General features: G+C 72.2%; 47 protein-coding genes and 1 riboswitch. Of the genes, 23 read left to right on the top strand and 24 right to left on the bottom strand.

The window, feature by feature from the left end; translation table 11 throughout:
- From ACE3Q2_RS07480 to ACE3Q2_RS07490, 3 genes are all read right to left on the bottom strand, one after another.
- A partial coding sequence (locus ACE3Q2_RS07480) for a hypothetical protein (protein ID WP_374473581.1) occupies nt 1–1021 on the bottom strand: 1021 nt, incomplete at its 3' end.
- A gap of 162 nt (nt 1022–1183) precedes the next feature.
- Nucleotides 1184–2788, bottom strand: coding sequence for a peptide chain release factor 3 (locus ACE3Q2_RS07485; protein WP_374473582.1), 1605 nt, complete (start codon nt 2786–2788; stop codon nt 1184–1186).
- A 30-nt stretch (nt 2789–2818) separates the two neighbouring features.
- Nucleotides 2819–3937, bottom strand: a complete 1119-nt coding sequence (locus ACE3Q2_RS07490) for a phytase (protein ID WP_374473583.1) — start codon at nt 3935–3937, stop codon at nt 2819–2821.
- A 99-nt stretch (nt 3938–4036) separates the two neighbouring features.
- Here ACE3Q2_RS07490 and ACE3Q2_RS07495 point away from each other — a divergent pair, with 99 nt between their 5' ends.
- From ACE3Q2_RS07495 to ACE3Q2_RS07515, 5 genes are all read left to right on the top strand, one after another.
- Nucleotides 4037–5062: an ABC transporter substrate-binding protein gene (locus tag ACE3Q2_RS07495; protein WP_374473584.1), complete on the top strand. Its 1026-nt coding sequence runs from the start codon at nt 4037–4039 to the stop codon at nt 5060–5062.
- Nucleotides 5059–8367: an EAL domain-containing protein gene (locus ACE3Q2_RS07500; protein WP_374473585.1), complete on the top strand. Its 3309-nt coding sequence runs from the start codon at nt 5059–5061 to the stop codon at nt 8365–8367. Before ACE3Q2_RS07495 ends, ACE3Q2_RS07500 begins: the two co-directional genes overlap by 4 nt.
- A 73-nt stretch (nt 8368–8440) precedes the next feature.
- A riboswitch (SAM riboswitch) is annotated at nt 8441–8558 on the top strand.
- 82 nt (nt 8559–8640) lie between these two features.
- Nucleotides 8641–9651: a homoserine O-succinyltransferase gene (locus ACE3Q2_RS07505; protein ID WP_374473586.1), complete on the top strand. Its 1011-nt coding sequence runs from the start codon at nt 8641–8643 to the stop codon at nt 9649–9651.
- A complete protein-coding gene (metB, locus tag ACE3Q2_RS07510; RefSeq protein ID WP_374473587.1) occupies nt 9648–10844 on the top strand; it encodes a cystathionine gamma-synthase in 1197 nt (398 codons plus the stop codon). The genes ACE3Q2_RS07505 and metB overlap by 4 nt, the downstream gene beginning before the upstream one ends.
- Entirely contained in the window at nt 10841–11890 is a 1050-nt protein-coding gene (locus ACE3Q2_RS07515; protein WP_374473588.1) for a homoserine dehydrogenase, read from the top strand. Before metB ends, ACE3Q2_RS07515 begins: the two co-directional genes overlap by 4 nt.
- A gap of 13 nt (nt 11891–11903) precedes the next feature.
- Here ACE3Q2_RS07515 and ACE3Q2_RS07520 read toward each other — a convergent pair whose 3' ends face one another.
- The 4 genes from ACE3Q2_RS07520 to ACE3Q2_RS07535 form a co-directional block, all read right to left on the bottom strand.
- Nucleotides 11904–12683: a M23 family metallopeptidase gene (locus ACE3Q2_RS07520; RefSeq protein ID WP_374473589.1), complete on the bottom strand. Its 780-nt coding sequence runs from the start codon at nt 12681–12683 to the stop codon at nt 11904–11906.
- The gene (locus ACE3Q2_RS07525) at nt 12680–14887 is read right to left on the bottom strand and encodes a putative bifunctional diguanylate cyclase/phosphodiesterase (RefSeq protein WP_374473590.1); all 2208 of its coding nucleotides are present in this window, start codon (nt 14885–14887) and stop codon (nt 12680–12682) included. The genes ACE3Q2_RS07520 and ACE3Q2_RS07525 overlap by 4 nt, the downstream gene beginning before the upstream one ends.
- A gap of 33 nt (nt 14888–14920) precedes the next feature.
- On the bottom strand, nt 14921–17980 hold the full coding sequence (locus ACE3Q2_RS07530; protein WP_374473628.1) for a diguanylate cyclase: 3060 nt from the start codon (nt 17978–17980) through the stop codon (nt 14921–14923).
- Between the two features lie 554 nt (nt 17981–18534).
- Complete coding sequence (locus ACE3Q2_RS07535; RefSeq protein WP_374473591.1) at nt 18535–19917, bottom strand: L-serine ammonia-lyase; 1383 nt, start codon at nt 19915–19917, stop codon at nt 18535–18537.
- Nucleotides 19918–19994: 77 nt separating this feature from the next.
- Here ACE3Q2_RS07535 and ACE3Q2_RS07540 point away from each other — a divergent pair, with 77 nt between their 5' ends.
- Nucleotides 19995–20222: a glutaredoxin family protein gene (locus tag ACE3Q2_RS07540; RefSeq protein ID WP_374473592.1), complete on the top strand. Its 228-nt coding sequence runs from the start codon at nt 19995–19997 to the stop codon at nt 20220–20222.
- Here the strand turns inward: ACE3Q2_RS07540 and ACE3Q2_RS07545 are convergent.
- The 4 genes from ACE3Q2_RS07545 to ACE3Q2_RS07560 are packed head-to-tail and all read right to left on the bottom strand — an operon-like array spanning nt 20203 to nt 23249.
- Nucleotides 20203–21465: an ectonucleotide pyrophosphatase/phosphodiesterase gene (locus tag ACE3Q2_RS07545; RefSeq protein WP_374473593.1), complete on the bottom strand. Its 1263-nt coding sequence runs from the start codon at nt 21463–21465 to the stop codon at nt 20203–20205. The genes ACE3Q2_RS07540 and ACE3Q2_RS07545 overlap by 20 nt on opposite strands.
- Nucleotides 21466–21519: 54 nt before the next feature.
- The gene (locus ACE3Q2_RS07550) at nt 21520–22068 is read right to left on the bottom strand and encodes a YceI family protein (RefSeq protein WP_374473594.1); all 549 of its coding nucleotides are present in this window, start codon (nt 22066–22068) and stop codon (nt 21520–21522) included.
- A 1-nt stretch (nt 22069) separates the two neighbouring features.
- A complete protein-coding gene (locus ACE3Q2_RS07555) occupies nt 22070–22654 on the bottom strand; it encodes a cytochrome b (RefSeq protein WP_374473595.1) in 585 nt (194 codons plus the stop codon).
- Entirely contained in the window at nt 22632–23249 is a 618-nt protein-coding gene (locus tag ACE3Q2_RS07560) for a YceI family protein (RefSeq protein WP_374473596.1), read from the bottom strand. Before ACE3Q2_RS07560 ends, ACE3Q2_RS07555 begins: the two co-directional genes overlap by 23 nt.
- A 96-nt stretch (nt 23250–23345) precedes the next feature.
- Between ACE3Q2_RS07560 and ACE3Q2_RS07565 the strand changes: the two genes are divergently transcribed.
- A complete protein-coding gene (locus tag ACE3Q2_RS07565; protein ID WP_374473597.1) occupies nt 23346–26408 on the top strand; it encodes an ATP-binding protein in 3063 nt (1020 codons plus the stop codon).
- A gap of 1 nt (nt 26409) precedes the next feature.
- Here the strand turns inward: ACE3Q2_RS07565 and hemE are convergent, their stop codons facing one another.
- Genes hemE through ACE3Q2_RS07585 form a run of 4 tightly spaced genes read right to left on the bottom strand, consistent with a single transcriptional unit; the run spans nt 26410 to nt 29403 of the window.
- Entirely contained in the window at nt 26410–27486 is a 1077-nt protein-coding gene (gene hemE / locus ACE3Q2_RS07570) for a uroporphyrinogen decarboxylase (protein ID WP_374473629.1), read from the bottom strand.
- Nucleotides 27487–27493: 7 nt separating this feature from the next.
- Nucleotides 27494–27748 carry a WGR domain-containing protein gene (locus ACE3Q2_RS07575; RefSeq protein WP_043803236.1) on the bottom strand — a complete coding sequence of 85 codons (255 nt, stop codon included), beginning with the start codon at nt 27746–27748 and terminating at the stop codon, nt 27494–27496.
- 39 nt (nt 27749–27787) lie between these two features.
- Nucleotides 27788–28867, bottom strand: coding sequence for a 3-dehydroquinate synthase (gene aroB / locus ACE3Q2_RS07580; RefSeq protein ID WP_374473598.1), 1080 nt, complete (start codon nt 28865–28867; stop codon nt 27788–27790).
- A complete protein-coding gene (locus ACE3Q2_RS07585) occupies nt 28864–29403 on the bottom strand; it encodes a shikimate kinase (protein ID WP_374473599.1) in 540 nt (179 codons plus the stop codon). Before ACE3Q2_RS07585 ends, aroB begins: the two co-directional genes overlap by 4 nt.
- Before the next feature lie 65 nt (nt 29404–29468).
- Between ACE3Q2_RS07585 and ACE3Q2_RS07590 the strand changes: the two genes are divergently transcribed.
- The 6 genes from ACE3Q2_RS07590 (at nt 29469) to ACE3Q2_RS07615 (ending at nt 33446) form a co-directional block, all read left to right on the top strand.
- Nucleotides 29469–30290: an NAD-dependent epimerase/dehydratase family protein gene (locus ACE3Q2_RS07590; protein WP_374473600.1), complete on the top strand. Its 822-nt coding sequence runs from the start codon at nt 29469–29471 to the stop codon at nt 30288–30290.
- A 44-nt stretch (nt 30291–30334) separates the two neighbouring features.
- Complete coding sequence (locus ACE3Q2_RS07595) at nt 30335–30541, top strand: dodecin family protein (RefSeq protein WP_374473601.1); 207 nt, start codon at nt 30335–30337, stop codon at nt 30539–30541.
- Nucleotides 30542–30620: 79 nt separating this feature from the next.
- A complete protein-coding gene (gene pdxH, locus ACE3Q2_RS07600; RefSeq protein ID WP_374473602.1) occupies nt 30621–31238 on the top strand; it encodes a pyridoxamine 5'-phosphate oxidase in 618 nt (205 codons plus the stop codon).
- Nucleotides 31235–32035 carry an ABC transporter substrate-binding protein gene (locus tag ACE3Q2_RS07605; protein WP_374473603.1) on the top strand — a complete coding sequence of 267 codons (801 nt, stop codon included), beginning with the start codon at nt 31235–31237 and terminating at the stop codon, nt 32033–32035. Before pdxH ends, ACE3Q2_RS07605 begins: the two co-directional genes overlap by 4 nt.
- A gap of 71 nt (nt 32036–32106) precedes the next feature.
- On the top strand, nt 32107–32475 hold the full coding sequence (locus ACE3Q2_RS07610) for a PA2779 family protein (protein WP_374473604.1): 369 nt from the start codon (nt 32107–32109) through the stop codon (nt 32473–32475).
- On the top strand, nt 32472–33446 hold the full coding sequence (locus tag ACE3Q2_RS07615) for a PA2778 family cysteine peptidase (protein ID WP_374473605.1): 975 nt from the start codon (nt 32472–32474) through the stop codon (nt 33444–33446). The genes ACE3Q2_RS07610 and ACE3Q2_RS07615 overlap by 4 nt, the downstream gene beginning before the upstream one ends.
- A gap of 3 nt (nt 33447–33449) precedes the next feature.
- Here ACE3Q2_RS07615 and ACE3Q2_RS07620 read toward each other — a convergent pair whose 3' ends face one another.
- The 7 genes from ACE3Q2_RS07620 to ACE3Q2_RS07650 form a co-directional block, all read right to left on the bottom strand.
- Nucleotides 33450–33638 (bottom strand): DUF2892 domain-containing protein, encoded by a 189-nt coding sequence (locus ACE3Q2_RS07620; protein ID WP_374473606.1) that lies wholly within the window; start codon nt 33636–33638, stop codon nt 33450–33452.
- Between the two features lie 63 nt (nt 33639–33701).
- Nucleotides 33702–34733, bottom strand: a complete 1032-nt coding sequence (locus ACE3Q2_RS07625; RefSeq protein WP_374473607.1) for a phosphotransferase — start codon at nt 34731–34733, stop codon at nt 33702–33704.
- Between the two features lie 23 nt (nt 34734–34756).
- On the bottom strand, nt 34757–35971 hold the full coding sequence (locus ACE3Q2_RS07630; RefSeq protein WP_374473608.1) for an acyl-CoA dehydrogenase family protein: 1215 nt from the start codon (nt 35969–35971) through the stop codon (nt 34757–34759).
- A 7-nt stretch (nt 35972–35978) separates the two neighbouring features.
- Nucleotides 35979–36662 (bottom strand): histidine phosphatase family protein, encoded by a 684-nt coding sequence (locus ACE3Q2_RS07635; RefSeq protein ID WP_374473609.1) that lies wholly within the window; start codon nt 36660–36662, stop codon nt 35979–35981.
- Nucleotides 36659–37096, bottom strand: a complete 438-nt coding sequence (locus ACE3Q2_RS07640) for a DUF4426 domain-containing protein (RefSeq protein WP_374473610.1) — start codon at nt 37094–37096, stop codon at nt 36659–36661. Before ACE3Q2_RS07640 ends, ACE3Q2_RS07635 begins: the two co-directional genes overlap by 4 nt.
- A gap of 65 nt (nt 37097–37161) precedes the next feature.
- Nucleotides 37162–37980 (bottom strand): pyrroline-5-carboxylate reductase, encoded by an 819-nt coding sequence (proC, locus tag ACE3Q2_RS07645; protein ID WP_374473611.1) that lies wholly within the window; start codon nt 37978–37980, stop codon nt 37162–37164.
- A 24-nt stretch (nt 37981–38004) separates the two neighbouring features.
- Nucleotides 38005–38685 carry a YggS family pyridoxal phosphate-dependent enzyme gene (locus ACE3Q2_RS07650; RefSeq protein ID WP_374473612.1) on the bottom strand — a complete coding sequence of 227 codons (681 nt, stop codon included), beginning with the start codon at nt 38683–38685 and terminating at the stop codon, nt 38005–38007.
- 87 nt (nt 38686–38772) lie between these two features.
- Between ACE3Q2_RS07650 and ACE3Q2_RS07655 the strand changes: the two genes are divergently transcribed.
- From ACE3Q2_RS07655 to ACE3Q2_RS07680, 6 genes are all read left to right on the top strand, one after another.
- Entirely contained in the window at nt 38773–39810 is a 1038-nt protein-coding gene (locus ACE3Q2_RS07655; protein WP_374473613.1) for a type IV pilus twitching motility protein PilT, read from the top strand.
- Nucleotides 39811–39893: 83 nt separating this feature from the next.
- The gene (locus ACE3Q2_RS07660) at nt 39894–41024 is read left to right on the top strand and encodes a PilT/PilU family type 4a pilus ATPase (RefSeq protein WP_043803202.1); all 1131 of its coding nucleotides are present in this window, start codon (nt 39894–39896) and stop codon (nt 41022–41024) included.
- A 7-nt stretch (nt 41025–41031) separates the two neighbouring features.
- Entirely contained in the window at nt 41032–41853 is an 822-nt protein-coding gene (locus ACE3Q2_RS07665; protein WP_374473614.1) for a hypothetical protein, read from the top strand.
- Between the two features lie 38 nt (nt 41854–41891).
- Nucleotides 41892–42455 (top strand): YqgE/AlgH family protein, encoded by a 564-nt coding sequence (locus ACE3Q2_RS07670; RefSeq protein ID WP_374473615.1) that lies wholly within the window; start codon nt 41892–41894, stop codon nt 42453–42455.
- Nucleotides 42452–42916, top strand: a complete 465-nt coding sequence (gene ruvX / locus ACE3Q2_RS07675) for a Holliday junction resolvase RuvX (RefSeq protein ID WP_374473616.1) — start codon at nt 42452–42454, stop codon at nt 42914–42916. The genes ACE3Q2_RS07670 and ruvX overlap by 4 nt, the downstream gene beginning before the upstream one ends.
- The gene (locus ACE3Q2_RS07680; RefSeq protein ID WP_374473617.1) at nt 42913–43863 is read left to right on the top strand and encodes an aspartate carbamoyltransferase catalytic subunit; all 951 of its coding nucleotides are present in this window, start codon (nt 42913–42915) and stop codon (nt 43861–43863) included. The genes ruvX and ACE3Q2_RS07680 overlap by 4 nt, the downstream gene beginning before the upstream one ends.
- A 61-nt stretch (nt 43864–43924) precedes the next feature.
- Here ACE3Q2_RS07680 and ACE3Q2_RS07685 read toward each other — a convergent pair whose 3' ends face one another.
- Complete coding sequence (locus tag ACE3Q2_RS07685) at nt 43925–44788, bottom strand: energy transducer TonB (protein ID WP_374473618.1); 864 nt, start codon at nt 44786–44788, stop codon at nt 43925–43927.
- A 1-nt stretch (nt 44789) separates the two neighbouring features.
- On the bottom strand, nt 44790–45746 hold the full coding sequence (gene gshB / locus ACE3Q2_RS07690) for a glutathione synthase (protein ID WP_374473630.1): 957 nt from the start codon (nt 45744–45746) through the stop codon (nt 44790–44792).
- A gap of 187 nt (nt 45747–45933) precedes the next feature.
- On the opposite strand from gshB, the gene pilG reads away from it, so the two are divergent.
- The 4 genes from pilG to ACE3Q2_RS07710 all read left to right on the top strand — a co-directional run.
- The gene (pilG, locus tag ACE3Q2_RS07695) at nt 45934–46323 is read left to right on the top strand and encodes a twitching motility response regulator PilG (protein WP_043803188.1); all 390 of its coding nucleotides are present in this window, start codon (nt 45934–45936) and stop codon (nt 46321–46323) included.
- Between the two features lie 7 nt (nt 46324–46330).
- Nucleotides 46331–46894, top strand: coding sequence for a chemotaxis protein CheW (locus ACE3Q2_RS07700; RefSeq protein WP_374473619.1), 564 nt, complete (start codon nt 46331–46333; stop codon nt 46892–46894).
- A gap of 54 nt (nt 46895–46948) precedes the next feature.
- Nucleotides 46949–48994 (top strand): methyl-accepting chemotaxis protein, encoded by a 2046-nt coding sequence (locus ACE3Q2_RS07705; RefSeq protein WP_231697748.1) that lies wholly within the window; start codon nt 46949–46951, stop codon nt 48992–48994.
- Between the two features lie 79 nt (nt 48995–49073).
- Nucleotides 49074–52906: Hpt domain-containing protein (locus ACE3Q2_RS07710; RefSeq protein ID WP_374473620.1), on the top strand; the 3833-nt coding region annotated here is incomplete at its 3' end.

Here is a 52906-nt window from a genome sequence, read left to right on the forward strand (position 1 = left end):
CCGGCGAGGCGACGATTTCCTCGGCGTAGATGCGCGGCGCGGCCGGCGAGGCGTCCAGCGCCACGCCCGGGGAAAGGAAGCTGCCGGTGACGAACATGTTGCCGATCGAATACGGGGAGCCTCCGACCAGGACCGAGCCCACGACGGCCAGCGTCGTGGTGTCGAGGATGTCGACCCGGCCCAGCTGTCGATTGGCCACGTAAAGGCGCGAGCCGTCCGGGCTGAGCGAGGCGCCGATCAGGTCCGGGGCGGTGGGCGTGGTCTGGATGACGGCGTTGGTTGCGGTGTCCACGGTGAGGACGTTGCCGTTGGTCCAGTTGGCCAGGTACGCGCGGGAACCGTCGGCCGAGAAGTCGACGCCCGCCGTGAACGTGGTGCCGGTGATGGGCGTGGCAACGCCCGTGCCGAGATCGAGGGAGACGGCTTCCGGGCCGCTGCCGCTGGTCACGTAGGCCTTCGAGCCATCCGGGCTGATCGCGAGGTTGATCGCGCCGGACGGGACGGTGTAGGTCTGCACGATGGTGCGCGTGGCCGTGTCGATGGCGCTGACCGTGCCATTGCCGCTGTTGGCCACCAGGGCGCGCGAACCGTCCGGCAGGAAGTCGAGGAAGTAGGGCGTGGACAGGCCAGCGACGGTAGCCACCACCGTGTTGGTGGCCGAGTCCACGACCTGGACGCTGTTGCCGGAGGCCACGTACACCTCGCTGCTATCCGGCGACACCATGGCGCCGCGCGCCGTTGCGCCCATCGGCAGCGTGGTGAGCACCGTGTTGCTGGTGGCGTCGATGACCGTCAGGTCATTGCTGCCCTGGTTCGGCACGTACACGCGGGTGCCGTCCGGCGACACGGTGACGCCCCAGGGATTGATGCCGGTCGGGATCGTGGCCACGACGGTCTCGGTGGCGTCATCGATGACCGAAACACTGTTGGAGCTCGAGTTGGAAACGTAGGCATAAGGCTGGGCGGCCGCCTGGGCGGCGCCGAGCAACAGCAGTACAAGTGCAAGCGTCGGAAAACGCATCGTTGTCATCCCCTGTGGAAAGAATCGCCCGGGGGAGCAAGGCGCGGCGCCGGGCACCAGGACGGTGCAGGCCAGGCGCTCCCCCCGAAGCGCCAGCGGGGAGGGTGCCGGCTTGGGGGGCGCCTGTCCACCGGTTTTTTTCTCAACCGGCGGCGGCGGGAGTTATTCGACCGCCAGCGCCTGCGCGTGTTCGCGGGTGGCGGCGAATTCGAAGTCGGGCCAGCGTTCCTGGGTGAGCTGCAGGTTCACGCGCGAGGGCGCCAGGTAAACCAGCTGGCCGGCGGCGTCGACGGCCAGGTTCATGGCGTTCTTCTCGCGGAATTCCTCGAGCTTCTTCGCGGTGCCGCCCTTGATCCAGCGGGCCGTGGCCACCGACACCGGCTCGAAGCTGGCGTCCACGCCGTATTCGTCCTTCAGGCGGTAGGCCACCACGTCGAACTGCAGCACGCCCACGGCGCCCAGGATGAGGTCGTTGCTCATGAGCGGGCGGAAGAACTGGGTGGCGCCTTCCTCGCTCAGCTGGGCCAGGCCCTTCTGCAGCTGCTTGAGCTTGAGCGGGTCGCGCAGGCGGGCGCGGCGGAACAGCTCCGGCGCGAAGTTCGGGATGCCGGTGAAGCCCAGCGATTCGCCGGCGCTGAAGGTGTCGCCGATGGAAATGGTGCCGTGGTTGTGCAGGCCGATGACGTCGCCGGGGTAGGCGGTTTCAACGATCTCGCGGTCGGAGGCCATGAAGGTGAGCGCGTTCGCCAGCTTCACTTCCTTGCCGCTGCGCACGTGGAAGGCCTTCATGCCGGCTTCGTACCTGCCCGAGCACACGCGCAGGAAGGCGACGCGGTCGCGGTGCTGCGGGTCCATGTTGGCCTGGATCTTGAAGACGAAGCCGGAGAAGGTTTCCTCCTCCGGCGCGATCTCGCGGCGGGTGGTGGCGCGCGGCTGCGGCGACGGCGCGTGTTCGACGAAGAAGTCGAGCAGCGGCTGCACGCCGAAGTTGTTCACGGCCGAGCCGAAGAACACCGGCGTCTGCCTGCCGTCCAGGTAGGCCTGCTTGTCGAAGGGGTGCGAGGCGCCCTGCACGAGTTCCAGCTCGTCGCGCAGGTCGGCCAGCATCTGCTCGCCGATGCGCGCGGCCAGGCCGGGGTCGTCGAGCGAGGCGAAGATGGTGCTGTCCTGGCGGGTGAAGTTGCGGCCCTGCTCGTACAGGTGCACTTCGCCGCTTACCAGGTGCACCACGCCCTTCAGGCGCTGGCCCATGCCGATCGGCCAGGTGATGGGCGCGCACTGGATGCCGAGCACGCGCTCCACTTCGTCGAGCAGCTCGATGGGCTCCTTGCCCTCGCGGTCGAGCTTGTTGATGAAGGTCATGATGGGCGTGTCGCGCAGGCGGCAGACTTCCATCAGCTTGATGGTGCGTTCCTCGACGCCCTTGGCCACGTCGATCACCATCAGGGCGCTGTCCACCGCGGTGAGCACGCGGTAGGTGTCCTCGCCGAAGTCGGCGTGGCCCGGGGTGTCGAGCAGGTTGACGATGCGGCCCTCGTAGGGGAACTGCATCACCGAGGACGTGACCGAGATGCCGCGCTCCTTCTCCAGCGCCATCCAGTCGGAGGTGGCGTGGCGGGCGGCCTTGCGGCCCTTCACCGAGCCGGCCATCTGGATGGCGCCGCCGAACAGCAGCAGCTTCTCGGTGAGGGTGGTCTTGCCGGCGTCGGGGTGCGAGATGATCGCGAACGTGCGGCGGCGGCGGGTCTGGGTCAGGTGCTCGGACATAAGCGCCCGATTATACCCGCCGGGCCCGGCTCAGTCCGGCTGGCAGTCCTGGCGCAGGTCGAGGGCGGTGGCGATGCTGCGCCAGTCGAAGGCGCCGACGCCCTCGTCGTCGTGGGCGGCGTACAGCGCGCCGTAGGGGAAGGCGCGGGTGGCGGCGGCGTGCAGCCAGATGCCGTCGGTCAGGGCCACCTTTTCGCCGGTGAAGCTGCCCAGGTAGCCCAGCTCGCGGCGGTCGAACACGTGGAAGACGGTCAGGTCGCTGTTCTGGTCGGTGGTCACCCAGTAGCCGCTGCCGTCGGGGCAGGCCCACAGCGCCACGCCCTCGGCCTGGGCCTTGAAGCGCTCGCGCGGCAGGTTGCGGCCGGTGTAGCGGCCGGCCAGGTCGTACACGCGCAGGGTGGTGCCCACGCGCAGGTCTTCCTCGGCGATCAGCAGGCGGTCGTGCTCCGGGTCGCCGGCGATCGATTCCACCATGCGCAGCGCGCCTTCTTCGGTGGTGTCGCCGAACTGGCCGGCCAGCCGGGCCTCGAGCTTGTCGCCATCGATATCAAGGAGGAAGCGCTTCACGCGCTCGTCCAGCTCGTCCATCGGCGGCAGCAGCTGGGTGCGGTAGTCGGCCATGAAGCTGTCGGTGACCAGCATCTCCAGCTCGCCCGGGGCCGTTTCGCGCAGCCACAGGCCGTAGGGGCTGCGCAGCACGTCGGCGCCGACCATCGCCACCGGGGTGAAGCCGGGCAGGCGCAGCACCTGCACGCGGTGGTTGTCGCGCTCGACCACGAACAGCAGGTCGCCGAAGGTGGCGATGCCGTTGGGGCGGTTGAACCGGCCGGGGCCCTCGCCCGGGCCGCCGACGTCGCGCAGGTGCGCGCCGGTGTCGGCGTCGAACACCACCAGCCGGTGGGTTTCCTTGGCGGTGGCCACCAGCCAGGTGTCGCCCCCGGGCGTGGTCCAGGTAGCCACGGAATCGATCTCGTCCTCGGGGCGGGCGGGCGTGAGGAAGGCCTCGGTGACGGCGGCGGCCTCGGCGCCGAACACCCGCGGCATCGGCCGGGAAGACGGGTCGGGCGTGGCGGGCGGGGTGGTGGCGCAGCCGGCGGCCAGCAGCAGCATGGCCAGGGCGGTCAGGGCAAGGCGGGGCTTGGTGTTCATCACGCGAGTATGCGCAAGCCGGCCCACGCCGCGTCAATCCCCGATTGGCGGGCGGCCCCCGAACGGCTAGGGTAGGGCGCAAAGGGGACTGCCACCGACATGGCGCTGCGCGACCTGACCGCCCGCTTCGAACCCGTGGCCTGGGGCCTGCCCCTGGTACTGGCCGTGGTCGGCCTGATGGCCATGGTGGCCTGGCTGGCGCCGGCCCCGCCGCCGCCTCCCCTGCGGGTGGCGGTGGGCCCGTGGATCGGCTACGAGCCGCTGGTGCTGGCCAGCGAAACCAACGACCTGCCGGCTTCCGTGCGCCTGGTGGAGTCGGTGTCGAACACCGAATCCACCCAGCTGCTCCGGGAGGGCATGGTGGACCTGGCCGGATTCACCCTGGACGAGGCGATCCGCCTGGCCTCCGACGGTACCGACCTGCGCATCGTGGCCGTGCTGTCGGATTCGCACGGCGCCGACGCGGTGGTGGTGCGCCCCGGCGTCGAAAGCCTCGCGGACCTGCGCGACCAGCGCGTGCTGGTGGAGGACACCGCGGTCGGCCACCTCATCCTCCAGCGCGCGCTGGCCGGGGCCGGGCTGTCCCTGGCCGACGTCCGCAAGGTCCAGGTGCAGGCGCCCTACCTGCCGGCGCGCTGGCGCGAGGGCGACGCCGCCGCCGCCGTGGTCTACGAACCCTTCCTCTCCGAAATGATGGCCGACGGCGCGGTGCCCCTGTTCACCACCGCGTCCAACCCGGGCCTGGTGCTCGACGTGCTGGTGGCCCGCGCCGACGTGCTCGATGCCCGCCGAGGCGACGTGGTGGCGCTGCTGCAGGCCTGGGACCGCGGCGTGGCGGCTTTCCGCCAGCCCGATACGCTGCCGCTCGGGCTGCTCACCGCCGACGGCCGCGTGGACAGCGACACCTACCGGCGCGCGCTGGCCGGCATCGCCTTCTTCGACCTGGACGAGAACCGCCGCTTCCTCGGCGACCGGCCGGCGCCGGTGCAGGCGTCCATCGACGCCCTGGTTGCGATCCTGCGCGAAGGCGCGCTCGGTGCCGACCTGCGCGTGGCCCCGGATCTCGTCGACGCCCGCTTCGTCGAAGCCGCCGCGCGTGTCAGGCCGCCGGGAGCAGCCCCGTGATCGTCCGCACGCTCACCGCCTGGCCCGCCCGGGTGACGCTGCCGGCGCTGCTGCTGGTGCTGTCGGTGGCGGCCCTGGCGGTGCAGTTGTTCGTCATTCTCGGGCGCATCGACGCATCGGCGCGCGCGGACGTGGCCGACGACGTGTCCCGCATCGTGTGGGCGCAGGCCCGCCGCATCGACGCCCAGGCCGAAATCGGCGTGCGCCATGGCACCGCGCGCATGGTGGGCGGGCTGGCGATGGAGCCGCGCGTGGCCGGGGCCTGGGTGGTGGACGGCGAGGGCCGGGTGCTCTCGTCGCTGCACCGCCGCGACATCGGCAAGGACTTCGAGGCGGTGCTGTCGGGCCGTCCGGCCGCGGCGCGCGAGGCGCTGGTCGCCGCTGCCTACGCCGGCAACTCCGGCCGCGCCCTGTTCGCCGGGGATTCGCAGGCCATGGCGCTGTCGCAGGAAGTGTTGGTGGGCACCGACCCCAGCCGCTACGCCATGCTGGTGGTGGAAGCCGATGCCGGCCCGGTTGCCGCGCAGCTGCGCCACGAAGCCGGGCGCCGCTTCCTGCGCAATGCCGCCGGCGTGCTGGCCTTCACCACGCTGCTGTGGCTGCTGCTGCGCGCGGCCTGGACCGAGCGCACCCGGCGCCTCCGGGACGGCGCCGCCCGCCTGTGGCTCGAAGGCGAGGCGCTCGAGATCGACGTGCAGGGTGGCGACGAGCTGGCTGCGCTCGCGCGTGAAATCGAAAAGGCCTCCGCGCGCGTGCGCCGGCAGGGTCGGCTGCTGCGCACCGTCAGCCAGGCCAGCCTGGCGGCGCAGCGGCTCACCGACCGCAGTGCGCTGGGCATGGAGATCTGCCGCATCCTGGTGCAGGAGGGCGGTTACACCCTGGCGGGCCTGTGGCGCCTGCAGCCCGATGGCCACACCCTGGTGCAGGCCACGCTGGTAGGCTTCGACGAAGCCACTTACCGGCTGCCCGACGCCGACCTCGACTCCCCGTCCGACGCCGACCGCCTCTCGACCCGCGCCCTGCTCTCCGGCGAAGTGCAGGTACTGCACGACCTGGCGGCCGTGGCCAACCTGCATCCCGCGCTGGTGCCACTGCGCAACCTCGGCCTGCACTCGGTGGCGGTGGTGCCGCTGGTGGAAATGGGCCAGAAGCTCGGCGCGCTCATCCTGGCCGACCGCAGGCCGAACCGCTTCGACACCGACTTCCTGGTGGCCATCACCAGCGCCGCCGCCGACATCAGCGCCAGCTTCATCCTGCGCGAACGCGAGCAGCTGGCCCGGGACGCCGAGCACCGGCTGACCGCGGCGCTCAACGCCGCGGCGCTGGGCACCTGGGAAAGCCACCTGGGCACCGGCGAAATGCGCGTCAACGCCCGCTGGTTCGAGATGCTGGGCCTGGACCCGCGCCGCGACGCCGAGGAGGCCGCCGCCTGGCGACTGCGACTGCATCCCGACGACGTGCCGCGGCTCGAGCGCGCCTATGCCCGCCTCGACGACCCGGCCATCAACCAGTTCGAGATCGACATGCGCCTGCGCCACGCGAACGGCCACTGGGCCTCGGTGCACTCGCGCGGCATGGTGCTCGAACGCGATCCGCAGGGCCGCCCGCTGCGCCTGGCCGGCGTGCACCTGGACATGACCCGGCTGCGCCAGGACGAGGCCCAGCTGCGCATCGCCGCCGACGCCTTCGCCAACAGCCACGAAGGCATCCTGATCTGCGACGGCGACGGCGTCATCGTCAGCGTCAACCGCGCCTTCGAGCGCGTCACCGGCTACAGCCCGGAAGAGGCCGTGGGCCGGCGGCCGTCGATGCTGTCCTCGGGCCACCAGGACAAGGCCTTCTACCAGCGCATGTGGGAAGAGATCGACCAGCGCGGCCGCTGGGAAGGCGAGGTCTGGAACCGGCGCAAGAGCGGCGAGGTCTATCCCGAGTGGCTGGCGATCACCCGCATCCGCCACGAGGGCGGGCGCGTGAACTACCTGGGCCAGTTCATCGACATCTCCGAGCGCAAGCAGGTGCAGTCGCGCATCGACGAACTCAGCCGCACCGACCCGCTCACCGGCCTGCCGAACCGCAGCGCCTTCGGCGAGGTGGTGGCCCGCAGCCTGGCGGGCGAACGGCCGCGGCTGGCGGTGCTGCTGCTGAACATCGACCGCTTCAAGCAGGTCAACGAGTCCCTGGGCTACGGCACCGGCGACGAGGTGCTGCAGATGCTGGCCCGGCGCCTGGCGGCGGTGTTCGGCGACGGCAACACGCTGGCGCGCGTGTCCGGCGACGAGTTCGCCGTGGCCCTGCCCGGCGCCGGCGAAGCCGAGGCGCGCGCGGTGGTGGACCGCCTGCAGCTGGACCTGCAGCAGCCCTTCGAAATCGCCGGCCAGCGGCTGGTGCTGGGGCTCAGCGCCGGCCTGGCGCTGTCGCCCGAGCACGGCACCGAAGCCGAGCTGCTGCTGGTGTCGGCCACCGCCGCGCTCAACCTTTCCCGCAGCGAAGGCGAGCGCCGGCTGGCGGTTTATTCGCCGCGGCAGCCGGGCGCCAGCCTGCGCCGGCTCACGCTGGAATCGCAGCTGCGGCTGGCCCTGCAGCGGCGCGAGCTGTTCGCGGTCTACCAGCCGCAGGTGGCGCTGGCCGACGGTCGGCTGGTGGGGCTGGAAGCGCTGGTGCGCTGGCGCCACCCGGAGCGTGGCGTGGTGTCGCCCGGCGAATTCATTCCGGTGGCCGAGGAGGCGGGGCTGATCACCGCCATCGGCGACTTCATGCTGCGCGAATCATGCACGGCGGCGGCGCGTCTTTACGCGGGCGGCCTGCCGCGGGTGCCGGTGTCGGTGAACATTGCCACCGGCCAGCTGCGCCGCGCCGATTTCCTGCCGCAGGTGCTGTCGGAACTCGAGGCCTCGGGCCTGCCGCCGCAGCTGCTGGAAATCGAGATCACCGAGTCGATGCTGATGGCCGACGTGCAGGCCACCATCGCCCTGCTGGCCGCCCTGCGCGAACGCGGCGTGCGCGTGGCCATCGACGACTTCGGCACCGGCTATTCCTCGCTGGCCTACCTGGGCCGGCTGCCGCTCGACCGCCTGAAGATCGACCAGTCCTTCGTGCGCGACCTGCGCGTGCCGGGCCCGGCCGAAGGCATCGTGCGCACGGTGATCGAGCTGGCGCGCAGCCTGCACCTGAACGTGCTGGCCGAAGGCGTGGAGCAGGCCGAGGACGCCGAGCGCCTGCGTTCCCTGGGCTGCAACGACGCCCAGGGCTACCTCTACGACCGGCCGCTGCCCGAGGCCGAGGTGCTGGCGAAGTACAAGGCCTGAGCCGAGCATTCATCGCTTCATGCGGATGAAGGGATTGACAGCCTTCGCCGGTGCGGGCAAGCTTGGCCCCGCAATCCCATCGAGACCGGCTGAGGGGTAGGCCCAATGACGCCGGGGCAACCCATGCGCGAGCAATCGCGCATGAAGGTGCCAATTCCTGCGGGGACTTCATGTCCGCCGAGAGATGGGTCGTACCGTTCCCCGCGCCGCGGGGGCGCACGACACCTTTCCGCCGTTGGAACTCCTTGGGGCCCTTCCACCCAGGAGCCGACGATGAGCCTCAACCACGCCCCCCACGCCGAGCCGGCCGACGCACCGGCCACGTTCGCCGCGCCGACGCGCGCGGCGCGCCGCTTTGCCTTCGAACTTTCCCTGGCGATGCGCCACGCGGGCACGCGCCGCGTGCGGGTGCGCGGCGAGTGGCAGGGGCCGGCCGGGGCGCCGGTGGTGGTAGTGGCCGGCGGCATTTCCGCCGGGCGCCAGGTGGTGGGCGAGCCCGGCAGCCCCGGCTGGTGGCCCGCGCAGGTGGGCCCGGGCCGCGCCATCGACACCACGCGCCGGCGCGTGCTGGCGCTGGACTGGCTGGGCGCCGACGGCAGCCTCGACGCGCCCATCGACCCGGCCGACCAGGCCGACGCGCTGGCCGCGGTGCTCGACCGCCTGGAGGTGGCGCGCCTCGACGCCTTCGTCGGCGCCAGCTACGGCGCCATGGTGGGCCTGCAGTTCGCGGCGCGGCACGGCGCGCGGCTGCGGCGGCTGCTGGCCATTTCCGGCGCGCACCGGCCGCACCCTTACGCCAGCGCCTGGCGCGCGCTGCAGCGGCAGGTGGTGGCGCTGGGCCGCAGCGAAGGAAACGTGTCGCACGCGCTGGCGCTGGCACGGCAGTGGGCGATGCTGAGCTACCGCACGCCCGAGGAATTCGCCCGCCGCTTCGACGCGCCCGCCGCGCTGGAAGCGGGGCAGGTGCGCACCGCCGCCGAGGACTACCTGGCGCACTGCGGCCGCCGCTACGCCGCGCGCTGGTGCTCCACGGCCTTCCTGCGCCTGTCCGAATCGATCGACCTGCAGCAGGTGGAGCCCGCGGCCATCACCGTGCCCACCACCGTGGTGGCCGTGGCCGAAGACCGCCTCGTGCCGCTGTCCGACCTGCAGGCGCTGGTGGAAGGCCTGGGCGGCCCGGCGCGCCTGCGCGTGCTGCGTTCGGAGTTCGGCCACGACGCCTTCCTGAAGGAAGATGCAGCCGTTGCCCGCCTGCTGCGCGAATCGCTGGGAGACGTGGCATGAGCGCCCGCTGTCCCGCCACGGTGGCCGTGCGCGCCGGTATCGATTCCGACACCGCCTTCGGCGCCGTCACGCCGCCGCTGGTGCTGTCGAGCAACTTCAGCTTCGCCGGCTTCGACCACAAGCGCCGCTACGACTACACCCGCAGCGGCAACCCCACCCGCGACCTGCTGGCCGAGGCGCTGGCGGAACTGGAAGGCGGCGCCGGCGCGGTGGTCACCGCCACCGGCATGGCCGCCATCACGCTGGCGCTGGAAGCCCTGCTCGAACCCGGCGACCGCCTGGTGGTGACGCACGACGGCTACGGCGGCAGTTGGCGCTTGTTCAACGCGCTGGCGCGCAAGGGCCGCTTCGAACTGGAGCTGGTGGACCTGGGGGACGCCGCCGCGCGCGCCCATGCGCTGTCGCGCCCGGCGCGGCTGGTGTGGGTCGAAACGCCGTCCAACCCGCTGCTGCGCCTCACCGACCTGCAGGCGGTGGCGCTGGCCGCGCACGCCGCCGGCGCGCTGCTGCTGGCCGACAACACCTTCCTTTCGCCCGCGCTGCAGCGCCCGCTCGACTTCGGCGCCGACCTGGTGCTGCATTCCACCACCAAGTACATCAACGGCCACAGCGACGTGGTCGGCGGCGCGCTCGTGGCCCGCGACCCGGCGCTGCTCGAGAAACTGGGGTGGTGGGCGAACGCGCTCGGCCTCACCGGCTCGCCCTTCGACAGCTTCCTCACCCTGCGTGGCCTGCGCACGCTCGACGCCCGCCTGCGGGTGCACCAGGAAAACGCCGCCGCGCTGGCCGAACGCCTGGCCCGCCACCCGGCGGTGCGCGCCACGCACTATCCGGGCCTGGCGACGCACCCGGGGCACGCGCTGGCGGCGAAGCAGCAGCGCGGCTTCGGCGCCATGGTGTCCTGCGAACTCGCCGGCGGCGTGCCGGCGGTGCGCGCTTTCCTCGATGGGCTGCGCCACTTCACGCTGGCCGAATCGCTGGGCGGCGTGGAAAGCCTGGTGGCGCACCCGGCCACCATGACGCACGCCGCCATGTCGGCCGAGGCGCGGCGCCATGCCGGCATCGGCGACGGCCTGCTGCGCCTGTCGGTGGGCATCGAAGCCTTGCCCGACCTCGAAGCCGACCTGGGCGCCGCGCTCGACCGCGCCGCCTTCGCCGCCGAACCGGCCCCGGCCGCGACGGTGGCGCCATGAGCACCTTCGCCGAACCGCGGCCCGCGCCGGTACCGCGCCGCCTCGCCCTGCTGGGCGTGGGCACCGTGGGCCGCGCGCTGCTGGCGCGCCTGCAGGCCGAGCCGGACCCGCGCCGGCCGCTGTGCCTGGTGGCGAATTCGCGTCGCCGCCTGCACGCGCCGCAAGGCCTGGATCCGGCGCAGGCAGCCGCCGCGCTGGCAGGTGCTCCCGCGCACGACGGCTCCGGCCTGCTGCTGCCGCAGCTGCAGCCCGGCGACATCGTGGTGGACGCCAGCGCCAGCGCCACGCTCGCCGCCTGGCACCCGCGCTGGCTGCGCCAGGGCCTGCACGTGGTGAGCGCGAACAAGCTGGGCCTGGGCGGTCCGCTGCTGCGCCACCACGAGATCCGCGCCCTGGCCACCGGCGGCTTGCACTACGGCGACGCCGCCACCGTCGGCGCCGGCCTGCCGCTGCTGCGTTCGCTGCGCGAGCTGCGCGCCGGCGGCGACCGCATCCGTGCCGTGGCGGGCGTGCTGTCGGGCACGCTGGCCTGGCTGTTCGACGGCTACGACGGCGGCGCGGCCTTCTCGGACAAGGTGCGCGCCGCGGTGGCGCGTGGCTACGCCGAACCCGACCCGCGCGTTGATCTTTCCGGCGAAGACGTGCGCCGCAAGCTGCTCATCCTCGCGCGCACCGCGGGTTTTCCGCTCGAGCATTCCGAAGTGCAGGTGGAGTCGCTGCTGGGCGATGCCCTGCGCGAGGCGCCGGACGCCGCGGCGGTGGACGGCCTGCTGCCCACGCTCGACGCCACGCTGTCGGAGCGTGCCTGCCAGGCCGCGCGCGCCGGCCGCGTGCTGCGCTACGTGGCGCGGCTGGACGAAGGCGGCGCGCGCGTGGGCCTGGAAGCGCTCGCGGCAAACGACCCGCTGGCCGGCGGCGGCTGCGACAACCGCCTCGCCATCTGGAGCAGCCGCTACGACGAACGCCCGCTGGTCATCCAGGGCCCGGGCGCCGGCGCCGCGGTCACGGCGGCGGCGCTGCTCGACGACCTGCGGCGTATTCCATGAGGAGCGCGACCGGCTAGCGCAGCGGCAGGAAGCCGTCCGGGCCGATCATGCGGAAGGGCACCGAGATGAGCCGCATGCCGCCGTTCACCTGCACGGAAAAATGCAGGTGCGGGCCGCTGGAATAGCCGGTGCTGCCGGCATGGCCCAGCACCTGGCCCAGGCTGACGGTGTCGCCGGCGCGTACCGCCACGCCGCCTTCGCGCAGGTGTGCATACAGCGCCATGCTGCCGTCGTCGTGCAGCACGCGGACCAGGTTCGCGCGTTTGGCCAGGGCCGGGTCGGTGCCGCCCTCGGCGTAGCCGCCGATGGCCTCGAGCACGATGCCGCCGCGCGCCGCCAGCACCGGCGTGCCCTCGTCCACCACCAGGTCGATGGCGTAACGGTTGGCCTCGTCGTCGTGGCTGAAGCCGCCGTGGAAGCCCTGGCCCAGGGTGAACTTCGATTCCTCCACCGGCAGCGAATACACCACGTCGCGCGCCTCGGCATGCGGCTCGCCCGGGATGATCGACAGCCGCAGCGACTGCCGCGCGCCTTCCGCCACCGGCCACAGCGTGGCCAGCGTGGCGCTTTCGCCCGCGCGCAGCACCCGGCGCACCGGCAGCGCCGGTTCGCTGTCCATGCCCACCCAGGCGTCGGCCACCAGTTCCACTTCCACCGGCCCGCCGCTGGTGTTGCGCGCCACCGCGCGCTGGGCCTCGCCCTGGCGCACCATGGCCAGCTCCGCCAGTCCCTCGGCCGCCGCCGGCGCGGGCAGGGCGAGCAGGGCCGACAGCAGCAGCGCGGTACGCATCATCCCGCCGCGCTCCCGTCCGGGTAGAAGTACAGGTCCATCGGCTGCGGCCGGTCGATGGCGTAGCCCTGGGCGAAGTCCACGCCCAGCGCGATCAGGGCCTGGCGATCGGCCTCGGTTTCGGTGTGCTCGGCGATCGAGCGCTTGTCGAGCACGTGGGCGATTTCGTTGATCGAGCGCACCACCGCCTCGGCCATGGGCGAATCGTGCATCTCGCGCACGAAGCTGCCGTCGATCTTGAAGTAGTCCACGTCCAGCGAACGCAGGTAGCTGAAGGAGCAGAAGCCGGTGCCGAAGTCGTCGAGCGCGAAGCGGCAGCCCAGGTCGCGCAGCTGGTTGATGAAGCGCTGGGCGCGGGCCAGGTCGCGCACCGCGCTGGTTTCGGTGAGCTCGAAGCACAGCTTGCTGGCCGGGAACTGGCTGCGGCGCAGGCGTTCGGCCACGAAGCCGATGAAGCCCTCGTCGATCACCGCCTCGCCCGAGAGGTTGATGCAGCAGGTGTCCACCGTGGCGGCGGCGTCGGGGTGGCTTTCCAGCCAGCGCAGGGTGCGGGTGATCACCTCGCGGTCGATGCGCGTGGCCAGGCGGAAGCGTTCGGCCGCCGGCATGAACTGCGCCGGCTGCAGGCGTTCGCCGGTGCGCGGGTCGCGCAGGCGCAGCAGCACCTCGAAGTGGCGGCCCTGTTCGCCGCCGGCGTGCAGGGGCACGATGGACTGGCAGTACAGCTCCATCGCCTGCTGCTCCAGCGCCTCGCGGATGCGCACCACCCAGCGCATGGCCGAGGTGCGGTCGAGCAGTTCGCCGCCGTCCAGGCTGGCCAGGCAGACCCGGTTGCCACCCTGTTCCTTGGCGGTGAAGCAGGCCGCGTCGGCCTGCGACAGCAGCTGCGCGTAGTCGGCCTGGCCGGGAAGGAAGGTGACCAGGCCGGCGCTGGCGGTGGTGCCCAGCATCTGGCCGTCCCAGCCGCAGCGGTAGCCTTCGATGGCGCGCAGCAGGGCGCGCACGCGGTCCTCGGCCACCATGGGCGTGCAGTTGCGCAGCAGCAGCGCGAACTCGTCGCCGCCGGTGCGCGCCAGCAGGTCCTCGGGGTGGCGGTGCGCCTCGATGACGCCGGCCACGCCGCGGATCAGTTCGTCGCCGGCCACGTGGCTGGCGGTGTCGTTGATCAGTTTGAGATGGTCGAGGTCGATGTAGGCCAGCGCCATGGGCAGCACCGAGCCGGCGGCGATCTCGGGGCGCACCTTCTCCTCGAAGGCATTGCGGTTGTGCAGGCCGGTGAGCGGGTCGATGTTGGCGCGCTGCTTCAGCACGTGGGCGCTGACGCGCTGCTGGTGCATGGCGAAGGCCAGCATCAGCGGCAGCGCCGCCACCTCGATCAGGAACACCAGCAGGTAGATGCCGTCGAGCGGGGCGCTGGCCTCCGGGTAGCCGGCGGTGCCGAAGCCGGCCAGGCCGGCCACCAGCAGCATGGTGAGCGCGCTGGCCACGGCCGTCTGCAGCGGCGGGAAGCGCACCGCGCTCCACACCATCACCGCCAGCGGCAGCGCCACCAGGCCCATGGCGTAGTTGCCGCCCAGGCTGCCGCCCCAGGCCATCAGCAGGTAGCTGGCCATCAGGGCCACGTTCCACATCAGCTGCTCGGACTCGGGCGCGTAGTCGTCGGCCGGCGGGCGCCAGCGCCGGCCGGTGCGGCCCGGCAGCAGCAGCATCAGGGCCGGGGCGATGCTGGTGGCGCCCAGCAGGTCGCCCAGCAGCCAGCGCGCGGCGGCGGTGGGCAGGGCGTCGAGGCCGATGATGCCGGTCTGCAGCATGCCGGTGGTGCCGATGGCGGCGCTGACGCAGGCCATCAGCACCGCGCCGCCCAGCGCGGCCAGGCCGAAGCGCACGGTGAGCATGTCTTCGCCGGGCAGCCGCCGCAGCACGGCCGCGGCGGCCAGCACGCCGAACAGGTTGGCCGATGCCGACCAGGCCAGGAAGGCCGTGGGCACCGGGTCGAAGAAGAAGTGCACCAGCAGCGTGCCCGCCGGCACGAACCAGGCCGTGCGCAGGCCGTAGCGCAGCACGCCGGCCAGGCCCACGCCCGCCGAGGGCCAGAACAGCGCCACCTTGTCCGGGCCGTCCACCAGCAGCGCGGCATAGGCGCCGCCGGCGACGTAGAGCGCCAGCAGGACCCCCACGATGGCGATCCGCCGGTAAGGTTCACGCATGCCCCCGAGCATAGGCGCGCGCCCCGCCGCCGGCTAGGGGGCCGGGCTGCCGCCGGGCGGGTGCAGGTGGGCCGAACCGACCAGGTCTAGGCGCTCCACCAGCCGCTCCGGGTCGCCGGCCAGCGCCGCCTGCAGGCCGCCAAGGTCGGTGTCGCCGCGGGCGCGGTAGGCGGCCCAGCCGTTGCGGCCGTGGGTCTTCACGAAGTAGAGCGCGCGGTCGGCCAGTTCGATCATCTGTTCCCAGCCCAGGCCGCCGCGGGCGTCGCGGAACAGCGGGCATTCGATGAAGCCCACCGAGCAGGTGAGCTTGAGCGGCTCGTCGCTGCCCACGTCGAAGCGGTGCGTGGACACCGCCTGGCAGATGCGTTCGCCCAGCATCGGCAGGTGCCGGTTCGGCATGGGGCGGAACACCACCAGGAATTCCTCGCCGCCCCAGCGGGCGATGTAGTCGCCGGTGCGCACCATCTGGCCCAGCACCTGCGCCACCTGCTGCAGCACGCGGTCGCCGGCGTGGTGGCCGTGGCTGTCGTTGACCTGCTTGAAGTGGTCGATGTCGATCAGCGCGAACACCATCACTTCGTCCAGGCTGCCGCGGCGCACGGTTTCGCGGTCGTAGTAGGCGATGTCGGCGGGGATCTGGTTGGCCAGGTAGCGGCGGTTGCGGAGGCCGGTGAGCGGGTCGGTCTGGCTGGCCTCCTCGAGCCTCAGGTTCGCCACTTCCAGCGCCTCGGTGCGCTGGCGCACCAGCTGCTCGAGCGCCTCGCGCTGGCGCCGGTGCGCGCCCTGCTGGCGGCGGAAGCCCGCGTAAAGCACGCTGGCCAGCAGCGCCGCCAGCAACCAGTAGAACAGCGGCGTCTCGTGGAACCAGGGCTGGATGCGGAAGCCGAGCTGCGCCGGCGCCTGGCTCCAGGTGTCGGCGTTGTTCGAGCCCAGCGCCTCGAACACGTAGGCGCCCGGCGGCAGGTTGGTGTAGTTCACGCTGCGCCGGGTGGGGTCTTCGAGCGTGCGCCAGTCGGCGTCGTAGCCCACCAGGCGGTAGCGCAGCTCCACGCTCTTGGGGTCCTGGAAGCTGAGCACGGTGAAGTCGAAGCTCAGGTCGCGCGAGGCCGGCGGCAGCTTCCAGTCGGCGGACGGGTCGGCGGCGCGCCACTGTTCGCCCACCCGCACGCGTTCGATGAGGGTGCGCGGGGCCTTGTCGTTCTTGACGATGCCGTCGGTGCTCAGCGCCACCACGCCGTCGCGGGTGGGCAGCCACAGTTCGCCGGCTTCGAAGAAGCCCTTGGCGTTGCCGGCGCCGTTGCAGCAATAGCCCTTCTGGCCGCCGCGGCGGTCGCCGCGCTCGTTGAGCAGCATCTCGCCGCGCACGCGCTCGCGCTTGCCGGCGGCCACTTCGAGCATGTCCGACAGCAGCACGCGGTGCACGCCGCGGATGCCGGCCACCCACAGGTAGCCATGGGCGTCGTGGGTGATGAAGAAAGGCGAATTCACCGGCATGCCCTGGGCGTCGGAAAAGGCCTGCCAGCGCTTGCCGTCGAACAGGAACACTTCCTCCGACAGCGCGCCGATCACCAGCTTGCCGTCGGGCAGCTCGTGGACGGCGGTGACGTCGAGGTCGGTGCGCAGGCCGGCGTCGAGGCCGACCGGTTCGATGCGGTCGCCGATGACTTCGTGCAGGCCCGACTGGGTGCCCAGCAGCAGGCGGCCGTCGCGGGTTTCGTACAGCAGGCGGGTGCGCGGGTCGCGCAGGCCCTGCACCGGGCCGTAGGACTTCAGGCCGTCGCGGGTGAGCCGGTGCAGGCCCTGGTTGGTGGCGAACCACAGCGCGCCGCGGCGGTCGCGCACGATGCCGTTGACCTGGGCGCTGCGCAGGGGCGCCAGTTCGGGCGGCGTTTCCAGCCGGTCGCCGCGCAGCACGGCGACGCCGCGGCGGGTGCCGATCCAGACGGTGTCGTCCTCGGGCAGCAGGGTGTAGGCGTTCGGGTGCGGCAGGTCGCTGCCCTTCACCACGGTTTCGAAGCGGCCGTCGCGCATCACCGCCAAGCCGTCGTTGGTGCCGGCGTACAGCCGCCCGGCCGGGCCGCGCGCCACCGACCACAGGACGGGATCCTCCAGGCCCTCGAAGCGGCTGTAGCGGCGGGTCCAGCCGTTCCACAGCCGGGTGACGCCTTCCCACTGGCTGCCGAACCACAGGTTGCCCTCGCGGTCCTCGAAGGCCGAGCGCACGGCGGAGCCGGCGCGGTCGTCCTTCACCAGTTCGACCAGGCGGCCGGCGCGCAGGCGGGCCAGGTCTTCGACCATGCCGACCCAGAGGTTGCCGTCGCTGTCCTCGAACAGGGATTCGATGGGCGAGCTGGCCAGCGGCTCGCCACCCTCGTAGCGTTGCCACTGGTCGCCCTGGCGGAAGAACAGGCCGGCGCTGGTGCCCGCCCACAGCCGCCCCTGGGAGTCGAGCAGCTGGGTGACCACGGTGTCGTCGTCGCCCTCGGGCAGGGGCAGCAGTTCGGTGCTGCCGTCGGCGATGCGGAAGACGCGGCCGCGGCTGCCGACCCACAGGGAGTCACCACGCGCGAGCAGGGCGGTGGCGGGGCGCGGCAGCGGGTGCACCAGTTCGAGCGAGTCCTCGTTGGCGCGGTAGATGCCGTCGGGCGCGGCGACCATGAGCTCGCCGGAGGGCAGGGCCTCGAGGTCGTTGGTGTCGATGCTGCGCATCGGGTCGCCGGTGGCGAGGGGCAGGGGGCGGAAGGCGCCGTCCTGGTATACCGAGATGCCGCGGTAGGTGGCGATCCAGAGCCGGTTGCGGTCGTCCACGTGCAGGTCGTGGATCCAGATGCCGCGCAGGCCGGGGGTGGTTTCGGGGTTGTAGGCGGTGAAGCGGATGCCGTCGAACCGGGCCAGGCCGGCCTGGGTGCCGACCCACACATACCCCTGGCGGTCCTGGGTGATGGCCAGGCCGCTGATCTGCGGCAGGCCTTCCTCGATGCTCCAGCTGTTGCGGACGTAATGGTGGAACGACTTGTCCGGGTCCAGCGCCGCCACGCCGCCGGACGCCCCGGCAAGCGCGAGCACGGCGGTCAGCGACAGGGCGCGGCGCATGGACGTCACGGCGGGGGTCCGGAACAGGCTCGTCCCGACTATTACCCGTCCGCTTTCCGCCGGCAAGCCCGCCCCGCGCTTTCCGTGACCCCCGCCACGGGTCGGGGCTTGGCTTTGCCAAGCGGGTCACGGGCTCGTAGGCGGGTGATCCTGGCGGGCGTCATCGCACGCAGAGAGGGGATGTCTGCCCGGCGTCTTGCTAGCGCCATCCATGGCAGCAAACGCCGGCCGCTCCGGGCTCCTGCCCTCCGCTTCAGACATCCCCTCTCTGCGTACGCTGCCGCAGTCGCGGCGCATCGGCGTTCCGCGGGGACAAGCGCGTGCGCTTGCGCACGAGCTCGCCAGCCGGCTGGCCACGGCGTCTGGACTGCGGCAGCGTGCACAGCGTGTCCTGATCAGAAGCGAAGGCAGGATGCCGTAGCGGCCGGAACCGGTGGTCATGGATGACGCTACCGATTCCGGGCGGAGCAGGACACGCTGTGCGCGATGACGCCTGCCGGGATCACCCGCCTACGAGCCCGTGACCTGCTTGCCGAAAGGCAAGCCAAAACACATCAGCACTCGATGACGTTGACCGCGAGCCCGCCACGCGAGGTTTCCTTGTACTTGTCCTGCATGTCGCGGCCGGTGTCGCGCATGGTCTTGATGACCTTGTCGAGCGAGACCTTGTGCTTGCCGTCGCCGCGCAGCGCCATGCGCGAGGCGTTGATGGCCTTCACCGCGCCCATGGCGTTGCGCTCGATGCAGGGGATCTGCACCAGGCCGCCGATCGGGTCGCAGGTGAGGCCCAGGTTGTGCTCCATGCCGATCTCGGCCGCGTTCTCGATCTGCCCCGGCGTGCCGCCCAGCGCCGCCACCAGGCCCGCCGCGGCCATCGAGCAGGCCACGCCCACTTCGCCCTGGCAGCCCACTTCCGCGCCCGAGATCGAGGCGTTTTCCTTGTAGAGGATGCCGATGGCCGCCGCCGTGAGCAGGAAGTCGAACACGCCCTGCTCGTTCGCGCCCGGGCAGAAACGGTCGTAGTAGTGCAGCACCGCCGGGATGATGCCCGCCGCGCCGTTCGTGGGTGCCGTCACCACGCGGCCGCCGGCGGCGTTTTCCTCGTTCACCGCCAGCGCGTACAGGTTCACCCAGTCGAGCACCGTCAGCGGGTCGCGCATGCCGGCTTCCGGCTTGGCGCAGAGCTCGGCGTGCAGCGTGGGCGCGCGCCGCGACACGTGCAGGCCACCCGGCAGCGTGCCCTTCTCGCGGATGCCGCGCGAAGTGCAGTCCTGCATGGCCTTCCACAGCTCGGAAAGGCCCGCGCGGATCTCCGCCTCGCTGCGCCAGGCGCGCTCGTTGGCGAACATCAGCGCGGCGATGCTCAGGCCGGTTTCGCTGCAGCGGCGCAGCAGCTCGTCGCCGGAGTGGAACGGGTGCGGCAGTTCGGTCATGTCGGCCACGATGCGGTCTTCCGCCGCCTCGTCCTGGTTCACCACGAAGCCGCCGCCCACCGAGTAGTAGTCGCGCGTGGCGATCACCTCGCCCGCGGCGTCGTAGGCCGTGAAGCGCATGCCGTTGGTGTGGAAGGGCAGCTTCTGCCGCTTGTTCATGATCAGGTCGTGCTTCTCGTCGAAGCCGATCTCGTGCGTCCCGAGCAGGCGGATCTTCTTCTGGCCGCGGATGCGCTCGAGCGCCGCCGGGATGACGTCCGGGTCGATCTCGTTCGGCCAGTGGCCCTCCAGGCCCATCAGCACGGCCTTGTCGGTGCCGTGGCCGCGGCCGGTCAGCGCCAGCGAGCCGAACACCTCGGCGCGCACGCGCGCGGTGCGCGCCAGGTCGCCGTTCTCTTCCAGCCAGTGGCTCACGAAGCGCGCCGCGGCACGCATGGGGCCGACGGTGTGCGAAGACGACGGGCCGATGCCGATCTTGAAGAGGTCGAAGACGCTGACTGCCATGGCGGGCCGATCCTGGGGACAGGCGCGTATTCTATGCCCCCCGACTCACGGCGCGTCTGTACGCCGGCGCATCGCCCATGCCTACGCTCACCCTGATCCAGCGCGACGACTGCCACCTGTGCGACCAGGCCTGGGAGCGCCTGGCCGAAGCCGGCGTGCCCGACTTCGACCCGCTGTGGATCGACGACGACCTGGGCCTGCAGGCCCGCTACGGCACGCGCATCCCGGTGCTGCGCCGCGAGGACACCGGCGCCGAGCTCGACTGGCCCTTCGACGCCGCCGCGGTCAGGGACTTCCTGCGCTGAGCGCGGGGCGGAGCACGGCGGGGTCGCCGTCGGTCTGCGGCATGGCCGGCAGGCCCAGCAGTTCCAGCAGCAGCGGGTGCAGGTGCACGTTGTCGAACAGCGGCAGCGTGGCGGCGTCGGCCAGGTCGGGGCCGTCGGCCAGGAACAGCGCCTGCATCGCCGGGTCGGCCGGGTCGAAGCCGTGCGCGCCCAGGTGCGGCGGCGACTTGCTGCGTGCCCTGTGTTCGCGCGATTCGATCCGCCAGCCGGTGTCGGCCTGGCAGTAGATCGCCGGTACGCGCGGGTGCGTGCCGAAGGCCCAGCGCGCGGGCAGGTCTTCGCGGCGCCAGCATTCGACGTGGCCGCGGCGGCCCAGCAGCGCCGCCTCCAGCAGGGCCTGCTTGCCGGGGCGCGGATTGAAGCCGGCCTGGCTGCCCAGGTGCACCACGTCGGCGGAACGGGGTGGCAGCAGGTCCTCGACGAAGACGGTGCGGTCGGGGTGGATGCCGGCCATGCCGTGGTCGGAAACGACCACCAGGTTCACGCGCCCGCGCAGGCCGCGGGCCTCGAGGCCGGCGACGAGTTCGCCGATGGCCGCGTCCACCGTGGCCAGCGCCGCGCGCGCCTGCGGGCTGGCGGGGCCGTGCACGTGGCCGGCGGTGTCCACGCGTTCGAAGTAGAGCGTGAGCAGGTGCGGGCGCTTCGACGGCGGCAGGTCGAGCCAGTCAAGCACGGTGGCCACGCGCTCCGATTCCGGCAGGCCGTACTGGAAGGGCAGCCAGTGGTCCGGCCGCACGCCGTGCACCGCGGCTTCCGAGCCGGGCCAGAACATGGTGGCGGTACGCAGGCCGTGGGCCTGCGCGGTGACCCACAGCGGCTCGCCGTCGTCCCACCAGCGGCCGTCGCCCACGGCGCCGCGGTCGGCCATGGTGAACTCGCCCAGCGCAGGGTCGCGCATGCGGTTGTCGACGATGCCGTGGCGGTCCGGGCGCAGGCCGGTGACCAGGGTGTAGTGGTTGGGGAAGGTGAGGCTGGGGTAGGCGGGGCGCATGCCCTCGGCGCGCACGCCGCGGCGGGCGAGGGCGTCGAGGTTCGGCGTGTCGCCCTTGAACAGGCGGCCCGGGTGGGCGCCGTCGATGGACACCAGCAGCACGGGGTGCGCCGGCGCGGGCGCGGGTTCGCGCACGTCGCGCGCGGACGGTGCGCAGGCGGCGAGCAGGAGCGCCGCAAGCAGCGCGGCGAGGCGGGTCGGCAGGGAGTTCATACGGCCCCGAGTATCGCAGGAAGGTGTTGCGGCGGCGTGTCGCCGCCCCGGGGTTTACTGCGGCGCCAGCACCAGGCGCGTGCTCACCTTCACTTCGTCGGGCAGCAGGGCGGTGTCGGCCCAGTCGCCTTCGCCCACCTTGAAGGCCAGGCGCCGGAGCGTGGCGCTGCCTTCGAGCACCGGCTTGGCACCGGGGGTCCAGGTGAACTGCAGCGGCACCGGCTGGGTGACGCCGCGCAGCGTGAGGCTGCCCTCGGCCACGAAGCGGTTGCCGCCCAGCGCGCGGAAGCGGGTGGCGACGTAGCGTGCCTCGGCGGCACCGGTGGCGTCGAAGAACTCGGGGCCCACCAGCATCTGGTCGCGCTCCTCGTTGTCGGTACTGGCGCTGGCCAGGGCGATGCGCACGTCGAAGCGCGCGTTCGCCAGGTCGGCCGGGTCGAAGCGGATGCTGGGCGTGAAGCGCGCGAAGCGGCCGTCGAAGGCCTCGTCCATGTAGGTGGCGCGGAAGCCGAGCGTGGAGCCGGCTTCGGCGCGGTAGTCGGCGGCGTGCGCGGCGGCGGTGGCGAGCAGGGCGGCCAGGCCCAGGGCGAAACGAAGGCGCATGTCAGGGTTCCTTGGAAGCGTCGTTGCCGGCGGCCGGGGGCGGCAGGCCGGGCAGCATGCGCGACAGGGTGGGGTCGCGGTCGAGGTAGTGGTGCTTGAGCGCGGCCGCGGCGTGCACCGCCACGATCACGGCCAGGGCGATGAACAGCCATTCGTGCGCGGCCAGCGCGAAGGCCTTCACCCCGGCGTCGTAGCCGCTGAGCCTGGGCAGCGCGAACAGGCCGAACCACTTGAGCGGGAAGCCGGAGGCCGAGTTGTACAGCCAGCCGCTGAGCGGCATGGCCAGCAGGATCACGTACAGCGCGCCATGCGTGGCCTGCGCCACGAACGCCTGCCAGCGCGGCGTGCCCGGCACCGGCGCCGGCGTGCCGGCCACCAGGCGCCACAGCAGGCGCAGCACGGTGAGCGCCAGCACGGTGAGGCCGACGCTCTTGTGCAGCGCGTAGACCTGGATCTTGGTGGGCGAGTTCGGCAGTTCCTGCATCACCAAGCCCACGACGACCAGGCCGGCGATGGCCAGCAGCGTGAGCCAGTGCAGGGCGATGCTGACGCCGCCCCAGCGTTCAGCGGTGTTCCGGATCGGCATCGTTTCGCTCCTGGTCGTTGCGGGTGAGGGTGGCTTCGGCCTGGATTTCCAGGGTGACGCGCTGGCCGATCACGTTGGGCCAGGAATCCATGCCGAAGTCGCGGCGGTCGAGTTCGGCGGTGGCGCTGAAGCCGGCGGTGCGGCGGAAGGTGAGCGGGTGGCGGGCCAGCTGGTTCAGGCGCACGTCGAGCATGACTTCGTGCTCCACGCCGCGCAGGCTGAGCTGGCCGAACACACGCGCGTGGTTCGCGTCCACCGGCTCGACCCGGCTGGAGACGAAGCGCGCCTCCGGGAAATCCGCGGCGTCGAAGAAGGGGCGGGTGAGCAGCTTGTCGCGCCAGCCGTCGTCGCCGATCTGCAGGCGCGCCAGCGGGATGCGCACCTCGAGGCGGGCGGTGGTCCAGTCGGCCGGGTCGAAGCGCAGTTCGCCCTGCACGTCCGGGAACAGGCCCAGGGCTTGGGAGAAGCCGGCGTGGTCCACCTTGAACAGCACGCGGGTGTGCACCGGGTCCAGGCGCCAGGCGTCGGCGGCCGACGCCAGGCCTGACGCGCTTAGCAGGAGCAGACAGATCAGCGTTTTCCTCAGCGCATTCATCCTTTTTCCGACTCGGCGCAAGGGCGGCGGTGGTTAGTCTAGGCCGCATCGGTGTACGGAGGGTGCATGCGGCCGCCATCGCGAGTGCAACGCAGCGTGGCCGCGGTCCTGCTCGCCGGTCTGCTGGCCTGGGCCGGCCTGGCGGGCGCCGTCGCGCCTTTCCGCGCCTTCGGCGTGGCCGACGGCCTGCCCGCCAGCCAGGTGCAGGCCATTGCCCAGGACCGCGCCGGCTACCTGTGGCTGGCCACGCCCGACGGCCTGGCGCGCTACGACGGCCTGGCCTTCACCGTGTGGCGGCACGTGCCCGGGCAGCCGGGTTCGCTGCCGGGCAATGCGGTGCAGTCGGTCTTCGTGGACGGCGAAGACCAGGTCTGGGTGGTCGTGCAGGGGCAGGGCCTGTGGCACTTCGACCGCGACGGAGGCCGCTTCCTGCCGGCCGCGGCGCCGCCGGTGGGTGGCTTGCCGGCGGTGCCCACGCAGCTGCGCGACCGCGAAGGCGCGCTGTGGCAGGCCGGGCCGGCGGGCCTGCGGCGCGTGCCCGCGGCCGGGGCCGAACCGGGCTGGCCGGCGCCGGTTTTCCCGCGCGCGGTGCTGGCCCTGTTCGAAGACCGCGAGGGCGGGCTGTGGTTCGGCACCCGCGATGACGGGCTGCTGGCGCTGCCCGCGGCCTGGCGCAGCTTCAGCTTCGTGCCCGTGGCCGGCGGCGGGGCGCCGCTGCTGGCCGACGCGGGCGGGGTGGAAGCGTGGGTCGCGCGCGGTGCCTCACTGCGCCTGCTCGACCTGCGTGCCGGCCGGGAGCACGAGGCGGTGGTGCGGCCGGCGCTGGCCGGGGCCCCCATCACCGCGCTGCTGGCGCGGGCCGACGGCAGCCTGTGGCTGGCGCAGCGGGCGGCGCTGTCGCGGCTGGTGTTCGACGCGGCGTCGGGGCACTGGCGCCGCCAGTCGCTGCCCGAGGCAGGTGGCGCAGTGCGGCAGTTGCTTGACGCGGCGGATGGTCGCGTCTGGCTGGTGGGCGAAACGGGCGTCGAATGGCGTGACGCGGCGGGCGCGCCCGCGGGCGGGTTGGCGCGGCCTTCGGCGGGCGCGCTCTGGCGCGGGCCGGACGGCCAGCCCTGGCAGGCTGGCGGCGGGGGCCTGCAGCGCTGGGTGCCGGGCGCGTCGCGCTTCGAGCCGGTGCCCGGCGCCCCGGCCGGGCAAGTGCTCGATTTGCTGGCCGAGCCCGATGGCAGCGTGTGGGTCGCCAGCCTGGGCCGCCTGTCGCGGCTGCAGTGGAATGGAAGGCGGCTGGTGCCCGGGCGTGTCTTCGGCCCCGGCGGCGGCGTGCCGGCCACCGCCGGCGCGCGGCTGGCGCGCGATCCGCGCGGCGCGCTCTGGCTGGCCACGCCGCGCGGCCTGCTGCGGCTGGAGCCGGAAGGCCGGCAGCTCAGGCGCTTCGGCGTGGGCGACGGCCTGGCCGTGCAGGAACTGGGCGGCGCCGCGCTGCACGTCGGTGCCAGCGGCCTCGGCGTCGCGGCCACGCGCCGCGGCCTCCAGCTGTTCGATACGCGCCGGCTCAACCGCCGCGACCGCGCGCCGCCGCCGCTGGTGTTCGAATCGCTGGGCGTGCAGCGCGGCAGCCAGCGGCTGGCGCTGCCGGCCTCGGCCACGCTGCTGCGGCTGCAGCCCGGCGACCGCGACCTGCGCGTGGTGGCGCGACTGGTGTCGTTCGTGGACGCGCCGGCGCACCGCTACCGCTTCCGCCTGCTCGGTTACGACGCCGGCTGGGTGGACGTGGGCGCCGCCGGCGAGCGCGTGTTCCCGCGGTTGGAGGCCGGCAGTTATCCGCTGGAAGTGGTGGGCGCCGTTTCCGACGGCGCGTGGTCGGAGCCACGGCAGCTCACGCTGCTGGTCGACCCGCCCTGGTGGGGCACGCGCACCGCGCTGGCGGCGCTGGGGGTGGGGGTGCTCGGGCTGCTGGCCTGGGCGGCGCTGTTCCACCGCGCCCGGCTGCGCCGTCGCGAAGCCTGGCAGCTGGCCCGCGCCCGCCAGCAGCTGGCCGAGCAGAATTCCGAAGCCAAGACCCGCTTCCTGGCCACGCTGGGCCACGAAATCCGCACGCCCATGACCGGCGTGCTCGGCATGGCCGAGCTGCTGCAGGGCGGCGAACTGCAGCCGCGCCAGCGCGCGCAGGTGGACGCCATTCAGGTAGCCGGCCGGCACCTGCTGCGGCTGGTCAACGACGCGCTCGATCTCGCGCGCATCGAAGCCGGCAAACTCACGCTCGAAGACACCCCGTTCGCACTGCGGCCGCTGCTGTCGGAGCTGGTGGGCCTGCTGCGCCCGCTGGCCGAGGCCAAGGGCCTGGCCTTCAGCCTGCGCTGCGACGCCGCGGTGCCGGCACACCTGCGCGGCGACGCCACCCGCGTGCGCCAGATCCTGCTCAACCTGGCCTCGAACGCCATCAAGTTCTGCGAGCGCGGTGAACTCGCCATCCACGTCGGCCCGCGGCAGCCGCTGGGCATCGTGATGGTGGTGCGCGACACCGGCCCCGGTCTCGGCGCCGAACAGCAGGCGCGGCTGTTCCGCCGCTTCGAACCCGGCCAGCCCGCCTCGGCCGACGGCCGCTATGGCGGCAGTGGCCTGGGCCTGGCCATCAGCCAGGAACTGGCGGCGGCCATGGGCGGCTCCATCAGCGTGCAAAGCGAACCGGGCCGCGGCGCCAGCTTCCGGGTCGAGCTGCCGCTGCCCGCCGTGGATTCACCGCCGCCGGCGGAAGCCACGCCCCCGCCGGAACAGCCCGAGGGCCGCAGGCTGCTGCTGGTGGAAGACGACGCGGTGGTGGCGGCCGTGGTCACCGGCCTGCTCGAACGCCAGGGCCACCGCGTGGTGCATGCCGCGCACGGCCTGGCGGCGCTGTCGGAGCTGCAGGCGGGCGGGTTCGACCTGGCCCTGCTCGACCTCGACCTGCCCGGGCTCGACGGCTTCGAACTGGCCCGGCTGCTGCGCGCCCAGGGCCGGCGGTTGCCGCTGCTGGCCATCACCGCGCGCGCCGACGCCGGCGCCGAGCCGCAGGCCCGCGCCGCCGGCATGGACGGATTCCTGCGCAAGCCGGTGACCGGCGCGATGCTGGCCGAAGCGCTCGCGGCGCTGGACCCGGCGCGCGTGCCCGGGCCGGGGTGAGTCAGCCCTGGCGGCTGTGGGCGTGCACCGCGTCCACCAGCACCCGCACGTGTTCCGGGTCCATGTCCGGCGACATGCCGTGGCCCAGGTTGAACACGTGGCCGAAACGCGAGCCGCCATTGGCCGCCGCGTAATCGTCGAGCGCGCGCGCGGCCTCGGCGCGGATGGCCTCGGGCGAGGCGTACAGCGTGGTGGGGTCGAGGTTGCCCTGCAGCGCCACGCGGCCGCCGGTGCGGCGCCGGGCTTCGCCCAGGCCCACGGTCCAGTCCACGCCCACGCCCTCGGCGCCGCTGGCGGCGAGCTCTTCCAGGTAGGGCGCGTTGCCCTTGCCGAACAGGATGAGCGGCGTGCGCTCGGCGCCGTCGCCACGCGGCAGTTCGGCGGCGATGCGCTGCAGGTAACGCAGCGAGAATTCACGGTACAGGTGCGGCGCCATCACGCCGCCCCAGGTGTCGAACACCTGCAGCGCCTGCGCACCGGCGGCGCGCTGCGCGGCCAGGTAGGCGATGACGGCGTCGGTGGTCACTTCCAGCAGGCGGTGCAGCGCGGCCGGCTCGTTGAGCGCCATGGCCTTGATGCGGGCGAAGTTGTCGCTGCCGCCGCCTTCCACCATGTAGCAGGCCAGGGTCCAGGGGCTGCCCGAGAAACCGATCAGCGGCACCGCGCCGTCGAGCTCGCGGCGGATGAGCGACACCGCGTCCATCACGTAGCGCAGCGAGCTGCCCATGTCGGGCACGGCCAGTTTCGCGATGTCGGCCGGCGTGCGCACCGGGCGCTCGAACTTCGGGCCCTCGCCCTCGGCGAAGTACAGGCCCAGGCCCATGGCGTCGGGCACGGTGAGGATGTCGGAGAACAGGATGGCGGCGTCGAGCTCGTAGCGGCGCAGCGGCTGCAGCGTGACCTCGCAGGCCAGCTCCGGGTTCGTGGCCAGGCCCATGAAGCTGCCGGCCTGCTTGCGGGTGGCGCGGTACTCCGGCAGGTAGCGGCCGGCCTGGCGCATCAGCCACACCGGCGTGCAGTCCACGGGTTCGCGCCGCAGGGCACGCAGGAAGCGGTCGTTCTTCAGGGTCACGGCAATCCTTCCATCAACGCGGCGCGTCGGCGCCTTGGGCGAACATCACCTGGAAACCCTTGCGCACCTGGGCGTCGCGGGCTTTCTCGAAGGCCGAGAGCGCGGCGTCGCGCTCGAGGTACTGCTCGCGCTTGAGCTGCGCCTTGCCGCCGATCTGGCCGGTTTCGCGCAGCAGCGTCCAGCCGCCCAGCAGGTCCTGCTGCAAAATCAGCTGGACGTACTTGGGCGCCTCGCCGGCGGTGGGTTTTTGCTGTAGCAACAGGCGCATAAGGCCGCCATTGTATCCCGTGGCGCCGCTGCTGGCGCCTCAATCGGCGAGCACGGCCAGGATGGCGCCGGGGTCGACGCCGTCCACCACCTCGGCCTGGCCCAGGCCTCGCCACAGCACCAGCCGCAGTTCGCCCGAGAGCGCCTTCTTGTCCAGGCGCATGCGCGCCAGCAGCGCCTCGGGCGACAGGCCCGGCGGCACCGCGGTGGGCAGGCCCAGGCGCTCGAGCAGGGCGGCCAGCCGGGCCGCGTCCACCCAGGGCGCGCGGCCCAGGTCGGCCGACAGCCGCGCCGCCAGCACCATGCCCACCGCCACGGCCTCGCCGTGCAGCAGGCCGCCGTAGCCCTGTTCGGTTTCGATGGCGTGGCCGAAGGTGTGGCCCAGGTTGAGCAGCATGCGTTCGCCCTGCTCGGTTTCGTCGCGGGCGACGATGCCGGCCTTGCAGGCGCAGCTTGCGGCGATGGCCTGGGCGAGCGCATCGGCATCCCGCGCCACCAGGGCGTCGGCGTTCTGCTCGAGCCAGGCGAAGAAACCGGCGTCGCCCAGCGCGCCGTACTTCACCACTTCGGCCAGGCCGGCGCGCAGTTCGCGCTCGGGCAGGGTGTCGAGCGTGGCGGTGTCGGCCAGCACGGCCGCGGGCTGGTGGAAGGCGCCCACCAGGTTCTTGCCCTGGGGCAGGTCCACCGCGGTCTTGCCGCCGACGGAGCTGTCCACCATGGCCAGCAGGGTGGTGGGCAACTGCACGAAGCGCACGCCGCGCATCCAGCAGGCCGCCGCGAAGCCGGCCAGGTCGCCCACCACGCCGCCGCCCAGGGCCAGCACGGTGGCGTCGCGGCTGGCGCCCAGGGCCGCCAGCGCCGCCATCACCTCGCCGAAGCGCGCCAGGGTTTTCTCCTGTTCGCCGGGCGGAAGGACGAGCGCCTTCACGTTCTTTTCCGACAGCGCGGCCTGCACGGTGGCGAGATAGTGCGGTGCCACGTGGGCGTCGGTCACCACCAGCGCGTGCCGGCCGGGCACCAGCGCGCGCAGCGCGGCGGCGTCGCCCAGCAGGCCGCGGCCGATGCGGATGGGGTAGGCGCGCGCGCCCAGCTCGACGCGCAGTTCGTGCACCGCGCTCATGCCGCCTCCGAACGCTGCCAGCGGGTTTCCAGCAGCGCGTGCAGGCGCTCGGCCGCGGTGGCCACGGCCAGGCCGTCGGCGTCGAAGGCCAGGTCGGCCAGGGCCGCGTACACCGGCCCGCGCTGCTCGGCCAGCGCTTCGAGCCGGGCCTGCTTGTCGGGGCCGGCCAGCAGCGGGCGGCTGCGGTCGCGCGCCAGGCGCTCGAGCTGCTGCGGCACGCTCACCTGCAGGTAAACGATGAAGCCGCGCTCGCGCAGGCGCCGGCGGTTTTCCTCGGCCAGCACGGCGCCGCCGCCGGTGGCCACCAGCTGGCCCTGGCCCTGCATCACGTCGGCGATGAGCGCGGTTTCGCGGGCGCGGAAGCCGGCCTCACCCTCGCACTCGAAGATCACCGGCACCGAGGTGCCCGTGCGCTCTTCCAGCTGGTGGTCGCAGTCGACGAAGTCCAGCCCCAGCCGCGCCGCCAGCTTGCGGCCGATGGACGTCTTGCCGGCGCCCATGGGGCCGATGAGCACGAGGTTGGGGGCGGGATTCATGGGGCACGATGCTAGCATCGGCCGCGTTGAACGCCGTGTGTCGGCGTCGTTGGCAAGGAGCCGGCATGGCGGGGAAATCGCAGCGCGGGCCGGTGCTGGTGGCCGGCGCCGGTGACGTCGGCCAGCGCCTGGCGCGGCGCCTGGCCGGGGCAGGGCGCGAAGTGCTCACGCTGCGCCGGCGCGAAACCGAGGCCACGCCCGGCATCCGGCCGCTGCGCGCCGACCTGGCCAGCGGCGAAGGCCTGGCGCAGCTGCCGCGCGCGCTGGGCGCCCTGGTGTTCTGCGCCGCGCCCGACCGCCGCGACGAAACCGCCTACCGCGCGCTCTACCTCGACGGCCTGCGCCGCCTGCTCGACGCCACCGACGCGCCGCGCGTGGTGTTCGTTTCCTCCACCGCCGTGTATGCCGAGGACGCCGGCGAGTGGGTGGACGAAACCACGCCGCCGCGGCCGCCCGCCTTCAACGGCCAGGTGCTGCTGGAAACCGAAACGGCGCTGGCCACACACCCTGGCGGAATCACCCTGCGCCTCTCCGGCCTGTACGGCCCCGGCCGCGAATCGCTGCTGCGCCGCGCCCGCGCCGGCGAACCGGGCACGAACCGCTGGGGCAACCGCATCCACGTGGAGGATGCGGCCGCGGCCCTGGCCCACCTGCTGGAGCTCGAAACGCCGCGCGCCCTGTACCTGGGCAACGACGACCAGCCCGCCCGCGACGCCGAGGTGCTGGCCTGGGTACGCGCCTGTGAAGGCCTGCCGGCCGTGGCGCCGCCCGCCGGCCCCGACACCGGCCGCCGCGTCAGCAATGTCCGCCTGCGCGCCGAAGGCTGGGCGCCGGCCTTTCCCGACTACCGCGCCGGCTACGGCCCGCTGCTGACGCCGGGCGTATAGTCGGCCAGGCCCCATCCCCGGGGCACATCGGAAAGGAGCGAACCATGGCTACCGTCACCAAGGTGATCGAAGTTTCCTCGTCCTCCAAGAAGAGCATCGAGGACGCCGTGCAGGGCGGCCTCAAGAAGGTCGCCAAGACCGTGAAGGGCATCAAGGGCGCGTGGGTGAACGACATCAAGGTCATCACCAACGACGACGGCTCGGTCGCCGAGTGGCGCGTGAACATGCGGGTGAGCTTCGTCGTGACCTGACGCCGGGCCCAGGGGTGCGGGGCAGGGTGCGGGCCGGGGGGCTTTGGCGCGAGAATGGCGCCAACCGCAGGAGGCCCCGATGACCGCAACGCCGAACCCGCCGACCGACCCGCTGCTGGCCGAAGCGCTCGACACCTTCACCGCGCTGCTGGCCGAGGCCACCGCCGCCGGCGACCCCGAACCCACCGCCATGACCGTGGCCACCGCCGACGCCGAGGGCCGTCCCTCGGCGCGCACGGTGCTGCTCAAGGCCTTCGACGCCCGCGGCTTCGTCTTCTACACCAACTACGAAAGCCGCAAGGGCCGCCAGCTCACCGCCAACCCGCACGCGGCGCTGCTGCTGCTGTGGAAGACCCTGCGCGAGCAGGTGCAGGTGAAGGTGGAGGGCACGGTGGAGCCGGTGTCGCTGGCCGAGGCCGATGCCTATTTCGCCAGCCGGCCGCGGCCGAGCCAGATCGGCGCCTGGGCCTCGCTTCAGTCGCAGACCATGCCTTCGCGCGAAACATTCGACCAGCGTTTCGCCGCGGTGGAGAAGAAGTTCGAGGGCCTGGACGTGCCACGCCCGCCGCACTGGTCGGGTTTCCGCGTGGTGCCCGAGCGCATCGAGTTCTGGTACGGCGCCAAGTACCGCCTGCACGAACGCCACCACTACGAGCGCGTCGACGGCGCCTGGACCAAGCGGCTGCTCTACCCGTGAGCCACGGCCCGCGCCGCATCGTCTGCCTCACCGAGGAGCCCACCGAAGTCCTGTACGCCCTGGGCGAACAGGACCGCATCGTCGGCATCAGCGGCTTCACCGTGCGGCCGCCGCGGGCGCGCAAGGAGAAACCCAAGGTCAGCGCCTTCACCTCGGCGAAGATCGACGAGATCCTGAAGTTGGAACCGGATTTCGTCGTCGGTTTTTCCGACATCCAGGCCGACATCGCCGCCGAGCTGGTGCGGCGCGGCGTGGAGGTGTGGATCAGCAACCACCGCAGCGTCGACGGCATCCTCGACTACGTGCGGCGCCTGGGCGCGCTGGTGGGTGCGGCCGACGCGGCCAGCGCCTATGCCGACGGCCTGCGGCGCGGCCTCGACGCCATCGCCGCCGAAGCCGCCACGCTGCCTCGCCGCCCGAAGGTGTACTTCGAGGAATGGGACGAGCCGCGCATCAGCGGCATCCGCTGGGTGGCCGAGCTGGTGCGCATCGCCGGCGGCGACGACATCTTCCCCGAGCTCGCCGCGCAGTCGCTGGCCAAGCACCGCATCCTGGCCAACGACGACGAGATCATCGCGCGCGCGCCGGACATCGTGTTCGGCTCCTGGTGCGGCAAGAAGTTCCAGCCCGGCAAGGTGGCCGCGCGCCCCGGCTGGGACGCCGTGCCCGCGGTGCGCGACGGCGAGCTGCACGAGGTGAAGTCGCCGGTCATCCTCCAGCCTGGCCCCGCGGCGCTCACCGAGGGCGTGCGCGTGATGGCCGAACGCATCCGCGCCTGGTCGCTGGCGCGAAGCTGAACGCGGCGTTTGGCGCCGGCCGGGCCTTGTGGCATAAGAAGGCTCCCCCCACGCACCGACCGGAGAAACCCATGGCATCCAAGATCGTGGCGTTCGTGCTGTCCGTCGCCCTCGTGTTCGCCGGCACCACCAGTATCGCGAACGCAACCCTGATCACCACCCAGCAGGCCGTGGCCGTTGACGCCCGTGCCCAGCAGGAAGCCCAGGTGCGCGAAGCCCTGGCCCGCGAAGACGTCTCGCGCATGATGGTCGAGATGGGCGTGGACCCCGCCGACGTGGATTCGCGCATCGCCTCGCTCAGCGACGCCGAGCTGGCCGAGCTGCATGGCCAGGTCGAGCAGCTGCCGGCGGGCGGCGTGCTGGCCGTGCTGGGCGTGGTGCTGATCGTGCTGATCGTGCTGGAAGTGACCGGCGCCATCGACATCTTCAAGCGCGCTTGACCGCCGCTGCGGCAAGGGAGGCGCGCCGCGGCCTGCGGCGCGCCTTCGCGCTCCTGGCACTGCTCGCGCTCGCCGGCTGCGCCGTGAACCCGCGCATCGAATTGCCCGCCGGCGACGCCATCGCCCTGGGCGGCGTGCCCTTCCACCCGCAAACCGAATACCAGTGCGGCCCCGCCGCCCTGGCCGGGCTGCTGGGTGCCAGCGGCGTGGCCACCTCGCCCGAGGCGCTGGTGCCGCAGGTGTACCTGCCCAAGCGCAAGGGCAGCCTGCAGGTGGAACTGCTGGCGGCCAGCCGCCGCGCCGGCCGCATTCCCTACGTGGTGGACGGCGAGCCGCAGGCCCTGCTCGACGAACTTTCCGCCGGCCGCCCGGTGCTGGTGCTGCAGAACCTGTGGACGCCCAGCGTGCCGCGCTGGCACTACGCCGTGGTGGTGGGCAGCGAACCGGCGCGCAACCGGCTGCGGCTCAACACCGGCGTGGACGAGGCCAAGCCCGTGCGCGCGCGCTCCTTCCTGCGCACCTGGGACTGGGCCGGCCGTTGGGGATTCGTGGCGCTGCGCCCGGGCGAACTGCCGGCGCGCGCCGACCCGCTGCGTTACGCGGAAGCCGTGGCTGCCTTCGAGCCCGTGGGCGGCGCGGCCGCCGCGCGCCAGGCCTGGGACGCCGCGCGCACGCGCTGGCCGTCCGACCCGCGCGCCTGGCTGGCGCTGGGCAACCTCGATTACGCCGCCGGCGACAAAGCCGCCGCGCTCGACTGGTTCACCCGCGGGCTCGCCTCCGCACCGGGCGACCCGGTGCTGGGCAACAACGCCGCCACCGTGCTGGGCGAACTGGGCTGCGGCCAGCAGGCGCGCGCGCTGCTCGGGCCCGTGCTGGTGGCCACGCCGCCGGACTCGCCTTGGCGCGGCGCGCTGGAAAAAACCCGCGCCGCGCTGCCGGAAGCCGACGCCCCCGGCTGCGCCGCGCGCTGAGGCTTATTTCTTCGGGCAGGTGTTGATGCCCACCAGCGAATACAGCGGGCACATGCGGAAGGTGCCGGTGAGGATGGGCACGATGCCGATGTAGGCCCAGGCGGGGCCGCCACCGAAGGCCGCCCAGCCCACCAGGCCCAGGCCGACGACGAGACGGACGATGCGATCAGGCGTGCCGACGTTCACTTTCATGGCGTGCTCCGGAAAGGGGGCCGGGCGGCTGCCCGGCCCGGCCTTTATGCCACGCCGGCCCGCTCAGGGTTTGACTAGGCTCAAGCCCTGCGCGGCCAGCAGGGCGGTCATGCGCCCGGCCTGGCTGGCCTGTTCGCTGGAGGCATTGCCCTGCAGGGCGCGCTTGGCCACGCCCTGGGCGATGGCCGCCAGGCGGAAGAAGCTGAAGGCCAGCACGAAGGGCCAGTCGGCCGGGATCGGCCGCCCGCTCAGTTCGGAATAACGCGCCAGGAGCGCCGCTTCGTCCGGGATGCCCAGCGCCGCGCGGTCCAGCCCCGCCAGGCCCGGCAGCGCCGGGTTGCGCGGCAGCCGCAGCGCCATGCAGAAGTAGCCGAGGTCGGCCAGCGGGTGGCCGAGCGTGCTCAGCTCCCAGTCCACCACCGCCAGCACGCGTGGCTCGTCGGGGTGGAACATCAGGTTGTCGATGCGGAAGTCGCCGTGCACCAGCGCCACGCTGCCGTCGTCGGTCGGGCAGCGCCCGGCCAGCGCGGCCATCAGCGCGTCCATGTCGGGCAGGGGGCCGGTTTCGCTGGCGCGGTACTGTTCGCTCCAGCGGTGGATCTGCCGGGCGAAATAGTTGCCGGGCTTGCCGTAGTCGGCCAGGCCCACGGCGGCCACGTCCACGCGGTGCAGCGCCGCCAGCGTGGCGATGATGGCCTCGTAGGTGACGGCGCGCGCGGGCGGGTCGAGTTCGGGCAGCGAGGGGTCCCAGAACACGCGGCCCTCGACGTGCTGCATCAGGTAGAACACCGAGCCGATCACCGACTCGTCGGTGCACAGGTGCAGCGGCTGCGCCACCGGCACCGCGCCCCCGTGCAGCGCCTTGAGCACCCGGAACTCCCGGTCCACCGCATGCGCCGACGGCAGCAGCGTCCCCGGCGGCTTGCGCCGCAGCACGTACCGGCCGCTCGCGGCTTCGATCAGGTAAGTCGGATTCGACTGCCCACCCTTGAACTTGGTGGCCACCAGCGGCCCCCGGAACCCCGGCACATGCGCTTCGAGATAGAGCGCCAGCGCCGCCTCTGGCAATCCCATTCCGCTCTTATCCGCGTTCATCCGTGCAAATCCGTGGCAAAAAATCAGCTCTTGAGCATCGACCGCGCCAAGGCCGCGATATGCACCTCGTCCGGCCCATCCGCCAGCCGCAGCGAGCGCGCGCCGGCATACGCCTGCGCCAGGAACGAATCCTGCGACAGCCCCGCGCCGCCATGCAGCTGGATGGCGCGGTCGATCACGCGGCAGGCCATGCGCGGCGCCACGATCTTGATCATGCCGATCAGGTCCTTGGCGCCCTTGTTGCCGTGCGCGTCCAGCGCCGCCGCGGCCTGCAGGGTGAGCAGGCGCGCCTGTTCGATCTCGCAGCGCGACAGCGCGATGGCTTCCTGCGCCATGCCGTGCCCGCCCAGCGGCTTGCCGAAGGCCTGCCGGTGCCGTGCGCGCTCGACCATGCTTTCCAATGCGCGCTGCGCCAGGCCGATCAGGCGCATGCAGTGGTGGATGCGGCCCGGCCCCAGCCGCGCCTGCGCGATCTCGAAGCCGCTGCCCGATTCGCCCAGGCGGTTGGCCACCGGCACGCGCACGTTGTCGAAGTAGAGTTCCACGTGGCCCTGCGGCGCGTCGTCGTAGCCGAACACGGTGAGCGGGCGCACCACGCGCACGCCGGGCGTGTCCATGGGCACCAGCACCATGGACTGGCGGCGGTGCGGCGGCGCGTCCGGGTCGGTCACGCCCATCACGATCAAAATCTTGCAGCGCGGGTCGCCGGCGCCGGTGGTCCACCACTTGCGACCGGTGATGACGTACTCGTCGCCCTCGCGCACGATCGGCAGGGCGATGTTGGTGGCGTCCGAGCTGGCCACGTCGGGCTCGGTCATGGCGAAGCCGGAGCGGATCTCGCCGGCCAGCAGTTGCTCCAGCCAGGGCGACTGCTGCGCCGGCGTGGCGAAGTGAAGCAGCACTTCCATGTTGCCGGTGTCGGGCGCGTTGCAGTTGAACACCTCGGGCGCGTGCAGCGAGCGGCCGGTGATTTCGGCGATGGGCGCGTAGTCGAGGTTGGAAAGACCCGCGCCACGCGCCGGATCGGGCAGGAACAGGTTCCACAGGCCGGCGGCGCGGGCCTCGGCCTTCAGGGCCTCGAGCTTCGGCGGGATGGTCCAGCGCGTGGCCGGGTCGGCGGCGTGCGCGGCGAATTCCGCCTCCGCGGGCATCACCCGCTGCGCGACGAACTCCGCCACCCGGGCCTGCAGCGCGCGCGAGCGTTCGGAGAAAGGGAAGATCGAGCCGGTCGCGGTCATCGTTGCCTCAGTAGTAGGTCCACAGCTCGCGCTGCCCGTGCAGGTGCGGCAGCGCGTTCCAGCTGCCCAGGCGCAGGCGGCCGCCGTGCGGGTGGAATTCGCTCAGCGCGCTGTTGCGCAGCGCCAGGTTGAGTTCGACGGCGCGGTGGTCGGGCACGTCCAGCGCGATCTGCGCCAGGCGCGAGATGACGCCACCGGAGCTGAGCACCAGCGCTTCCTCGTCGCCCGCCAGGGCCTCGAGCCGCTCGCCGGCGCCGCGCACGCGTTCGCCGAAGGCGGCCCAGGATTCGGGCAGGCCGGGCAGTTCGTCGCGGGCCCAGGCCAGCAGCGCCGCCTGCAGCATGGCGCCCACGTCGCGCGGGTTGCCGCTGCGGCTGGCGATGGCGACGGGGTGGCTGGCGTTCTCGCGCAGCCAGGCGCCGAACACCGCCTCGTGGTCGAATTCCGCGAACCCCGGGTCGGCGACGATCTCGGGCAGGGCCAGGCCCTGTTCCGCGAAGGCCGCGGCGACGCCCTCGGCGGTCTGCCGGTGCCGGCGCATGCCACCCACCACCACGGCGGTGAAGCGGTGCCCGCCGCGCGCCAGCCATTCGCCCAGGCGGCGCGACTGCAGCTGCCCGCGCTCGGACAGCTGGTCGTAGTCGGCGGCGCCGTAGCTCGCCTGTCCGTGGCGAACCAGCAGCAGGCTCACTGGGGGAAGAATTCCTGCTTGAACACCGCGCGCATCGGCTCGGCCTGGTCGGGCACGCGCACCTCGAGTTCGAAGGTGAGCGTGTCCTGGCCGGCGATGCGGGCTTCGCCGAGGTAATACAGCGCCTCGCCGTCGCGCACCTCGCGCATGCGCACGTCGCTGCGCTGGCCGGCGAGGTTGGTGGCCACCACCTTCACCTCGGCGGCCACGGCCACGTCGGCGCCGGGCTCGCCGCGGCGGATGGCCACGTTCACCAGGGCGCGGTTGGCCGAGCGGGTGACGCCGTACTGGCGCGCCACCTCCGGCGTGAGTTCGGTGCTGGGCAGGGCGTTGAAGTGCACGCTCAGGTCGCCGGTGCGCATCGAGCCGGCGCTGGCGGGCAGGGCCGCGAGCAGCGACAGCGCGAGCGCGGCAAGCAGGTGCATCAGGCGCATGGCCAAGCCTCCTTCAAAGGGAGACTGCCATCATCGCGCCGCGTGCCCGCCTGCGTCCATCCGCATCAGCCGCCCTGGGCCAGTTCGCGGCCGCGGCGCGTGGCGGCCGTGATGGCTTCGTCAACGATCCGGCGCAGGCCGTTGGCCTCGAAGCTTTCGATGGCGGCCTGGGTGGTGCCGCCGGGCGAGGTGACGCGCTGGCGCAGGGTGGCGGCGGGTTCGCCCGATTCCGACAGCATGCGGGCCGCGCCCAGGATGGTCTGCAGCACCAGCGTGCGGGCGGTGTCGGGCGCCAGGCCCTGGGCTTCGCTGGCGGCCTGCATGGCTTCGGCCAGCAGGAAGACGTAGGCCGGGCCGCTGCCGGAAACCGCGGTGACGGCGTCCATCAGCGCCTCGTCCGGGATCCAGGCGGTGAGCCCCGCGGCGCGCATCAGCGAGTCGGCCCGCTCGCGCTGGCCGGCGTCCACGTGCGCGTTCGCGTACAGGCCGGTGGCGCCGGCGCCGAGCAGGGCGGGGGTGTTGGGCATGGTGCGCACCACGGCCTGGCCGCCGCCCAGCCAGGCCTCGATCTGCCCGGTGGTGATGCCGGCGGCGATCGACACCACCAGCGGCCGCGAGGCCTGGGCCAGCGGTGCCAGCGATTCGCAGACCGCGCGCATCACCTGCGGCTTCACGGCCAGCACCCAGGTGCCGGCGCCCTCGGCGGCCTCGGGGGCCGATTCGCGGGCGCGTACGCCGAAGTCCTTGGACAAGGCTTCGCGCAGCGCCGCCACCGGTTCGGCGACGCGCAGGGATTCCGGCGCCACGCCGCGGGCGACGAGGCCGCCGATGAGGCTGCGGGCCATGTTGCCGCCGCCGATGAAGGCCAGGGTGTGTTCGCTCATGTTCTTTCCAGGGTGGGGTGGGGCTCAGCCGCGCGGGCCGAACAGGGCGGTGCCGATGCGCACCAGGGTGGAGCCCTCGGCGATGGCGGCTTCGAAATCGTCGCTCATGCCCATGGAGAGGGTGTCCACGCCCGGGTGCGCGGCGGCGACCTCGTCATGCAGGGCCTTGAGCCGGCGGAAGCTGTCGCGGCGGCGGGCCGGGTCGGGATGCGGCTCGGGGATGGCCATCACGCCGCGCAGGCGCAGGTTCGGCGCGGCGGCCACGGCCGCGGCCAGCGCGGGCACGTCGGCGGGCTCGCAGCCGGACTTGCTGGCCTCGCCGTCCACGTTCACCTGGATCAGCACGTTCAGGGGCGGGCGCCCGGCGGGGCGGGCCTTGTCCAGGGCGTCCACCAGCTTCAGCCGGTCCAGCGACTGCACCCAGTCGAAGGCCTCGGCGGCCTCGCGGCATTTGTTCGACTGCAGGTGGCCGATCAGGTGCCACTCCAGGCCCAGGTCGGCCAGCGCGCGGGCCTTGGCCACGCCTTCCTGCACGTAGTTCTCACCGAAGGCCCGCTGGCCGGCCCCGGCCAGGGCGCGCACGGCTTCGGCGGGGCGGGTCTTGGACACGGCGAGCAGCCGCACGCCCCGTGGCCGGCCCGCCAGCTTGGCCGCGTTTTCAATGGTTTGCAGGACACCGTGCAGGGTCTGTTCGAGCGTTTCCATGGCTGGCATTGCCCTTCGTGGTTGGCGCTATACTGCCCCGGGAACGTGCGGTCGCCTATCCGTAGACGCGCCAAGGGGACATAGCTAATGGACATCGCCGAACTTCTGGCATTTTCGGTCAAGAACAAGGCCTCCGACCTGCACCTGTCGGCTGGCTTGCCTCCCATGATCCGCGTCGACGGCGACGTCCGTCGAATCAACATCCCGGCCCTGGACCACAAGCAGGTCCACGCCCTCGTGTACGACATCATGTCGGACAAGCAGCGGCGCGACTACGAGGAATTCCTCGAGGTCGACTTCTCCTTCGAGATCCCGGGCCTGGCGCGCTTCCGCGTCAACGCCTTCAACCAGAACCGCGGCGCCGGCGCCGTGTTCCGCACCATTCCCAGCCAGATCCTCTCGCTCGAGGAGCTGGCCGCGCCCAAGATCTTCGCCGAGCTGATCAACCAGCCGCAGGGCCTGATCCTCGTCACCGGCCCCACCGGTTCGGGCAAGTCCACCACGCTGGCGGCCATGGTGGACCACATCAACAAGAACGAATTCGGCCACATCCTCACCGTCGAGGACCCGATCGAATTCGTGCACACCTCGCAGAAGTGCCTGGTGAACCAGCGCGAAGTGCACCGCGACACCCACGGCTTCAACGAGGCCCTGCGTTCGGCGCTGCGCGAAGACCCCGACTTCATCCTCGTGGGCGAGATGCGCGACCTGGAAACCATCCGCCTGGCGCTCACCGCCGCGGAAACCGGCCACCTGGTGTTCGCCACCCTGCACACCTCGTCGGCGGCCAAGACCATCGACCGCATCATCGACGTGTTCCCGGCCGGCGAGAAGCCGATGGTCCGCTCCATGCTTTCCGAGTCGCTGCGCGCGGTCATCTCGCAGTCGCTGCTCAAGAAGGTGGGCGGCGGCCGCATGGCGGCGCACGAGATCATGGTGGCCACCCCGGCCATCCGCAACCTGATCCGCGAGGACAAGGTGGCGCAGATGTACTCGGCCATCCAGACCGGCCAGCAGTACGGCATGCAGACCCTCGACCAGTGCCTGCAGGACATCGTCAAGCGCGGCCTGGTGACCAAGCTGCAGGCGCGCGAGTACGCCAAGGAAAAGAAGCTTTTCGACTGACGTCGCCGCCTGAGGGGGGCTGGCAGGACGCCGCATGAACCCGCGTCCCGGGGCACCGCCCCGGGATGCACACAGGAGCAAGCATGAGCAGCATCGACTTCACCTCCTTCCTCAAGCTCATGGCGCACAAGAAGGCGTCCGACCTGTTCATCACGGCCGGCGTCCCGCCTTCAATGAAGGTCAATGGCAAGCTGTCGCCGATCACCCAGAACCCGCTCACGCCGCAGCAGTCGCGCGACCTGGTGCTGAACGTGATGAACCCCTCGCAGCGCGAGGAGTTCGAAAAGACCCACGAGTGCAACTTCGCCATCGGCGTTTCCGGCGTCGGCCGCTTCCGCGTGTCGTGCTTCTACCAGCGCAACCAGGTGGGCATGGTGCTGCGCCGCATCGAGACGCGCATCCCGACGGTCGAGGAGCTCAGCCTGCCGCCGGTGATCAAGACGCTGGCCATGACCAAGCGCGGCATCATCCTGTTCGTGGGCGCCACCGGCACGGGCAAGTCCACCTCGCTGGCGGCCATGATCGGCTACCGCAACATGAACTCCTCGGGCCACATCATCACCATCGAGGACCCGATCGAATTCGTGCACAAGCACGAGGGCTGCATCATCACCCAGCGCGAAGTCGGCATCGACACCGACAGCTGGGAGGCCGCGCTGAAGAACACCCTGCGCCAGGCCCCCGACGTGATCATGATCGGCGAGGTGCGCACCCGCGAGGGCATGGACCACGCCATCGCCTTCGCCGAAACCGGCCACCTGGTGCTGTGCACCCTGCATGCGAACAACGCCAACCAGGCGATGGACCGCATCATCAACTTCTTCCCGGAAGACCGCCGCAGCCAGCTGCTGATGGATCTTTCGATGAACCTCAAGGGCGTGGTCGCCCAGCAGCTGATCCCCACGCCCGACGGCAAGGCCCGCCGCGTGGCCATGGAAATCCTGCTCGGCACGCCGCTGGTGCAGGACTACATCCGCGACGGCGAGATCCACAAGCTCAAGGACGTCATGAAGGAATCGACGAACCTGGGCATGAAGACCTTCGACCAGGCCCTGTTCGAGCTCTACCAGGCCGGCGAGATCAGCTACGAGGACGCCCTGCGTTTCGCCGACTCGGCCAACGAAGTGCGCCTGAAGATCAAGCTGGCCCAGGGCGGCGACGCGCGCACCCTGTCCCAGGGCCTGGACGGCGTGGAGCTGTCCGAAGCCAAGTAAGCCCGCGGTGCCCGCCACCGCGGCCCTGCTGGCCCTGGCCCTCGCGGCGCCCGGCGACGCCGGCGCCGCGCCCCGGCCCCTCGACCGCTTCAGCGCCTGGGTCGGCGGCTTCGAGACCCGCAGCGACACCACGCTGTGGGCCCGCGGCCGGGCCGGTGACTACAGCGGCGCCGGCCGCGTGAACCTCGAAGACGACCTGCGCCTGGGCGACCGCCAGTCGGTGAGCCACGCGCGCCTGGACTGGCTGCTGGGCGAACGCCAGGGCCTGTCGCTCGAATACTTCGGCTTCGACCGCGGCAACACCGTGCAGTTGGCGCGCACCCTCGAGTACGAGGGACGCACCTATGCCGCCGACGCCGAGCTGCGCGGCCGCTTCGACTACGACTTCGGCAGCGCGGCCTGGCGCTGGTGGTTCGGCGAGGGCGCCACCGCCTGGGGGCTGGGCCTGGGCCTGGCCTATTACCGCGTGGACACCTTGTTCGAAGGCGAGGCCACGGTGGACAGCGTGCCGGTATCGGGCCGCGCCCGCAGCTCCGACGCCGCGCTGGCGCCGCTGCTGGTGCTGGGCTGGCGCCACGCCTTCAGCGACCAGGCGCGGGTGTACGCCGAACTCTCCGGCGTGGCCAAGGGCGGCGGTCCGCTGCGGGGGCACATCGCCGACCTGGCGCTGGGCCTCGAGTGGTTTCCGTTCCCGCGCCTGGGGCTGGCCCTGGAGTACGGCGGCACGCAGATCCGGCTGGACCGCTCGCGCCAGGGCGGCGACGCCGGCCTCGACGCGCGCCTCGACCTCAAGCTGCGCGGCCCCTCGCTGTTCCTGCGCCTGCGCTGAGCCGGCGGGCGCGCGGGCTGGCGCGCTAGAATGCGCGCATGTCCGGCCCCCGATCGCTGACCGACCATTTCCTGATCGCCATGCCGGCCATGGACGATCCGAATTTCGTCCGCTCGGTCACCCTGGTCTGCCAGCACGACGACGACGGCGCCATGGGCCTGGTGGTCAACCACGAGGCCGAATACACGCTGGGCGAGCTGCTGGGCCAGCTCGGTTTCCAGGCCCATGACCCGGCGCTGGCCGCCCGGCCCGTGCTGGCCGGAGGCCCGGTCCAGCCCGAGCGCGGCTTCGTGCTGCACGACGACCCGCGCGACTGGCATTCCACCCTGCGCCTTGGCAACGGCCTGGCCGTGACCACCTCGCGCGACATCCTGGAAGCCGTGGCCAAGGGCGAGGGCCCGGCCAACCTGCTGGTGGCCCTGGGCTACGCCGGCTGGGGCGCCGGCCAGCTCGAAGCCGAGCTCGCCGCCAACAGCTGGCTCACCGTGCCCGCCGACCCCGCCGTGCTGTTCCGCACCCCGCTGGCCGGGCGCTGGCAGGCCGCCGCCCGCAGCCTGGGCGTGGACATCGGCCACCTCGCCGACTACAGCGGCCGCGCATGAGCGGGCCGACCACCCTGCTGGGCTTCGACGTCGGCGCCAAGCGCATCGGCGTGGCCGTGGGCAACACGCTCTCGAACAGCGCCCGCGAACTGGGCGTGCTCGACGTGCGCGCCGCCGGCCCCGACTGGGAGCGCCTGGACCGCTGGCTGAAGGAATGGCGCCCCGACCTGCTCGTGGTGGGCGACCCCGCCACCCTCGACGGCGAAGACCAGCCGGCGCGCCAGCGCGCGCGCGGCTTCGCCCGCAGCCTGGCCAAGCGCTATGGCCTGCCGGTGCAGCAGGTGGACGAGCGCCGCAGCTCGGTCGAGGCCGCGCAGCGCTTCGCCGCCGGCCGCGCCGCCGGTGCCCGCAAGCGCCACCAGGCCGACCAGCTCGACGCGCTCGCCGCCGCCATCATCCTCGAGCGCTGGCTCGCCGAACCCGATTCCCGCCGCCCCACCGACGCCGACCCCACGCCATGAGCCCCGACTTCCAGCTGACGCCCGACGGCCGCCTGCGCCACCTGCTCACCCTCGACGGCCTGTCCGCCGCGCTGATCCGCGAGCTGCTCGACCGCGCCGAGGCCCTGCTGCCGCACGCCCACGCCGGCACCGCGCTGCGCGACCGCCACGCCGGCCGCACCGCCTGCACGCTGTTCTTCGAGGCTTCCACCCGCACCCGCAGCAGCTTCCAGCTGGCGGCCACGCGGCTGGGCATGGACGTGCTGAACTTCGACGTCAGCACCTCGTCCACCAAGAAGGGCGAGTCGGCGCTCGACACGCTCAAGACCCTCGAGGCCATGGGCGTGGACCTGTTCGTCATCCGCCACGCCGACAACGGCGCCGTGGCCGCGCTGGCCGCCGGCGCCGCGCCGGGCACGCGCGTGATCAACGCCGGCGACGGCCGCGCCGCGCACCCCACCCAGGGCCTGCTCGACATGCTCACGCTGCGCCAGCGCAAGGGCGCCGACTTCTCGAAGCTCACCGTGCTCATCGCCGGCGACCTGCTGCACTCGCGCGTGGCGCGCTCCGACCTGCATGCGCTGCGCGCGCTGGGCTGCGGCGAGATCCGCGTCTGCGGCCCGGCCAACCTGCTGCCCGGCGAGGACGTGCTGCACGGCTGCAAGGTGTTCCACGACTTCGACCAGGCGGTGGCCGGCGTGGACGCCGCCATCATGCTGCGCCTGCAGCGCGAGCGCATGGAGCAGGGCCTGGTGCCCTCGCTGGAAGGCTACTACCGCGACTTCGGCCTGAGCCCGGCGCGCCTGGCCCGCGCCGCGCCCGATGCGCTGGTGATGCACCCGGGCCCGATGAACCGCGGCGTCGAGATCGACGGCGGCGTGGCCGACGGCCCGCAGTCGGTCATCCTGGCCCAGGTGGCCAACGGCCTGCCCGTGCGCATGGCGGTGATCGACGCGCTGATGGGCTGAGCCGCCCTGTAGGAGGCCCTTCAGGGCCGACCAGCCCGTCGGCCCTGAAGGGCCTCCCACGTCAGTCGCCGATCACGCTGCCGTTCTGGAACTGCCAGGTGCGGGTGATGTGCAGCACGTCCACCTGTTCCTTGGTCTGCGGCAGCGGCGGGAAGGGTTCGGCAAGCCGCACGATGCGCATGGCGGCCTGGTCGAGCACGCCCAGCCCGCTGGAGTCGTTGAGCAGCACGTCCTCGACGCTGCCGTCGCGGCGCACCGCCACCGTCATCACCAGCCGCCCGCCCAGGCCGCGCCGGCGCGCCTCGTCGGGGTAGTTGAGGTTGCCCACGCGCTCAACCTTGGCCACCCAGGCCCGCAGGTAGGCGGCGAATTCGTACTCGCGGGTGCTGGCCGAGACGAACTTGCGCTTGGGGCGCTTGGCCATCAGTTCCTGGCGGCGCTCGATCTCGGCGGCCAGGCGGGCCATCTCCAGGCTCTGGTCCACCAGTTCCTGGCCCGAGGGCAGGGGCTCGGGCCGGGCGTCGCGCTGGTCCTCGGGCGCGGGCAGCACGTTCGGGCTGGCGCCCACGGTGCTCAGCACCCGCGGCACCGGTTCGGGCTCCGGCGGCGGGGCCTGGGCCACCATGGGTTCGGGCGCCACGCCGGGCTCGGGCTTGGGCACCGGGGCCAGTTGCTCCTCGCGCGGGCGCTCGGGGCGGTCGCTTTCGCCGCCGCCCCGGTTGTTGGCCTGGGCGATGAAGTCGGCGTCCTCGGGCGGGGCCTCGCTGCGGGTCTCGGTCAGGATGACGTCGAGGGTGGGCGCCACCGGCGCCGCCCGGTCCAGGGCGAAGCCCACGCCCAGGATGAGCACCCCGAACAGCACCGCCGACAGCGCCAGGGTGGCGCCGAGCCGGTCACCGGGGCCGATGCCGGGACGGGCGGCCATGTCAGCCCTGGGCGGCCCGGCGGGCCTCGATGGCGTCGAACAGGGTGCCGGCGATGTTCAGGCCGAACTGGGCGTCGAGCTCGCGGATGCAGGTGGGGCTGGTGACGTTCACCTCGGTGAGGTAGTCGCCGATCACGTCCAGGCCCACGAACACCATGCCCCGGCGCCGGAGCTCCGGGCCCACCTGGGCGGCGATCCAGCGGTCGCGCTCGCTCAGCGGGCGGCCCTCGCCGCGGCCACCGGCGGCCAGGTTGCCGCGGAACTCGTCGCCCTGGGGGATGCGGGCCAGGCAGTAGGGCACCGGCTCGCCGTCCACCAGCAGGATGCGCTTGTCGCCGTCCCTGATCTCCGGCAGGTAGCGCTGGGCCAGGGCCAGGTGCCGGCCGCCCTCGGTCAGGGTTTCCAGGATCACGTTCAGGTTCGGGTCGCCGGCCGCGGCCCGGAAGATGGAGCGGCCGCCCATGCCGTCCAGCGGCTTGAGCACGGCCTGGCCGTGCTCGGCCACGAAGGCCCGCAGCTCGGCGGCGTCCCGGGACACCCGGGTCGGCGGGCAGCACTGGGGGAAGAGCAGGGCGCCCAGCTTCTCGTTGAGGTCGCGCAGGCCGGCGGGGTCGTTCACCACCAGCACGCCCTGGGCCTGGGCCACGGAAAGAATGTGGGTGTCGTGCAGGTAGTTGGCGTCCACCGGCGGGTCGGTGCGCATCAGCACCACGTCCATGTCGGCCAGGGGGCAGGCGCGGGCGGGGCCCAGGGTGTACCAGTCGGCCGGGTCGTCCCGGACCTCGGCCTCGGCCAGGCGGGCCATGGCCACAGGGCCGTCCAGCCACAGACCACCGGGCAGGACGTAGTGCAGGCGGTGCCCGCGGCGGCGGGCCTCGAGCATCATCGCGAAGGTGGAATCCTTGCCGATCTTGATCTTGCCGATCGGGTCCATCACCACGGCCACGTCCAGAGCCATCGGCGCCATCTTCTCTGTCATCGGGGGGCGACTAGACTATCAGGGGTCGGCGCAGAACCGTGCGCGGGCGCACGCCGGAACCGCGACGCGCTTGACACATTTACGCTCGGCTGGGATATAAGCTGTCATTCTGCGGGTTCCCCATGGGGGCCCGTACTGCCAGGGACAGCATGTTATGGGGAGTGAGATGGACGACAACCACCTGGCCGGCTTGCGGGTCATGGTCATCGACGATTCCAAGACCATCCGGCGCACCGCCGAGACCCTTCTCAAGAAGGAGGGCTGCGACGTGGTGACGGCGACGGACGGCTTCGAGGCCCTGGCCAAGATCGCCGACCACCAGCCCCAGATCGTCTTCGTCGACATCATGATGCCGCGCCTGGACGGCTACCAGACCTGCGCGCTGATCAAGAACAACCAGATGTTCAAGCAGACGCCGGTCATCATGCTGTCCTCCAAGGACGGCCTGTTCGACAAGGCCCGCGGCCGCATCGTCGGCTCGGAGCAGTACCTGACCAAGCCCTTCACCCGCGATGAGCTGCTCTCGGCCATCCGCAAGTACGTCCCGGCCGGCTGAGGCGACGATGGCCAAACCGCAGCCCGCCACCCAGAACAAGCGCCCCGGGCCCTTCGAGGTCCTGCTCGACTACGAGCAGCGCTCGCTGGCCCACGTCGCCGGCCGCCCCGAGATGATCGAGGCGCCGGGCCACTGGCGCGGCGTCGGTTTCCGGCTCGGCCAGCGCCGGCTGGTGTCGTCGTTCGACGAGGTGGTGGAAATCCTGCCGCTGCCGCCGGTCACCCCGGTGCCGGGCGCGCAGCCGTGGATGCTTGGCGTGGCCAACGTGCGCGGCAACCTGCTGCCGGTGGTCGACCTGAAGCTGTTCCTGGAAGGGGAGCGCACCGTGGTCCACGAGGGCCAGCGCGTGCTGGTGGTGCGCCAGTCCGGCGGCAACGTCGCGGTCACCATCGACGAGCTCTACGGCCAGCGCACCTTCAACGACTCGCACCGGGCCGAGGCGCCCGATGCCAACGACGGCCGGTATGGCCATTTCGTCGGGCAGGCCTACCGCCTGGCCGACCAGACCTGGGGCGTGTTCAACATGTCGCTGCTGACGCGCACCCCCGAATTCCGCCAGGCCACCGTATAAGTGGCCCTTCCACGTTTTCAAACTGTTGGTCTTTACAGGGGTTGAGGTCCAGTCATGAGCACTAACGCGCGCTCGTTCACCGACAAGCTAACCAACTTCGGCCTGCGATTCTGGTCGTTCATCCTGATCGTCTCGCTGCTGGTGTTCGGCGCCAACTTCATCTACGCGAGTTACCTGGGCAACCAGGAAAACAACGCGCGAGGCCTGGCGGCGGACCTGCAGGTGCTCTCGCAGCAGCTCGCGAAGTACGCGCAGGAGGCGGTGGACGGCAACGCCGACGCCTTCGCCGAGTTCAAGGCGACCAAGACCCGCGTCGACCAGATCGTCGGCGCCCTGCGCAGCGGCAGCGCCGCCGAGGGCGTCCCGGGCTACGAGGGCGACCCGAACGCCCGCGGCGTCGCGAGCGCGCTCGAGAAGGTCACCGGGACCTGGACCCCGATGGCCCAGGCGGCCGACACCATCACCGCCGCCGAGGAGCAGGTGCTCAACCTCGCCGACACGGCCAACCAGTTCATCGCCCGCGTCCCGCGCCTGGCCTTCCAGCTCGACGAAGTGGTGCGTTCGCTCTCCGACGCCAACGCCCCGGCCTCGCAGATCTCGCTCGCCAACCGCCAGATCGTGCTGGCCGACCGCATGTCGCGCCGCGTGACGGAAATCGTCGCCGGCGGCGAGAACACCGTCTCGGCGGCCGACGCGCTCTCGCGCGACGCCACCGTGTTCGCGTCGGTGCTGCAGAACTTCCGCGAAGGCAACGCCGAGGCGGGCGTCACCCGCATCACCAGCCAGGCCGGCATGGACAACCTGAAGGCGGCCGAAGACCTCTATGCCGAGGCCCAGGCCGACCTGGACGTGGTGCTCGGCGCCTCCGCCGACCTGGCCGAGGTGCAAGCCGCCGCCACGCAGATCTCGGAAGAGTCCAACGTGCTGCTCGAGAACAGCCAGGCGCTGTTCGCCAGCTTCGGCAGCATCAACTACCAGCGCGTCTTCCCGAACAACTACTTCGCCATCGCCGGCGGCATCGGCGCCGTGGTCGGCCTGCTCGGCCTGCTGTTCACCATCTTCCGCGACCAGCGCCGCCGACTGGGCACCACCCAGGAGCTGAACCAGCGCAACCAGGAAGCGATTCTGCGACTGCTCGACGAAATGGGCGCGCTCGCGGAAGGCGACCTGACCGTGAAGGCGACCGTGACCGAGGACATCACCGGCGCGATCGCGGACTCCATCAACTTCACCGTCGACGAGCTGCGCCGACTGGTGGGTACCATCAACGAAACCGCCGTGCAGGTGGCCGCCTCGGCCCAGGAAACGCAGGCCACCGCCATGCACCTGGCCGAAGCCGCGGAACACCAGGCTCAGCAGATCACCTCGGCCTCGGCCCAGATCAACGAAATCGCGAGCTCCATCGACGAGGTGTCGAAGAACTCCGCCGAATCGGCCGACGTGGCCCAGCGCTCCGTGCAGATCGCCGCCAAGGGCGCCGAAGTGGTGCGCCAGACGATCCAGGGCATGGACAACATCCGTGACCAGATCCAGGAGACCTCGAAGCGAATCAAGCGACTGGGCGAAAGCTCCCAGGAAATCGGCTCGATTGTGGAACTGATCAACGACATCTCCGAGCAGACGAACATCCTCGCGCTCAACGCCGCCATCCAGGCGGCCTCGGCCGGTGAAGCGGGCCGCGGCTTCGCGGTGGTGGCCGACGAAGTGCAGCGACTCGCGGAGCGCGCCTCGAACGCGACCAAGCGAATCGAGGCGCTGGTGCAGACCATTCAGTCCGACACCAACGAAGCGGTGAGCTCGATGGAGCAGACGACCGCGGAAGTGGTCGCCGGTGCCCGACTCGCTGAGGACGCGGGCCTGGCCCTGGGCGAGATCGAAAAGGTGTCGAACGACCTCGCGGACCTCATCCAGAACATCTCCCAGGCGGCGCGCCAGCAGTCCACCGCGGCGACCAACATCACGGCCACCATGTCCGTGATTCAGGAGATCACCACCCAGACCTCGCAGGGCGCGAACCAGACGGCCGAGTCGATCGGAAACCTGGCGCAGCTGGCGGCCGACCTGCGTCGCTCGGTCGCCGACTTCAAGCTGCCGGGCTGATGCCCGGACCCGGTTTGCCCCTGGCAACACACCGGTGCGGGCGTCCCTCCCGGCGCCCGCACCCTGACAGGACCTCGGCATGAGGCTGCACGAAAACATCGATTTCACCACGCTCACCTGGGTCAAGCCCGAGCTCGACGAGACCCTGCGCCAGGCCCGCCTGGCGCTGGAAACCTACGTCGAGGAAGGCGAGGACCCGGGCCAGCTCAAGGCCTGCGCCAACCTGTTGCACCAGGTGCAGGGCACCCTGCGCATGGTCGAGCTCTACGGCGCCGCCATGGTCGCCGAGGAAATGGAGCAGCTGGCCAAGGCCCTGGTCGAGGGCAAGGTCGCCGAGCGCGATGCCGGCTACGCGGCGCTGATGCGCGGCATCGTGCAGCTGCCCGACTACCTCGAGCGCCTGCAGAGCGGCCACCGCGACATCCCCATCGTGCTGCTGCCCCTGCTCAACGAGTTGCGCGAGCCGCGCGGCGAGAAGGGCCTGTCCGAATCCGTGCTGTTCTCGCCCGACCTGTCGCGCCCGCTGCCGGCGGCCGCCGCCGGCCCGGCCGCGCCGCTGGCGCCGGAAGAGCTCAAGCGCCGCGCCGAGACCCTGCGCGGCCTGTTCCAGTCGGCGCTGCTGCGCTGGCTGAAGGACGACAACAGCGCCGCCACCATCCGCGACCTCACCGACGTGTGCGAGCAGCTGGTGCCCATCACCGACGCCGAGCATGCGCGCCGCCTGTTCTGGGTGGCCGCCGGCACGCTCGACGCGCTCGCCCGCAACGCCTTCGAGGCCAGCAAGCCGCTCAAGCAGGCGCTGGCCAAGGTGGAGCAGGAGATCAAGCGCCTGGCCGAGGGCGGCGACGCCGCCTTCCGCTCCGACCCGCCGCTGGAACTCACCCGCCAGCTGCTTTATTTCGTCGCCCATGCGCCCACCGACCACGGCCGCATCGGCGAGATCCGCGAAGTCTTCGGCCTGGGCCAGTACCTGCCCAGCGAGTCCGAGCTGGCCCACGCGCGCGGCAGCCTCAGCGGCCGCAACAAGGCGCTGCTGTCCACCGTGGCCGCGGCCATCAAGGAAGACCTGCTGCGCGTGAAGGACGCGCTCGACCTGCACCTGCGCAGCCCGGAGGCCCCGGCCGCCGAGCTGGGCGAACAGGCCGAAGCCCTCGACCGCGTCGCCGACACGCTCGGCATGCTCGGCCTGGGCGTGCCGCGCCGCGTGGTGCAGGACCAGCGCACCGCCATCCACGCCATCGCCAGCGGCGAGCGCAAGGCTGACGAGTCGAGCCTGCTCGACATCGCCGGCGCACTGCTCTACGTCGAAGCCTCGCTGGACGACCAGGTCGCCCGCCTCGGCGAAGCGGAGGCCGGCCCCGAGGCCGAGGCCGCCGCCGCGGCCGAGCGCGCGCTGCCCAGCAGCGAAGCGCGCATGGTGCTGGAAGTGCTGGTGAAGGAGGCCATCGCCAACTTCGCCCAGGCCCGCCAGTGTTTCGTCGCCTTCGTGGAAACCCACTGGGACCACGCCCAGCTGGCCGACGTGCCGCGCCTGCTCGAGGAAGTGGCCGGTGCGCTGCGCATCCTCGAGGTGCAGGACGCGCCGCAGTACCTGGCCGCCGTGCGCAAGTTCACCGAGAACGAACTGCTGCGCCGCCGCCGCGTGCCCAACGGCCAGCAGATGGACCGCCTGGCCGACGCGCTCGCTGGCCTCGAGTACTACCTCGAGGCGCTGCGCGACCGTCGCCCGAAGCGCGAACAGATCCTCGATATCGCCCGCCAGAACCTCGAGTCGCTCGGCTACTGGCCGCTGCCGGCCGAAGACCTGGCGCCGCCGGCCGCCGCGGTGCCCACCGCGGCCGCCGCCGAGCCGGTCGCGCCCGCGCCGGTGCCCGAAGTGCCGCCTGCGCCCGCGCCCGAGCCCGTGGTGGAAGCCGTCGCCGAACCCGAGCCGGTGGTGGAAGCCGCCGCCGAGCCCGATTTCGCCGACTTCAGCCTCGACCTCGGCCAGCCGGCGGAGATCGAGCTGCCGGCCGAAATCGCCGCGCCGGTGGCCTCGTTCGAGCCTGAACCCGTCGCCGAGCCGGTGGCGGAAGCGGCGTCGGTCATCGAGGCCCCCGCGCCGGTCGCGGCGCCGGAACCCGTCGCGGCCGCGCCGGTCGTCGCCGGCCCGCCCGCCATCCCCGGTTTCGACGGCACCAGCGACGAAATCGACGACGAGATCCGCGAAGTCTTCCTGGAGGAATTCCAGGAGGAAATCGGCAACCTCGAGCAGCTCCTGCCGAACTGGCGCCGCCAGCCCGACAACATGGAGCAATTGCGGCCGATCCGCCGCGTCTTCCACACGCTCAAGGGCAGTGGCCGCCTGGTTGGCGCCAAGACCCTGGGCGAGTTCAGCTGGAAGGTCGAGTCCATGCTCAACCGCGTGCTCGACGGCACGCGCCCGGCCAGCCCGGCCGTGGTGTCGCTGATCGAACACGCCTTCAACACGCTGCCGCTGCTGCGCGCCGCGCTGCAGGGCGAAACGGTGCACGCCGACCTGGCGGGCATCGAGTCGCTGGCCGAGCGCGTTGCCGCGGGCGAGGAAGTGTTCTACACGCCGCCGTCGGCCCCGGCCGCCGAGGCGGTCGCGCCGGCCCCGGCGCCCGCGGTGGAGCCCGAGGCCGTGGCCGCGCCGGCCGAGCCCGAGCCGGTGCTGCCGGAAGTCGTTGCGCCCGCCATCGAAATGGCCGAGGCCGCCGCGGAATCCGGCTTCGCCATCGACCCGGTGCTGTTCGAGATCCTCAAGCCGGAAGTCGCCGGCCACCTGGAAACCGTCGACGCGTGGCTCGCCGCCGCCGGCGGCGGCAGCCAGCCGGTCACCGACCCGCTGCTGCGCGCCGTGCACACCATGAACGGCGCCTTCGCCATGACCGAGGTGACCGCGCTCACCGAAGTCACCGCGCCGCTCGAGGGTTACCTCAAGCGTTCGCTGGCCGCTTCGCGCGCGCCCTCGGGCGAGGGCGTCGCGGTGATCGGCGAGGTCGCCGCGGCGATCCGCCAGGTCATCGCCGCGCTGGAACAGCCGCGTCCGAACCTGCCCAGCTACGCCGCGCTCGCCGCGCGCGTGGTGGCGCTGCGCGACGCGCTGCCGGAAGCCACCAGCCCGACCATGCCGATGCATCCGGAAGAGGTGGAGTCGGTCATGCCGACCGCCGTCAGCCTGGGTGCGCCCGATCTCTCCGGCCTGCCGACGTTCGAATTCGAGGCGCCGGAACCGGCCGCCGAGCCGGTGTCCGCGGAAGCCGAACTGCCGGCCGACGAGCCGTCGCGGGAAGTGGTCTCGCTCGACGCCTTCCTGGACACCGGCCTGGGCGAGGCGGAAGCCCCGCCGGCGTTCTCGGTGACCGAGGCCGCCGTCGAGGACACGCTGTCCGCCGACGAAATCGCCGCCGCCGAAGCCGCGCTGCTGGCCGCCGCCGAAGCCGAAGCGGCCGCCGAGGCCGCGGCTGCCGAAGCCGCTGCTGCCGAAGCCGCTGCTGCCGAAGCTGCTGCTGCTGAAGCTGCCGCTGCTGAAGCTGCCGCTGCCGAAGCTGCCGCTGCTGAAGCTGCCGCTGCCGAAGCTGCCGCTGCCGAAGCTGCTGCCGCCGAAGCTGCCGCTGCTGAAGCCGCTGCTGCTGAAGCCGCTGCTGCTGAAGCCGCCGCTGCCGAAGCTGCTGCTGCTGAAGCTGCCGCTGCCGAAGCCGCTGCCGAAGCCGCTGCCGCCGAAGCCGCCGCCGCCGAAGCCGCCGCTGCTGAAGCTGCCGCTGCTGAAGCCGCCGCTGCTGAAGCTGCCGCTGCTGAAGCTGCCGCTGCTGAAGCTGCCGCTGCTGAAGCCGCCGCCGCCGAAGCCGCTGCCGCCGAAGCTGCTGCCGCCGAAGCTGCTGCCGCCGAAGCTGCTGCCGCCGAAGCTGC

This window comes from Arenimonas sp., from assembly GCF_041913985.1.
Lineage (GTDB): Bacteria > Pseudomonadota > Gammaproteobacteria > Xanthomonadales > Xanthomonadaceae > Arenimonas.

Bases quoted from the DNA above. Each gene is read 5' to 3' on its own strand.
- ACE3Q2_RS07575 (WP_043803236.1), bottom strand. From the start codon at position 27,748: ATGCGCCTGTTGCTACAGCAAAAACCCACCGCCGGCGAGGCGCCCAAG.
- ACE3Q2_RS07650 (WP_374473612.1), bottom strand. From the start codon at position 38,685: ATGGAAACGCTCGAACAGACCCTGCACGGTGTCCTGCAAACCATTGAA.
- pilG (WP_043803188.1), top strand. From the start codon at position 45,934: ATGGACGACAACCACCTGGCCGGCTTGCGGGTCATGGTCATCGACGAT.
- ACE3Q2_RS07590 (WP_374473600.1), top strand. From the start codon at position 29,469: ATGGCGGGGAAATCGCAGCGCGGGCCGGTGCTGGTGGCCGGCGCCGGT.
- ACE3Q2_RS07680 (WP_374473617.1), top strand. From the start codon at position 42,913: ATGAGCCCCGACTTCCAGCTGACGCCCGACGGCCGCCTGCGCCACCTG.
- ACE3Q2_RS07545 (WP_374473593.1), bottom strand. From the start codon at position 21,465: ATGAACTCCCTGCCGACCCGCCTCGCCGCGCTGCTTGCGGCGCTCCTG.
- ACE3Q2_RS07655 (WP_374473613.1), top strand. From the start codon at position 38,773: ATGGACATCGCCGAACTTCTGGCATTTTCGGTCAAGAACAAGGCCTCC.
- ACE3Q2_RS07625 (WP_374473607.1), bottom strand. From the start codon at position 34,733: ATGAACGCGGATAAGAGCGGAATGGGATTGCCAGAGGCGGCGCTGGCG.
- ACE3Q2_RS07560 (WP_374473596.1), bottom strand. From the start codon at position 23,249: ATGAATGCGCTGAGGAAAACGCTGATCTGTCTGCTCCTGCTAAGCGCG.
- ACE3Q2_RS07495 (WP_374473584.1), top strand. From the start codon at position 4,037: ATGGCGCTGCGCGACCTGACCGCCCGCTTCGAACCCGTGGCCTGGGGC.
- ACE3Q2_RS07610 (WP_374473604.1), top strand. From the start codon at position 32,107: ATGGCATCCAAGATCGTGGCGTTCGTGCTGTCCGTCGCCCTCGTGTTC.
- ACE3Q2_RS07705 (WP_231697748.1), top strand. From the start codon at position 46,949: ATGAGCACTAACGCGCGCTCGTTCACCGACAAGCTAACCAACTTCGGC.
- ACE3Q2_RS07520 (WP_374473589.1), bottom strand. From the start codon at position 12,683: ATGATGCGTACCGCGCTGCTGCTGTCGGCCCTGCTCGCCCTGCCCGCG.
- ruvX (WP_374473616.1), top strand. From the start codon at position 42,452: ATGAGCGGGCCGACCACCCTGCTGGGCTTCGACGTCGGCGCCAAGCGC.
- ACE3Q2_RS07670 (WP_374473615.1), top strand. From the start codon at position 41,892: ATGTCCGGCCCCCGATCGCTGACCGACCATTTCCTGATCGCCATGCCG.
- pdxH (WP_374473602.1), top strand. From the start codon at position 30,621: ATGACCGCAACGCCGAACCCGCCGACCGACCCGCTGCTGGCCGAAGCG.
- ACE3Q2_RS07550 (WP_374473594.1), bottom strand. From the start codon at position 22,068: ATGCGCCTTCGTTTCGCCCTGGGCCTGGCCGCCCTGCTCGCCACCGCC.
- metB (WP_374473587.1), top strand. From the start codon at position 9,648: ATGAGCGCCCGCTGTCCCGCCACGGTGGCCGTGCGCGCCGGTATCGAT.
- ACE3Q2_RS07620 (WP_374473606.1), bottom strand. From the start codon at position 33,638: ATGAAAGTGAACGTCGGCACGCCTGATCGCATCGTCCGTCTCGTCGTC.
- ACE3Q2_RS07535 (WP_374473591.1), bottom strand. From the start codon at position 19,917: ATGGCAGTCAGCGTCTTCGACCTCTTCAAGATCGGCATCGGCCCGTCG.
- ACE3Q2_RS07660 (WP_043803202.1), top strand. From the start codon at position 39,894: ATGAGCAGCATCGACTTCACCTCCTTCCTCAAGCTCATGGCGCACAAG.
- ACE3Q2_RS07540 (WP_374473592.1), top strand. From the start codon at position 19,995: ATGCCTACGCTCACCCTGATCCAGCGCGACGACTGCCACCTGTGCGAC.
- gshB (WP_374473630.1), bottom strand. From the start codon at position 45,746: ATGGCTCTGGACGTGGCCGTGGTGATGGACCCGATCGGCAAGATCAAG.
- ACE3Q2_RS07555 (WP_374473595.1), bottom strand. From the start codon at position 22,654: ATGCCGATCCGGAACACCGCTGAACGCTGGGGCGGCGTCAGCATCGCC.
- ACE3Q2_RS07530 (WP_374473628.1), bottom strand. From the start codon at position 17,980: ATGCGCCGCGCCCTGTCGCTGACCGCCGTGCTCGCGCTTGCCGGGGCG.
- ACE3Q2_RS07700 (WP_374473619.1), top strand. From the start codon at position 46,331: ATGGCCAAACCGCAGCCCGCCACCCAGAACAAGCGCCCCGGGCCCTTC.
- ACE3Q2_RS07685 (WP_374473618.1), bottom strand. From the start codon at position 44,788: ATGGCCGCCCGTCCCGGCATCGGCCCCGGTGACCGGCTCGGCGCCACC.
- aroB (WP_374473598.1), bottom strand. From the start codon at position 28,867: ATGAGCGCGGTGCACGAACTGCGCGTCGAGCTGGGCGCGCGCGCCTAC.
- ACE3Q2_RS07595 (WP_374473601.1), top strand. From the start codon at position 30,335: ATGGCTACCGTCACCAAGGTGATCGAAGTTTCCTCGTCCTCCAAGAAG.
- ACE3Q2_RS07505 (WP_374473586.1), top strand. From the start codon at position 8,641: ATGAGCCTCAACCACGCCCCCCACGCCGAGCCGGCCGACGCACCGGCC.
- proC (WP_374473611.1), bottom strand. From the start codon at position 37,980: ATGAGCGAACACACCCTGGCCTTCATCGGCGGCGGCAACATGGCCCGC.
- ACE3Q2_RS07485 (WP_374473582.1), bottom strand. From the start codon at position 2,788: ATGTCCGAGCACCTGACCCAGACCCGCCGCCGCCGCACGTTCGCGATC.
- ACE3Q2_RS07490 (WP_374473583.1), bottom strand. From the start codon at position 3,937: ATGAACACCAAGCCCCGCCTTGCCCTGACCGCCCTGGCCATGCTGCTG.
- ACE3Q2_RS07515 (WP_374473588.1), top strand. From the start codon at position 10,841: ATGAGCACCTTCGCCGAACCGCGGCCCGCGCCGGTACCGCGCCGCCTC.
- ACE3Q2_RS07525 (WP_374473590.1), bottom strand. From the start codon at position 14,887: ATGCGTGAACCTTACCGGCGGATCGCCATCGTGGGGGTCCTGCTGGCG.
- ACE3Q2_RS07630 (WP_374473608.1), bottom strand. From the start codon at position 35,971: ATGACCGCGACCGGCTCGATCTTCCCTTTCTCCGAACGCTCGCGCGCG.
- ACE3Q2_RS07640 (WP_374473610.1), bottom strand. From the start codon at position 37,096: ATGCGCCTGATGCACCTGCTTGCCGCGCTCGCGCTGTCGCTGCTCGCG.
- ACE3Q2_RS07585 (WP_374473599.1), bottom strand. From the start codon at position 29,403: ATGAATCCCGCCCCCAACCTCGTGCTCATCGGCCCCATGGGCGCCGGC.